The sequence below is a fragment of the Neobacillus niacini genome (assembly GCF_031456445.1).
Classification (GTDB): domain Bacteria; phylum Bacillota; class Bacilli; order Bacillales; family Cytobacillaceae; genus Neobacillus; species Neobacillus niacini_I.
This window is the reverse complement of sequence record NZ_JAVDUQ010000003.1, coordinates 115,344-173,014: the sequence shown is the minus strand read 5'-3', so window position 1 is coordinate 173,014 and position 57,671 is coordinate 115,344. Positions and strand designations below refer to the sequence as shown.

Annotated in this window: 59 protein-coding genes (2 of these 59 cut by a window edge); 51 read left to right on the top strand and 8 right to left on the bottom strand. The window is 39.9% G+C overall.

Annotated features, from left to right (window positions below; all coding sequences use genetic code 11):
- The 9 genes from J2Y67_RS05580 to J2Y67_RS05540 form a co-directional block, all read left to right on the top strand.
- Positions 1-375: the 3' portion of a heme lyase CcmF/NrfE family subunit gene (locus J2Y67_RS05580; RefSeq protein ID WP_310171573.1), read on the top strand. 1,608 nt of this gene lie to the left of the window's left edge; the window shows 375 of its 1,983 coding nt (coding positions 1,609-1,983); the start codon falls outside the window, past its left edge; the stop codon is at positions 373-375.
- A gap of 1 nt (position 376) precedes the next feature.
- On the top strand, positions 377-880 hold the full coding sequence (locus tag J2Y67_RS05575) for a cytochrome c-type biogenesis protein (RefSeq protein ID WP_310171571.1): 504 nt from the start codon (positions 377-379) through the stop codon (positions 878-880).
- 12 nt (positions 881-892) lie between these two features.
- Positions 893-1,264, top strand: coding sequence for a hypothetical protein (locus J2Y67_RS05570; RefSeq protein ID WP_310171569.1), 372 nt, complete (start codon positions 893-895; stop codon positions 1,262-1,264).
- Positions 1,261-2,250: a hypothetical protein gene (locus J2Y67_RS05565; protein WP_310171567.1), complete on the top strand. Its 990-nt coding sequence runs from the start codon at positions 1,261-1,263 to the stop codon at positions 2,248-2,250. Before J2Y67_RS05570 ends, J2Y67_RS05565 begins: the two co-directional genes overlap by 4 nt.
- Before the next feature lie 27 nt (positions 2,251-2,277).
- Positions 2,278-2,982 carry a heme ABC exporter ATP-binding protein CcmA gene (gene ccmA, locus J2Y67_RS05560; RefSeq protein ID WP_310171566.1) on the top strand — a complete coding sequence of 235 codons (705 nt, stop codon included), beginning with the start codon at positions 2,278-2,280 and terminating at the stop codon, positions 2,980-2,982.
- The gene (locus J2Y67_RS05555) at positions 2,979-3,659 is read left to right on the top strand and encodes a heme exporter protein CcmB (RefSeq protein ID WP_310171564.1); all 681 of its coding nucleotides are present in this window, start codon (positions 2,979-2,981) and stop codon (positions 3,657-3,659) included. The genes ccmA and J2Y67_RS05555 overlap by 4 nt, the downstream gene beginning before the upstream one ends.
- A 3-nt stretch (positions 3,660-3,662) precedes the next feature.
- Positions 3,663-4,424, top strand: coding sequence for a cytochrome c biogenesis protein (locus J2Y67_RS05550; protein ID WP_310171562.1), 762 nt, complete (start codon positions 3,663-3,665; stop codon positions 4,422-4,424).
- A gap of 12 nt (positions 4,425-4,436) precedes the next feature.
- Entirely contained in the window at positions 4,437-4,568 is a 132-nt protein-coding gene (locus J2Y67_RS05545; RefSeq protein WP_310171559.1) for a CcmD family protein, read from the top strand.
- Between the two features lie 1,140 nt (positions 4,569-5,708).
- Positions 5,709-6,215 (top strand): TlpA family protein disulfide reductase, encoded by a 507-nt coding sequence (locus tag J2Y67_RS05540; RefSeq protein WP_310171557.1) that lies wholly within the window; start codon positions 5,709-5,711, stop codon positions 6,213-6,215.
- Positions 6,216-6,255: 40 nt separating this feature from the next.
- Here J2Y67_RS05540 and J2Y67_RS05535 read toward each other — a convergent pair whose 3' ends face one another.
- Positions 6,256-6,903 (bottom strand): SIMPL domain-containing protein, encoded by a 648-nt coding sequence (locus J2Y67_RS05535; RefSeq protein WP_310171554.1) that lies wholly within the window; start codon positions 6,901-6,903, stop codon positions 6,256-6,258.
- Positions 6,904-7,116: 213 nt separating this feature from the next.
- Here J2Y67_RS05535 and spoIIIAA point away from each other — a divergent pair, with 213 nt between their 5' ends.
- The 21 genes from spoIIIAA (at position 7,117) to spo0A (ending at position 25,797) form a co-directional block, all read left to right on the top strand.
- Positions 7,117-8,040 (top strand): stage III sporulation protein AA, encoded by a 924-nt coding sequence (gene spoIIIAA, locus J2Y67_RS05530; protein WP_310171552.1) that lies wholly within the window; start codon positions 7,117-7,119, stop codon positions 8,038-8,040.
- The gene (gene spoIIIAB, locus J2Y67_RS05525) at positions 8,041-8,556 is read left to right on the top strand and encodes a stage III sporulation protein SpoIIIAB (protein WP_310171550.1); all 516 of its coding nucleotides are present in this window, start codon (positions 8,041-8,043) and stop codon (positions 8,554-8,556) included.
- Between the two features lie 11 nt (positions 8,557-8,567).
- Positions 8,568-8,771: a stage III sporulation protein AC gene (spoIIIAC, locus tag J2Y67_RS05520; protein ID WP_007084610.1), complete on the top strand. Its 204-nt coding sequence runs from the start codon at positions 8,568-8,570 to the stop codon at positions 8,769-8,771.
- Between the two features lie 16 nt (positions 8,772-8,787).
- Entirely contained in the window at positions 8,788-9,177 is a 390-nt protein-coding gene (gene spoIIIAD / locus J2Y67_RS05515; RefSeq protein WP_310171733.1) for a stage III sporulation protein AD, read from the top strand.
- 39 nt (positions 9,178-9,216) lie between these two features.
- Complete coding sequence (gene spoIIIAE, locus J2Y67_RS05510) at positions 9,217-10,416, top strand: stage III sporulation protein AE (RefSeq protein ID WP_310171549.1); 1,200 nt, start codon at positions 9,217-9,219, stop codon at positions 10,414-10,416.
- Between the two features lie 12 nt (positions 10,417-10,428).
- Positions 10,429-11,058 carry a stage III sporulation protein AF gene (gene spoIIIAF / locus J2Y67_RS05505; RefSeq protein WP_310171546.1) on the top strand — a complete coding sequence of 210 codons (630 nt, stop codon included), beginning with the start codon at positions 10,429-10,431 and terminating at the stop codon, positions 11,056-11,058.
- A complete protein-coding gene (gene spoIIIAG / locus J2Y67_RS05500; protein WP_310171544.1) occupies positions 11,051-11,701 on the top strand; it encodes a stage III sporulation protein AG in 651 nt (216 codons plus the stop codon). Before spoIIIAF ends, spoIIIAG begins: the two co-directional genes overlap by 8 nt.
- A gap of 15 nt (positions 11,702-11,716) precedes the next feature.
- Positions 11,717-12,298, top strand: coding sequence for a SpoIIIAH-like family protein (locus J2Y67_RS05495; protein WP_310171543.1), 582 nt, complete (start codon positions 11,717-11,719; stop codon positions 12,296-12,298).
- A gap of 268 nt (positions 12,299-12,566) precedes the next feature.
- Entirely contained in the window at positions 12,567-13,088 is a 522-nt protein-coding gene (accB, locus tag J2Y67_RS05490) for an acetyl-CoA carboxylase biotin carboxyl carrier protein (RefSeq protein WP_310171541.1), read from the top strand.
- 14 nt (positions 13,089-13,102) lie between these two features.
- Positions 13,103-14,458 (top strand): acetyl-CoA carboxylase biotin carboxylase subunit, encoded by a 1,356-nt coding sequence (accC, locus tag J2Y67_RS05485; RefSeq protein ID WP_310171539.1) that lies wholly within the window; start codon positions 13,103-13,105, stop codon positions 14,456-14,458.
- A gap of 19 nt (positions 14,459-14,477) precedes the next feature.
- A complete protein-coding gene (locus J2Y67_RS05480) occupies positions 14,478-14,885 on the top strand; it encodes an Asp23/Gls24 family envelope stress response protein (protein WP_310171537.1) in 408 nt (135 codons plus the stop codon).
- Positions 14,886-15,076: 191 nt separating this feature from the next.
- Positions 15,077-15,475 carry a transcription antitermination factor NusB gene (gene nusB, locus J2Y67_RS05475; protein ID WP_310171535.1) on the top strand — a complete coding sequence of 133 codons (399 nt, stop codon included), beginning with the start codon at positions 15,077-15,079 and terminating at the stop codon, positions 15,473-15,475.
- Positions 15,476-15,629: 154 nt separating this feature from the next.
- Entirely contained in the window at positions 15,630-16,988 is a 1,359-nt protein-coding gene (gene xseA / locus J2Y67_RS05470; RefSeq protein WP_310171533.1) for an exodeoxyribonuclease VII large subunit, read from the top strand.
- Complete coding sequence (locus J2Y67_RS05465; protein WP_310171531.1) at positions 16,978-17,211, top strand: exodeoxyribonuclease VII small subunit; 234 nt, start codon at positions 16,978-16,980, stop codon at positions 17,209-17,211. The genes xseA and J2Y67_RS05465 overlap by 11 nt, the downstream gene beginning before the upstream one ends.
- A gap of 3 nt (positions 17,212-17,214) precedes the next feature.
- Positions 17,215-18,108 (top strand): polyprenyl synthetase family protein, encoded by an 894-nt coding sequence (locus tag J2Y67_RS05460; protein WP_396954046.1) that lies wholly within the window; start codon positions 17,215-17,217, stop codon positions 18,106-18,108.
- Between the two features lie 210 nt (positions 18,109-18,318).
- Positions 18,319-20,211, top strand: coding sequence for a 1-deoxy-D-xylulose-5-phosphate synthase (gene dxs, locus J2Y67_RS05455; protein ID WP_310171529.1), 1,893 nt, complete (start codon positions 18,319-18,321; stop codon positions 20,209-20,211).
- Positions 20,212-20,214: 3 nt separating this feature from the next.
- Positions 20,215-21,054 (top strand): TlyA family RNA methyltransferase, encoded by an 840-nt coding sequence (locus tag J2Y67_RS05450; protein WP_310171528.1) that lies wholly within the window; start codon positions 20,215-20,217, stop codon positions 21,052-21,054.
- A 131-nt stretch (positions 21,055-21,185) separates the two neighbouring features.
- Complete coding sequence (gene ahrC, locus J2Y67_RS05445) at positions 21,186-21,635, top strand: transcriptional regulator AhrC/ArgR (protein ID WP_071357002.1); 450 nt, start codon at positions 21,186-21,188, stop codon at positions 21,633-21,635.
- 15 nt (positions 21,636-21,650) lie between these two features.
- Complete coding sequence (gene recN, locus J2Y67_RS05440; protein ID WP_310171526.1) at positions 21,651-23,339, top strand: DNA repair protein RecN; 1,689 nt, start codon at positions 21,651-21,653, stop codon at positions 23,337-23,339.
- Positions 23,340-23,453: 114 nt separating this feature from the next.
- Positions 23,454-24,752 carry a SpoIVB peptidase gene (gene spoIVB, locus J2Y67_RS05435; protein ID WP_396954045.1) on the top strand — a complete coding sequence of 433 codons (1,299 nt, stop codon included), beginning with the start codon at positions 23,454-23,456 and terminating at the stop codon, positions 24,750-24,752.
- A 250-nt stretch (positions 24,753-25,002) separates the two neighbouring features.
- Positions 25,003-25,797: a sporulation transcription factor Spo0A gene (spo0A, locus tag J2Y67_RS05430; RefSeq protein WP_310171729.1), complete on the top strand. Its 795-nt coding sequence runs from the start codon at positions 25,003-25,005 to the stop codon at positions 25,795-25,797.
- 108 nt (positions 25,798-25,905) lie between these two features.
- On the opposite strand, the gene J2Y67_RS05425 is transcribed toward spo0A, so the two are convergent.
- A complete protein-coding gene (locus J2Y67_RS05425; RefSeq protein ID WP_133335711.1) occupies positions 25,906-26,046 on the bottom strand; it encodes a YycC family protein in 141 nt (46 codons plus the stop codon).
- A gap of 42 nt (positions 26,047-26,088) precedes the next feature.
- On the opposite strand from J2Y67_RS05425, the gene J2Y67_RS05420 reads away from it, so the two are divergent.
- A complete protein-coding gene (locus J2Y67_RS05420; RefSeq protein ID WP_310171523.1) occupies positions 26,089-26,817 on the top strand; it encodes a glycerophosphodiester phosphodiesterase in 729 nt (242 codons plus the stop codon).
- A gap of 11 nt (positions 26,818-26,828) precedes the next feature.
- Here the strand turns inward: J2Y67_RS05420 and J2Y67_RS05415 are convergent, their stop codons facing one another.
- Positions 26,829-27,101, bottom strand: coding sequence for a DUF2627 family protein (locus J2Y67_RS05415; protein ID WP_310171521.1), 273 nt, complete (start codon positions 27,099-27,101; stop codon positions 26,829-26,831).
- 175 nt (positions 27,102-27,276) lie between these two features.
- Between J2Y67_RS05415 and J2Y67_RS05410 the strand changes: the two genes are divergently transcribed.
- From J2Y67_RS05410 to J2Y67_RS05345, 14 genes are all read left to right on the top strand, one after another.
- Entirely contained in the window at positions 27,277-29,349 is a 2,073-nt protein-coding gene (locus J2Y67_RS05410; protein ID WP_310171519.1) for a sigma 54-interacting transcriptional regulator, read from the top strand.
- A gap of 132 nt (positions 29,350-29,481) precedes the next feature.
- On the top strand, positions 29,482-30,387 hold the full coding sequence (gene yqiS, locus J2Y67_RS05405) for a phosphate butyryltransferase (RefSeq protein WP_310171516.1): 906 nt from the start codon (positions 29,482-29,484) through the stop codon (positions 30,385-30,387).
- Positions 30,388-30,417: 30 nt separating this feature from the next.
- On the top strand, positions 30,418-31,515 hold the full coding sequence (gene bcd / locus J2Y67_RS05400) for a branched-chain amino acid dehydrogenase (RefSeq protein ID WP_310171514.1): 1,098 nt from the start codon (positions 30,418-30,420) through the stop codon (positions 31,513-31,515).
- Between the two features lie 236 nt (positions 31,516-31,751).
- Positions 31,752-32,855 carry a butyrate kinase gene (gene buk, locus J2Y67_RS05395; RefSeq protein WP_310171512.1) on the top strand — a complete coding sequence of 368 codons (1,104 nt, stop codon included), beginning with the start codon at positions 31,752-31,754 and terminating at the stop codon, positions 32,853-32,855.
- A 20-nt stretch (positions 32,856-32,875) separates the two neighbouring features.
- Positions 32,876-34,297, top strand: a complete 1,422-nt coding sequence (lpdA, locus tag J2Y67_RS05390; RefSeq protein WP_310171510.1) for a dihydrolipoyl dehydrogenase — start codon at positions 32,876-32,878, stop codon at positions 34,295-34,297.
- Positions 34,298-34,396: 99 nt separating this feature from the next.
- A complete protein-coding gene (locus J2Y67_RS05385; RefSeq protein WP_310171508.1) occupies positions 34,397-35,392 on the top strand; it encodes a thiamine pyrophosphate-dependent dehydrogenase E1 component subunit alpha in 996 nt (331 codons plus the stop codon).
- A gap of 12 nt (positions 35,393-35,404) precedes the next feature.
- Complete coding sequence (locus J2Y67_RS05380) at positions 35,405-36,388, top strand: alpha-ketoacid dehydrogenase subunit beta (protein ID WP_310171504.1); 984 nt, start codon at positions 35,405-35,407, stop codon at positions 36,386-36,388.
- A gap of 62 nt (positions 36,389-36,450) precedes the next feature.
- Entirely contained in the window at positions 36,451-37,761 is a 1,311-nt protein-coding gene (locus J2Y67_RS05375) for a dihydrolipoamide acetyltransferase family protein (RefSeq protein WP_310171502.1), read from the top strand.
- Between the two features lie 111 nt (positions 37,762-37,872).
- Positions 37,873-39,795 (top strand): methylmalonyl-CoA mutase subunit beta, encoded by a 1,923-nt coding sequence (locus J2Y67_RS05370; RefSeq protein ID WP_310171500.1) that lies wholly within the window; start codon positions 37,873-37,875, stop codon positions 39,793-39,795.
- Positions 39,782-41,974: a methylmalonyl-CoA mutase gene (gene scpA / locus J2Y67_RS05365; RefSeq protein WP_310171498.1), complete on the top strand. Its 2,193-nt coding sequence runs from the start codon at positions 39,782-39,784 to the stop codon at positions 41,972-41,974. Before J2Y67_RS05370 ends, scpA begins: the two co-directional genes overlap by 14 nt.
- Entirely contained in the window at positions 41,975-43,096 is a 1,122-nt protein-coding gene (gene meaB / locus J2Y67_RS05360; protein ID WP_310171497.1) for a methylmalonyl Co-A mutase-associated GTPase MeaB, read from the top strand.
- Positions 43,097-43,313: 217 nt separating this feature from the next.
- Positions 43,314-44,648 carry a hypothetical protein gene (locus J2Y67_RS05355; protein ID WP_310171495.1) on the top strand — a complete coding sequence of 445 codons (1,335 nt, stop codon included), beginning with the start codon at positions 43,314-43,316 and terminating at the stop codon, positions 44,646-44,648.
- Positions 44,649-44,785: 137 nt separating this feature from the next.
- A complete protein-coding gene (locus J2Y67_RS05350; RefSeq protein WP_310171492.1) occupies positions 44,786-45,223 on the top strand; it encodes a BrxA/BrxB family bacilliredoxin in 438 nt (145 codons plus the stop codon).
- Between the two features lie 105 nt (positions 45,224-45,328).
- Positions 45,329-45,841 (top strand): L,D-transpeptidase, encoded by a 513-nt coding sequence (locus J2Y67_RS05345; protein WP_310171490.1) that lies wholly within the window; start codon positions 45,329-45,331, stop codon positions 45,839-45,841.
- Between the two features lie 42 nt (positions 45,842-45,883).
- Here J2Y67_RS05345 and prli42 read toward each other — a convergent pair whose 3' ends face one another.
- Entirely contained in the window at positions 45,884-45,982 is a 99-nt protein-coding gene (gene prli42, locus J2Y67_RS05340) for a stressosome-associated protein Prli42 (RefSeq protein WP_310171488.1), read from the bottom strand.
- A gap of 157 nt (positions 45,983-46,139) precedes the next feature.
- Here prli42 and mce point away from each other — a divergent pair, with 157 nt between their 5' ends.
- From mce to J2Y67_RS05320, 4 genes are all read left to right on the top strand, one after another.
- Complete coding sequence (gene mce, locus J2Y67_RS05335) at positions 46,140-46,547, top strand: methylmalonyl-CoA epimerase (protein WP_310171486.1); 408 nt, start codon at positions 46,140-46,142, stop codon at positions 46,545-46,547.
- Positions 46,548-46,554: 7 nt separating this feature from the next.
- On the top strand, positions 46,555-48,105 hold the full coding sequence (locus J2Y67_RS05330) for an acyl-CoA carboxylase subunit beta (protein ID WP_310171485.1): 1,551 nt from the start codon (positions 46,555-46,557) through the stop codon (positions 48,103-48,105).
- 95 nt (positions 48,106-48,200) lie between these two features.
- Positions 48,201-49,322 carry a M20/M25/M40 family metallo-hydrolase gene (locus tag J2Y67_RS05325; protein ID WP_310171483.1) on the top strand — a complete coding sequence of 374 codons (1,122 nt, stop codon included), beginning with the start codon at positions 48,201-48,203 and terminating at the stop codon, positions 49,320-49,322.
- A gap of 75 nt (positions 49,323-49,397) precedes the next feature.
- Positions 49,398-50,675: a DNA polymerase IV gene (locus tag J2Y67_RS05320; protein ID WP_310171481.1), complete on the top strand. Its 1,278-nt coding sequence runs from the start codon at positions 49,398-49,400 to the stop codon at positions 50,673-50,675.
- A 47-nt stretch (positions 50,676-50,722) separates the two neighbouring features.
- Here J2Y67_RS05320 and zwf read toward each other — a convergent pair whose 3' ends face one another.
- A complete protein-coding gene (gene zwf / locus J2Y67_RS05315; RefSeq protein ID WP_310171728.1) occupies positions 50,723-52,195 on the bottom strand; it encodes a glucose-6-phosphate dehydrogenase in 1,473 nt (490 codons plus the stop codon).
- A gap of 224 nt (positions 52,196-52,419) precedes the next feature.
- Here zwf and rnz point away from each other — a divergent pair, with 224 nt between their 5' ends.
- On the top strand, positions 52,420-53,343 hold the full coding sequence (rnz, locus tag J2Y67_RS05310; RefSeq protein WP_310171480.1) for a ribonuclease Z: 924 nt from the start codon (positions 52,420-52,422) through the stop codon (positions 53,341-53,343).
- Between the two features lie 65 nt (positions 53,344-53,408).
- Here the strand turns inward: rnz and namA are convergent, their stop codons facing one another.
- From namA to proC, 3 genes are all read right to left on the bottom strand, one after another.
- On the bottom strand, positions 53,409-54,428 hold the full coding sequence (namA, locus tag J2Y67_RS05305; protein WP_310171479.1) for an NADPH dehydrogenase NamA: 1,020 nt from the start codon (positions 54,426-54,428) through the stop codon (positions 53,409-53,411).
- A 76-nt stretch (positions 54,429-54,504) separates the two neighbouring features.
- Entirely contained in the window at positions 54,505-55,644 is a 1,140-nt protein-coding gene (locus J2Y67_RS05300) for a glycosyltransferase family 2 protein (protein WP_310171478.1), read from the bottom strand.
- Between the two features lie 59 nt (positions 55,645-55,703).
- Entirely contained in the window at positions 55,704-56,549 is an 846-nt protein-coding gene (gene proC / locus J2Y67_RS05295; RefSeq protein WP_310171475.1) for a pyrroline-5-carboxylate reductase, read from the bottom strand.
- A 488-nt stretch (positions 56,550-57,037) separates the two neighbouring features.
- On the opposite strand from proC, the gene J2Y67_RS05290 reads away from it, so the two are divergent.
- Positions 57,038-57,671 carry the 5' portion of an MBL fold metallo-hydrolase gene (locus J2Y67_RS05290; RefSeq protein WP_310171473.1) on the top strand. 326 nt of this gene lie beyond the right edge of the window, so the window shows 634 of its 960 coding nt (coding positions 1-634); it begins with the start codon at positions 57,038-57,040; the stop codon falls past the right edge of the window.

Below are 57,671 nucleotides of genomic sequence, written 5' to 3'. Positions count from 1 at the left end.
GATTACCGTATCAATTATGAACGACTCGATCAGAAAAAAGAAGGAATTAACGATATCGTCTATGCGGATGTTACCGTCTTTAAGGATGGGAAAAAGCTTGGATCCTTCGAACCACAAAAGGTTTTTTACGGAAACTGGGAAGAACCTTCTTCAGAAGTAGCGATTATCTCTTCTTTAAAAGAAGACTTATATATTGTCTTAAGTGCCTGGGAAGATGATGGAAAGGCCACATTTGTCGTAAAAGTAAATCCAATGATGGATTGGTTATGGATTGGGTCTTTCATGATTGTGATAGGGGCGTTGTTCGCTGTATGGAATGGAAAGTATCAAAATATCACTCCGAGATACACAGGAGTACGCAAAGAGGTGGCTTAGTATGAAATATAAATATTCTATTGGGCTCCTTCTAATTGCCTTTATTTTTCAAGCATCCTTCTTTCGTGTCGATGCAAGGACCATCGACTATAAATCGGCTGAATTTAAAGCTGTAGCTTCACAATTTTCCTGTACATGCGGCTGCGGACAAGACCATTTTGAGTGTGATCCAAATACATGCAGCCTTACGAAGGAGTTTAAAAAGGATCTTGTTGGCATGATGAATAAGGGATGGGATAAGGATAAAATTCGCGATTATTATGTCAATATCTACGGGGAAGAAATTTTAACTGCCCCTGAAAAAAGCGGATTTAGCTTGACTGCCTGGGTTCTTCCTTTCGTCGTGTTAGGACTTTCTGCCGCTTCATTATTTTTCGTCATCCGAAAATGGGTGAGGAAAAAGGAAGCGAATGACCCTGTCCTTGAAAATGAAACCAATAAGGATGAGGTGGAAGGTGAAATCCTTTCCTCCATGATTGACGAGGAACGTAAAAAGTATCTTTAGGATGTGAACAAAATGCACGATATCTCAATCATATCTATCATTTTTACAGCGGCTTTAATACTTATCTGTTTATTTTTATCGATTTCACCACTATTTAAATGGGATTCGAATTTACCGGGCAGTGAAAATCCGGTTCTGATCGGGACGAAAGAAGCACTTTTAACGACTCTAAATGAATTAGAGTTTGAGTACAAGATGGATAAAATTTCGCAAAACGATTATCAACACTTAAAGAAACAATACGAGTCCCAAATCGCCATGATCATGAAAGAAGAAGAGTATGTCGAGGAACGGATGATGGATCAAGCGGTAATGGCTGAGGTAGAAAGAGAAATTGAAGCAACCATGAAAAGCTATAAAAAGAAAAAGGGGGAAGGGATGTGATCAAGAAAGTCACCATTTTCTTCCTTGGGTTGATGCTGCTTATTCCCTTAAATGGGATGGCAGCATCCAATTCAAAGATTTCGATTGATATGCATTACCTTGTTATTAGTCCTGCAGACGATGGGTCCACTAATATGATGAATATGGTCAATTATTTGAATAAAACCGCCCGAGTATATAAAGGGGATGGAAAAAGTGAGGGAGTTTTAAGGGTAACCTTACCAGCAGGAGCAAACGATTTAAACTTCTTAGATAGTAAAATAGCCATCAAACAGACGGATACTGGGTTTATTACAAAAGATCCAATCTCAGCTAATCAAACACAGGTACTTCCTTACAGTTATCGGATGCCAAAGGGAAAAGAAATTAAGCTTTCGTTTGATTATCCTGTCCAAACAATGCAGGTCCTCGTCCCTGAAGGTATGGGAAGTGCTGAGTTTAAGGGTGTGGATGCAACAGAACAGGGTCTGTTTAAATTTGAAAATCAAAATTATTGGGGCTATAGCGTTGAGGGAATAAAAGCGGACCAGTCATTTACGGTTATTTATAGGAAGGATAAACAGCCTTCATCGGAAGGAACTGCGACGGCTGCGAAAAACGATGCTAAAACAACCTCAGTTACACGGACGGCACCCGCGTTTCATAATCCAGGACATATCCGGATGTGGGAACAATCGGCACTAAAGTGCTTCAACCCGCACGTCTTTTTAATTGTATTGCTTGCCATGCTTATAGCGGGAATCTCCTATTTTGCCTACTTTAAAAGAAAAGCGAGATTGGAAGAGGAAAAGCTGGGGGCAGATAAGGAAGAAAAAGCGTTTAAGCTGTTGATGGCAAAACAAAAAGCAATTATGGATAAAATTCTTGAGCTTGAAGAAACCTTCGGGGATGGAAGCCTGTCTGAGGATGCATACCATGCAAAGCTCAATGCTTATAAACAGCATTTGGTCCAAGTGAAATTGAGTTTACGGAAATTTGTAGAGTAATGCTTCTAGTGTTTGGGGGGACTGCAAATGATAGAAATACAAAAACTTACTAAGCAAGCAGACAATAAATTAATTTTACGCGGTGTAGACCTCTCTATTAAAAAAGGAGAAACGGTAGCCATTCTGGGGCCGAATGGTGCAGGAAAAAGTACCCTGTTAAAGGTGCTTGCTGCCCTAATAAAACCCACCTCAGGAATAGTAAAAATAAATGGATTGGATTTAAAAAAGAACCAAACAGCGATTAAAAGATTATTAGGATACCTGCCCCATTCAAGCTTGCTATATGATCATTACTCACCTTTGGAAAACCTTGTGTTCTATGGAAATGTTTATGGAGTGAAAGAGGTTGAAAAAAAAGCGATTGAACTAGTCAAAGAAGTAGGATTGTCTTTCTTTTTAAATGAACCGGTAAAGAACTTTTCCCGCGGGATGATTCAAAGAATTGCGATTGCCCGGGCGATCATTCATGATCCGGAAATCCTGCTTCTCGATGAACCGCATACCGGATTAGATCAAGGGGCGATTACGATATTAAATAAGGCAATCCTTTCCATGAAAGAAAAAGGGGCAACAACCTTGATGGTTACACATGATTTTAAACAAGCTGCTGAAATCTGCGATCGGATTATCATTGTGAAAAATGGAAAGATTGTGGATGATTTTTACATTAAAGACCACGCCCTTACCATCGTTTCTCAAAAATATGAGTTGCAGGTGGAGGGAGCATCATGAACCTTTTTCGAACAGCGCTCCTGCTAGCGAAAAAAGATTTACTCTCAGAATTGAAAACAAAGCAGATTTTAGTGACCCAGATGATTTTTGCCGGACTTGTCATCGTAGTTTTCAGTTTCGCGTTTGATCCGGCTAATAATACAACCAAGGCGGTTATTCCCGGGATTATTTGGGTCATTATTGTTTTTTCAGGTATCTTGGGACTTAACCGATCGTTTATTTCCGAGCAGCGAAATGATACGATTCAGGGTTTATTGGTGGCTCCGATGGAAGCAGCAAGCATTTTTTTAGGAAAGTTTATCGCAAATTTCACGATGATTCTCATTGTTGAACTGGTATCCATTCCGTTTTTATTTTTATTATTTGATTTCAAAATGCTTGGAAGTATCGCTTATTTTATTCTAGTTATCTTTGTTGGCAGCTTTGGGTTTATTTCCATCGGTACTTTTTTAGCTGCATTGGCTGCTAATTCAAAAAGTAGTGAAATGCTGCTTCCGTTATTACTATTTCCGATTACAAGTCCGATCTTAATTGGCGTTACCCAGGCAACGAGGATTATTTTGACGGATATGAGCAAATTATCCAGTGCGCTTTCATGGACCCAAATGGTCACAGCTTACGATATCATTTTCTTTGTCGTTTCGTTTTTATTAATTGATTATGTATTGGAGGTTTAAGAAATGAGTATGAATCTCGAGCGGGGGAAGGTCACTCTTCCTCTGTCCCATTTGGATGAAGCAAAGGGCTCAAGGCTACCCAAACTATTATTTGGCAGTACCCTTATTGCCATGCTTGCTTCCATCTATTTTATCTTTTTATACGCAGAGGAAGAAAAAACAATGGGCGCGGCACAAAAAATCTTTTATTTTCATGTAAGTTCCGCATGGGTTGCCTTTTTTGCCTTTTTTATCACTTTTTTGTTTAGTGTGCTGTTTTTGATCAAGCGGAAAAGAATCTTCGATACATATGCCTATGTTTCCGCTGAAATAGGGGTTGTATTTACACTGATTGTTTTAACAACAGGCCCAATATGGGCAAAATCATCATGGAATACTTGGTGGGTATGGGAGCCCCGTCTAATTACAACTTTAATCCTATTCTTTATCTATATTGCCTACATTATGATTCGTCACATGGATGGAGTTTGGGATAAAAAGGCAAGGCTATCTGCTGTATTCGGAATCATTGGGTTTGTTGATGTTCCCATTGTATTCTTTGCGATTCGCTGGTGGCAGACAAAACTCCATCCAATTGTTTTTGGTGATGGTCCTTCCCAAAAAGGAGAAGGAATTGCCCCAACGATGCTCGTTGCTCTTTTGGTTACAATAGCGACGTTTACTCTTCTTTATTCCTATTTACTGAACAAAGGCGTAACACTAGAAAATATGAAAATTAAAGTAGATCAATATAAAGAAAGATTAAGAGAAAACTTAGAAAAATAGGAGGAATCTAGAATGAATTATGAATTTATGTATGCTGCTTATTCTGTTGCCTGGGTGATCATCTTTTCGTATTTGTTTGTGATTGATAAGAAACAAAGCAAACTAAAAAAAGAAATCGAGTTCTTGAAACAGCTGGAAAAATAAGAAATAAATAGACTCTCGGAATAAATAAGCAATTCATTGAGAGGCTTGTAAAAATTTTACTGGGAATTCTGCCCGAAATATCTGACGTAATTATCGGTTTCATTGTATTTTTAAAAATGTACATGCCAAATAAACCTACATCTATCATTTTTTAAAAAAATCGACTAGGTAAAGGCTGTTTTCGTAAATTTTGTTGCTTTTGAGAAGTGGTTGATTTCCGCTCCAGGATGCTCGCTTTCCGCGGGGTGGGCGGTGAGCCTCCTCGGCGCTTAAGCGCCTGTGGGGTCTCACCTGTCCCACTGCTCCCGCAGGAGTCTCGCACCTTACGCTCCAATCAACGTTTTTATCAATGGTTTACTTTCACAAAATCCATTGATAAAAACAACAATCTTTAGAAAAGAGCCCTATGGAAAGATGATATCTTGAACGTTTAGTGTCTCATTCTGACTACTGTACCATGCATCGATGTGTTGGCACATCATAATTGTGTAAAGTCGAAGGTACCACATCTTTGTGGAGCGATGTCTCCCAGCTTCTAAGTGGTAATCGATCTTTTCTCTTTTATTTGAACGTTCAAATTACGGGCCAATCTTTGCTTACTAGTGTAAGAACACCGCCAGAATAATGCTTCTGAAGCTGTTCTATAAGGAATGTTTGATAGGATTCATGAGAAACGAGTTTTGGTTTCATGAGTAACACCTCATCAATCACAGTAAGTAAGGAAATGAATCCCTCCACCGGCGATTATTGGGGTGTTTTTAAAAAGTCAAACATTTTCGACCATGTTAGCCAAAAAAAATAATATAGAATTTCCAATTCTGTTTTTATTAGGCACTGTTAAAGGATAATGCTAATTTTGAACGATGTTGATTGGAGCGGAAGGCACGTAGACTCCTGCGGGAGAAGCGTGTCAGGGGAGACCCCGCAGGAGCAAAGCGACGAGGAGGCTCCCCGACCGCCCGCGGAAAGCGAAGTGCCTGGAGCGGAAATCAACAGGCAAATTTAACAGAGCCTTTTTGTAAAAAGAAAAATCCCCCTATACAAAGTAGGAGGAATTAAATATAAGTGGTTTAAGAAAACCCTTGAACCATTTGACTCGGCGAATGCCGAGAGTCTATATAATGATTTGGAGGATTGACGATGAACCAGCGTGTCATCAAATCACTCGTGTTAATTCTTTTGATTGGAATGTTTTCGTTTTTCGCCTATAGTTTAGTGAGTAAGGCGAAACATACTGATATAGGGGATCAAGCCTATAATTTTAAATTGGCGAATTTGGATGGTAGTACGACAAAACTTTCTGATTTTCGCGGTCAAGTGGTTGTATTAAATTACTTCGCGACATGGTGTACACCATGTAAGGATGAGGCACCGGAACTCGAGGCCTTTGCAAAGGATTACGGTCATCAATATAAACTTATCATGGTTAATCGAGGCGAAACAATGGACCGGGTGAAAACGTTTTTGAAAAAATATAACACACCTGCTGCTTATGTATTTGATTATAATGCCAAAATATCCAAATTATATAATGTCACAGGACAGCCGGAAACCTTTGTGATTGATAAAAAAGGAGTCATCCGCGAACACTACATTGGTCCGGTGACTGAAATGCAATTATATAATTTTGTAAAAAAATACGATTGAAAAAAGGATGGAATCGGTGTAACTCCGATTCCATCCTTTTTTAAAATTCAAATTCTGCTGTTACGGATGCCTTAATTAAAAGTTCTCCCGGTTCAATTTGGGTGGAGCTGATTCCTTTCACATAGGTCATATGTGGATTTAAAATCGGCGGAGGCAGTGTCCCCCCTTCTACCACTGAAATTGGAATGGGGTTAATAGTGATCCTTAATGTATTTGCGATCGCTTTTGCTTTTTCAACGGCATTCTTTAAAGCGAGAGACAGTGCTTTTTGATAAATGCCTTCTTTATTTTTTAGTGAAAATTGGACATTTGCTACATAGTTCGCCCCATTTTGAACAGCCGAATCAATGACTCTTCCAATCATTGTTAAATCCGCTAATTTTACTTGAAGAATATAAGTAACCTTAAAGCCACGAAAAATTTGTTTTCCTTGTTCGAAATCATATTCCGAATCAATCCGGTAATCAAAGGTTTGTAGATTTGTCCTTGGAATGCCTAAGGATATAAGTGTTGGTATCAGCTTGTTAACGGCCTCTGTATTTTGCTGCTGAGCATCCATTAGCACCTTATTCTCCGTCATGACCCCCAAATTCACGGAGGCCATATCAGGTGCCGCCGAGAGCTCCCCCTCACCCGTGACCTTTAGATGATTTTTACCAGTACGCTCCGGCTGCGAGTAACGATACATCTGAAGATTCCACCTCTCCAATATTCTTTTTATAAAATTACTGCCGGTTAGAAGGAAGTATTCCTAAAAGGGCTTCATTACCTTCTATCATTTCACTCGCAAAAATAGTATATTAGGAAATTTTGAAAGAATTGGCTGATTTGAAAGTCATATTGCGCCTTAAAAGGCATACATTTTAAATAATGAGACAAGCAAAAACAAGGAGGATTCATTGTGGAAACGATTCTTCATTTCTTACCCAAAAATATTGCAGACCTTATCAATAAACTCCCTCCTAGTCAAAAAGAAGAGCTCGAAGAAATCCGAATTCGCATAAATCGGCCAATTGAAATTATGACGAAAGGAGCTCCCCTATTCCTATCGTATCGAATCCAGCAGGAAGATGCCTTCCATTTAATGAATAAAATAAGCCATTTTTCCATCTATACCCTTGAGGAAGAGCTAAAACGGGGATATATCACCGTTTCCGGCGGGCATCGGATTGGTCTTGCCGGAAAGGTCATTCTCGAGGATGGAAGGGTCAAGGCAATTAGAGATATTTCTTCTTTTAATATTCGGATTGCCAGGGAGAAGGTGGGGATTGCGGAACCATTCATTTCCTCTATTTATAAGGATACCTGGATGAATACGATGGTGATTGGCGCTCCGCAAACAGGGAAAACAACGTTGTTACGTGATTTTGCCCGAATCATTTCCACCGGGGTTCATTCAAAAGGAATCCTGGCAAATAAGGTGGGTATTGTTGACGAACGAAGTGAAATAGCCGGGTGTGTGAACGGCGTGCCGCAGCTGACATTTGGGCATCGTGTCGATGTTTTGGATGCCTGTCCCAAAGCAGAAGGAATGATGATGATGATTCGCTCGATGAGTCCGGATGTTTTAATCGTGGATGAAATTGGCCGTAGGGAAGATGCGGAGGCGATCCAAGAGGCAGTACATGCGGGAATAAAACTTATGATGACCACCCATGGAACAAATTTGCATGAAATAAAAAATAGGCCCTCACTTAAGGGAATACTTGAGCAAAAAATCTTTTGCCGATTTATTGTCCTTAGCAGGGATAAAGGACCTGGAACGGTTACACATCTACTGGATGGTGAGGGAAAAGAACTGATTCAAAAAGTGAGAGTGACATAAATGATTAAAATGATTGGTGCCATTTTCATTATTGTTGCAACCACTTGGACGGGCTTTGAAGCATCACGGAATTTCAGTGAACGACCAAGGCAGCTTCGATTGCTGCGCTCAAGTCTGCAATCACTTGAAGCTGAAATCATGTATGGACACACGCCGTTGCATGAAGCGGCAAGAAGGCTCTCTGACCAACTCTCAAAACCTTTATCCGGTTTTTTCGAAGCCTTTGCAAAGAAACTTACAGATTCAGAAACAACGGTAAAAGAGGCATGGGAATCAAGTTTGAAAGAGGTTTGGAAATTTACAGCGTTAAAGCAAGGTGAATTCGAAATTATGAAGCAATTTGGGGAAACTCTTGGCCGCCATGACCGCTATTCCCAGCAAAAACATATTATGCTTACTCTTTCTCATTTAGAGAGGGAAGAAGCAGATGCGCTTGATAAGCAGTCAAAATACGAAAAAATGGTAAAAAGCCTGGGATTCCTGTCAGGATTGTTATTGATCATTTTATTATTCTAGGGGGAACTGCAATGGGGTTAGAAGTGGATATTATTTTTAAAATAGCGGGGGTGGGGATTGTCGTTGCATTTTTGCATACAGTCCTGGACCAAGTCGGCAAAAAGGAATACGCCCAGTGGGTGACGTTATTTGGTTTTATCTATATTTTATTTCAAGTTGCATCCATCGTTGATGACCTTTTCCAAAAAATAAAATCTGTATTCTTGTTCCAATAGAAGGGGGGGCTCTGCCATTGAAATCGTAAAAATAATTGGGTTGGCTCTAGTGGCAACCTTTCTTGCATTAATCATAAAAGAGCAGAAACCCAATTTTGCTTTTCTCTTAATCGTATTTGTCGGCTGCACCATTTTTTTATTTTTAGTTGATAAGATTTATGAAATTATTCACATGCTTGAAAAGCTGGCCGTTAATGCAAATGTGAATTTGGTCTATGTGGAAACGATTCTTAAAATCATTGGAATTGCTTATATTGCTGAATTTGCTTCTCAAATTACAAAGGATGCCGGTCAAGGAGCACTATCGTCAAAAATTGAGTTAGCAGGAAAAATTTTAATCCTTGCCATGGCCATTCCCATACTAACTGTCATGATTGAAACCATAATAAAACTGATACCCAGCTAAAGACGCCAATTTCTTTTTAAAATAGAGGTGAAATTCTAAATGAAGCAATGGTGGCGGATTATTCCAATTATCATTCTATTAGTCTTTTTTTTAAACGTTCCAATTGTCCAAGCCTCACAAGATACAAATCAAACTTCTACGCCTCTTACACCTCAAGAATTGGTAGATTCCCAGCTGAAAACAATGGATTTAACAGAACTCAAGCAGTTTTGGGAAGATATTCAGACTAAATACGACGGTTTCCTTCCAGAAAGCCAGAAAGGAAGTCTTTATGAATTTATCAAAGGAGAGAAAAAGTTCTCTTTCAAACAATGGGGGCAGGGGGTTTTAAAGTTTGCTTTTCATGAATTTGTTGCGAATGGAAAGTTGCTTGGATCGATCATTATGCTTACCGTTTTCAGCATGTTTCTACAGTCCATGCAGAATGCCTTTGAAAAAAGTGCCATTAGTAAAGTAGCTTATGCAATCGTTTATATGGTCCTGGTGATTCTTGCTTTAAACAGTTTCCATGTTGTGATCAATTATACGAACGAAGCCATTGGGACGATGATTTCTTTTGTGCTGGCACTTATTCCGCTTCTCTTAGCTTTAATTGCAGCAACAGGTGGAGTTGTATCTGCAGCATTTTTTCATCCGGTGATCCTTTTTTTAATGAATACGAGTGGTTTGTTTATGCAATATGTTATTCTTCCGCTTCTTTTCTTGGCGACATTGCTAAGTATTGTAAGCACCATGTCAGATCAGTATAAGGTCACTCAGCTTGCGCAGCTGCTTCGAAACTGGAGTATCGGATTAATGGGACTTTTCTTAACGGTCTTTCTTGGGGTTATATCCGTACAAGGGGCCTCGGCTGCAGTTACCGACGGAGTGGCAATTCGAACAGCAAAATTTATAACGGGGAACTTTATCCCTGTTATTGGCAGAATTTTTACCGATGCATCTGACACAATCATCAGTGCTTCGACTCTTTTAAAAAATACGGTCGGAATAGCCGGAGTGGCAATCCTGTTAATTATCGTTGCATTCCCGGCTTTAAAAATACTAATGATTGCGTTTATTTATAAATTTGCTGCTGCTATTTTGCAGCCATTAGGCGGCGGTCCGATAATCAACTGTCTTGATATTATCAGCAAGAGTGTGATCTATGTTTTTGCTGCATTGGGTATTGTTTCATTGATGTTTTTTTTAAGTATAACGGTGATTGTTGCGGCCGGAAATCTGACCATGATGATGCGATAGGGGGGGAGCAATATGGAGTTTATAAAAGAGTGGGTAACGAATATTATTCTATTTGTCCTGCTGGCTACTGTAGTCGATATGCTTCTTCCCAATTCCAGTATGCAGAAATACGTAAAGATGGTAACGGGGTTATTGTTAATCGCCATAATCCTTACTCCAATTTTTAAATTAATCTCCAAAGATTTTGAAACAACGCTTGTGTCGATCCCAGCAAATCAAACCCCGGGAGAAAAAAATATAAAAAATTTAATAGATTCAAAGAAAAAAGAAATACAAGACTATGGACATGCATATATTTTAGAACAAATGCGTGTCCAATTAAAAAAGGACGTTAAGAAGGAGTTGATGGAAAAATACGGATTAGAAATTGCAGACATAGATATCGCAACGAACGAAGAAAGTGACCAAGCCTTCCCTGAAAACATCCAAAAGATAACGGTTCTTCTGAAGCATCCAGAAACGTCAGTAAAAACAGTTGAAGCGATAAAACGAGTGGACATCAACACAGAAACACCTCTTTCATCCAATGATTCAGCAGAAGACACAGCAAAGGTTACTGCCTTTCTTTCTCAGAAATGGGATGTTGCTAAAGAATCACTAGAAGTTTCGATTGAAGGGGGGATTAATAACAAAAATGGATAAAAACCAAGGACCATTATCATGGTTAAAGAATTTGCTTAAAAAAGATGGAGGCACCAGTAAAAAAGCAGGCAAATATCAGTATATGCTCCTTGTTCTCTGTATCGGGGCAGCCTTCATGCTTGTTGGAAATGTCCTGTTTAAAACGGACTCAAGCGCACCAGATGTTCCAGCCATGAAAAGTGATAATCAGCCAGCGAGTGATGTACCGGCCTTTGGATTGGGGAAATCAACTGGAAATAAAACCATCCATGAATACGAACAAGCTTATGAAGAGCAGTTGAAAAAGGCGTTAGAGAATATGCTCGGAGTCAAAGATGTCACGGTCGTAGTGAACATTGATTCCACGGATCAAAGGGTGCTTGAAAAGAATCGGGTAACGAAATCACAAACAACAGAAGAAACTGATCGCGAAGGCGGACAGCGAAAGGTTCAGGATTCCTCGACAGATGAACAACTTGTCATCATCCGGGACGGAGAAAAAGAGACTCCGATTGTGGTTGAAACAAAAAAACCTGCAATCCGCGGTGTCCTCGTGGTTGCACGCGGCGCAGAAAATATTCAAGTGAAAAAATGGATTATTGAAGCAGTAACAAGGGCGCTAGGAGTACCAAGCCACCGTGTTGCTGTCATGCCAAAAAAATAAGAGGGGGATTTATTCATGCTTTTGAAAAAACAAACGGTTTGGTTATTAACAATGTTAAGTTTGGTGGTTGTATTATCGGTGTATTATATTACTTCTCCAGAGCAAAAAAATAGCAATGAACTTACTGCTGTACAACAAAAAGCAAAAGATCAAATGGATCAAAAAGAAATGAATTCAAAATCAAAAGCAAGCACAAAAACAGAAACGAAGGATGAAAAGACAATTATTTCCCAAGTTGCCGGCGATGATGAATTTGAAGCACTTCGTATAAAATTGGAAGACGACCGCAGTCAGCAGCAGGAGGAGTTAAATACTGTATTGGCAAGTACTGACCTCCCTGCTGATGAAAGAAGCAAGGCATATGATCAAATGCAAAAACTAAACCAAACAGCCCGGAAGGAAGAAATTCTTGAAACATTAATCAAAGCGAAGGGCTATGAAGATGCCCTTGTCAGAGCAGACGGAAGCCAGGTACGGGTGACAGTAAAATCAAAGAAAAAACCATCTGCTACTGCAGCAAATGATATTATTCAACAGGTTAAAAAGGAAATTGGCGATACTAATTACGTTGCCGTTGAATTCCAGCCTTCAAAATAGAAACAGACCCCAAAGAAGGAAAGTTCAAACTTTCCTTCTTTCATTTTTTTAGTATCCATCCAGTATGGACAGCTTTGCAGGAATGTCCACGGGCGGTGCCTATCACACACTTTCTCACCCTTTTTTTACTTTTAGATAAATAAATATTAAAATGATTTTGATGGTGATTGAAGAAGGATAAAAGATTTAGGTTGTTGAACTTTTATAAGATAGTATCGTATAGTATTAGTAGCTAGTCTTAATATAGTAGTACAAGGAGTGTTACTCAATGTTAAAGGTACAAGAAATTCGCGAATTAATTAAATTAGTAGATCAGTCTAGTATTGATGAATTTGTTTATGAAAATGAGGGTTCAAAAATCCAAATGAAGAAAAGTGTGACTTCTGTCGTCACTACGGTACAACCTGTCGTACATACTGAAGTTCCTACAGCCCAAGTTGTTCAAGCCGCCCAAGCAGCACCTGTTCAACCGGCAGCACCAATTGCACAGGTTCAAGAAATGAAACAAGAGCCGGTAACAGAAGCTTCTGATCAAGCGGATACTTCTAACCTTCACAAAATTACTTCTCCAATGGTAGGGACTTTCTATGCCTCCCCATCACCAGATGCTGATGTCTATGTTAAAATAGGTTCAAAGGTTTCAAAGGATTCCATCGTTTGTATCGTTGAGGCAATGAAATTGTTTAATGAAATTGAAGCAGAAGTAAACGGAGAAATTGTCGAAGTTCTTGCGAAAGATGGACAATTAGTTGAATACGGACAGCCATTATTTTTAGTAAAGCCTGAATAAGGAGCGATAACAGAATGATAAAGAAGCTGTTAATTGCAAACAGAGGAGAAATTGCAGTCAGAATTATTCGTGCCTGCCGGGAAATGGGGATTGAAACAGTAGCCGTATTTTCTGAAGCAGACCGTGAAGCACTGCATGTACAATTAGCAGATGAGGCCTATTGTATTGGACCTACCTCATCAAAAGATAGTTATTTAAACTTTACCAATATTATAAGTGTAGCAAAATTAACCGCCTGTGATTCGATTCACCCTGGTTATGGTTTTTTAGCAGAAAATGCAGATTTTGCTGAGCTTTGCCGTGATTGCAATATCACATTTGTGGGCCCAAGCCCTGAAGCCATTACCAAAATGGGAACAAAGGATATCGCAAGAGAAACCATGCGGGAAGCGGGGGTTCCAATTGTTCCTGGCTCAACCGGAATCATCGAGAATATTGATGAGGCACTAGAACTTGTAGAAAAAATTAATTATCCGGTTATCATTAAAGCTACAGCCGGCGGTGGCGGTAAAGGGATTCGTATCGCCAAGAATGAGCAGGAATTAATCAAGGGGATTAATATCACCCAGCAGGAAGCGTTAACAGCCTTTGGGAACCCTGGTGTATATATTGAAAAATATATTGAGGATTTCCGCCATGTTGAAATTCAAGTGCTTGCGGATAATTATGGAAACACGATCCATTTGGGTGAAAGGGATTGTTCCATCCAGCGGAGACTGCAGAAATTGCTCGAAGAAACCCCTTCACCTGCTTTAGATGGGGAAATTCGTGAGGAAATGGGTAATGCAGCTGTAAAAGCGGCGAAAGCAGTTGATTATTCTGGTGCAGGCACGGTAGAATTTATATATGACTACCGCAATCGAAAATTTTATTTTATGGAAATGAATACAAGAATACAGGTGGAGCATCCTGTAACTGAATTGGTCACTGGAACCGATCTCATTAAAGAACAAATTCGAGTAGCTTCCGGAGAAAAATTATCTTTAAAACAACAGGATGTTACTTTCACGGGTTGGGCCATTGAATGTCGTATCAATGCAGAAAATCCGGAGAAAAACTTTATGCCATCCCCAGGCAAGATTCATATGTATTTACCTCCTGGAGGCTTAGGGGTTCGGGTTGATTCTGCTGCCTATCCGGGATATTCAATACCGCCTTACTACGATTCCATGATTGCGAAAGTCATCACATATGGAAACACCAGGGAAGAAGCAATTGCAAGAATGAAACGGGCTTTAAGTGAATTTATTGTTGAAGGAATTCATACGACGATTCCGTTTCATTTAAAACTTCTAGAACATGAAAAATTTGTAGAAGGACAGTTCAATACGAAGTTTTTAGAATTGCACGATGTGATGAAGTCAGTCTAAAATCTGGAGGTGTTCTTAAATGAGTGAGTTTAGTATCTTGGAAATGGAGCAAGGAAACCACGGGCTTGGTAAAGTGGAAATTGCTCCGGAAGTGATTGAAGTAATTGCAGGGATTGCTGCTTCAGAGGTAGAAGGTGTAGCCTCCATGAGGGGAAACTTTGCCGCTGGTGTTGTAGAGCGGTTAGGGAAAAAGAATCATGGAAAAGGTGTTAAAGTCGATTTAACGGAATCAGGAATCAAAGTAGATGTATATTGTGTAATGAAATTTGGGGTCTCCATTCCTGCAGTTGCCCAAAAGATTCAAGATAATATACGACAAGCTTTATTAAATATGACTGCCTTAGATGCCGAAGAAATCAATATTCACGTAGTAGGTATCCAATTTGAAAACCTAAAAAATGAGCCTGAAATCGAACAAGAACTATAATAGCTAAAACCAAAGGAGAAAATCCTTTGGTTTTTTATTTTCTGGGTAGCCTTATTTAAAAAATTTTTGCTCGTACAGTGCGAATCATTTTTAGTTATGCTATTATATTTTTTATGTGATTGACAAACTAAAATAATGGAAAATAAATGGACAAACGTTTATAAATGTCTCTAAAAGGAGTTAACTAAATAATGAAGAGAAGAACAGCTAGAGAAAAGGCATTACAAGCCCTTTTCCAAATCGATGTAAGTAATGTGGATCCGGCATCGGCAATTGAACATGTTTTGGACGGGGAAGCTAATGACGACTATTTAAACCGACTTGTTTTAGGAGTCGTCGAGCAAAAGGATAAAATTGATCAGCTGATTAAGGAAAATTTAGAAAAATGGACGTTAGAGCGCGTGGCTGTTGTCGACAGAAACCTGTTGAGAATTGCAGTGTACGAATTAAACTTTGCTCGAAATGAAGTTCCGGAAAATGTCACTTTAGATGAAGCGATTGAAATTTCGAAAATATACGGGGATGAACAATCAAGCCGCTTTATAAATAGTGTTCTTTCAAAAGTGAAAGAAAAGCTTCCGAAGGAATAAGTATAAGTAGTAAATTATAGAACTTACTCAGGTGGTCCTTATCTTATTTGTATATTTATCTTCGTTTCCCATAGATTGCGGACAAAATGAAGAACTATATATATAATGGATAAGGACAGTTTTTGTTATGTAAAAAACTCTAAAGGAGTTAGCTATGCAGGAGCAAAGGTTCTTATCTGTTAATGCTTTAACAAAATACATAAAAAGAAAATTTGATGCTGATCCCCATTTACAGGATGTCCATGTCCGTGGTGAAATTTCGAATTTTAAACAACATTCGAGCGGGCACATGTATCTTACCCTAAAGGACGAAAAAGCGCGCATTCTGGCCGTCATGTTTTCCAGCCATTCGAGGACGATGAAATTTTCACCTGAAAATGGAATGAAGGTTATTGTCAAAGGTGACATATCTGTCTATGAACCAAGCGGACAATATCAAATTTATATAAAAGAAATGCGCCCTGACGGAATTGGAGAGCTTTTTTTAGCCTATGAACAGCTAAAAAAAAGGCTTGAAGCGGAAGGATTATTTGCATTAGATAAAAAAAAACCGATTCCTGCCTACCCGAAAACGGTTGGGGTTATCACCTCTCAAACAGGAGCGGCTATTAGGGATATTATTACCACCATTAAAAGACGCTATCCAATTGTCAGTATCCTAGTTCTCCCTGCGCTTGTTCAAGGCGAAAATGCTGCACCATCGATTGCCAGGGCGATTGAAAAAGCAAATAAAATGGCGGAAATTGATGTGCTTATCGTCGGGCGGGGCGGGGGTTCAATTGAGGAGTTGTGGGCTTTTAACGAAGAATTAGTAGCCCGGGCTATTTATACTTCTGCCATACCCATTATCTCTGCTGTAGGCCATGAAACAGATTTTACCATTGCTGATTTTGTTGCCGACCTGCGCGCGCCCACCCCAACGGCTGCAGCAGAATTGGCCGTACCGCATATTGAAGAGCTAATGGAAAGGGTCTTGCAGCGTCAAACACGGCTTTTAAGAGCGATGAATGAAAAATTTCGAACAGAAAAGCAGCGTTTTGCCCGGGTGCAAAAATCCTATGCTTTTCGTTATCCACTTCGGCTTTACGAACAAAAACTTGAACAAGTGGATAAATTAACAGATTCACTTGAACGTGGTCTTTCCCGTCTCGCAGCTTTAAAAACAGGACAATACGAAACGCTTAATAAGAGACTGCAATTAAAATCTCCGAAAGTATTATTACTTGAGGCGGAAAAACAATTTAACCAGACACAAAAAGAAATGAATCGGTCAATCCTGCAAATTTTAACGAAAAAACAGACCGAATTTGCTCGAATCCTTTCCACGTTAAATGCTTTAAGTCCTTTAAAAATAATGGAACGGGGTTACAGTCTTGTTTATACGGATGACAACCGGCTTATAAAAAGTGTTCATCATGTAGTAAAGGATGAATTAATCCAAATCCAATTAACGGACGGCAGCTTAGTTTGCAAGGTTGAGGATAAAAAGGAGAGTGAAAAAAGTGACGGATGAAAAACAAATTTCCTTTGAGGAAGCAATGAATAAATTAGAGCAAATTGTGGATAGGCTTGAAGAAGGAGATGTTCCATTAGAGGAAGCTATTCTTATTTATAAACAAGGAATGGAACTTTCTAAGTTATGCCATGACAAATTAAAAAATGTTGAAGAGCAGTTAACGCAAATCATCACGGAGGATGGACGAACGGAAAGCTTTTCAATCAAAGAGGAGGAATAGATTTTGGGAAATCGGTTACTCGATGCATTTGCATTTGAATATAAACAACTGCTTGAAGCGGAGCTGTGCAAATTGGTTGACCGGCTTGAAGCACCTCCGATCATAAAAAAAGCGATGCACTATTCCCTTGAAGCTGGAGGAAAGCGAATTCGCCCCTTATTACTTTTTGCAACATTGGCTGCCTTTGGCATTGACCCGAAAAAAGGTCTTCTGGCTGCAGCTGCTGTCGAAATGGTCCATACTTATTCATTAATCCATGATGACCTGCCTAGTATGGATGATGATGATTACAGGCGCGGGAAACTTACCAATCACAAGGTTTTTGGTGAGGCAATCGCGATTTTAGCCGGTGATGCCCTTTTAACCTATAGCTTTGAAGTGATGGGGATGATTCCAAATGATGCGGCAGGTTCAGATACAAAATTAAAATTGGTGACGGAATTTGCGAAAGCGGCTGGAGCGGAAGGCATGGTAGGCGGTCAAGTGGCCGATATGGAAGGGGAAAATAAAGAACTCTCTTTGGAAGAACTGGAGTATATACATATTCATAAAACAGGAAAGCTTTTAGGATTCAGCGTTCATGCCGGTGCATTACTTGCACAAGCAGATGAGGATCAATTGGAAAATTTGAGAGCCTTTGCCCATCATCTTGGATTGGCGTTTCAAATACAGGACGATATTCTAGACTTGGAAGGAAACCCGGAATTATTAGGCAAACCTGTCGGAAGTGATACATCCAATCATAAAAGTACATATCCTCAGTTACTAACAATGGACGGGGCTAAAAGGGCATTACGTCATCATATTGACGAGTCTAAGCGTTACTTAGCACAAACGGGTCTGAATACAACCCTCCTTTTGGAAATAACCGATTTAGTGGCTTCCAGAGACCATTAAGAAGCAGAGGCGCGAGGCATTAGCGTGAGTCGTAATAGGTATTTGAGGCATTCATTTCGTTATGATATAATGTGTTTTAATGATGAAAACGTTGACAATGCCGTTATCACTTGTGTGTTAGCGGCTATTTTTTAATAGAGGAAATTTAAGCGAAAAACAATACCTTACAAAATGTTTAGATAGAAAAAGGATGAAAGTGAGTGGTCCCAAATGGATCTGTTATCAATTAAAGACCCTTCCTTTTTAAAAAGGATGTCAAATAAAGAATTGGAGGTTTTGAGTCAAGAAATTCGCCAATTCTTGATTGAAAAGCTGTCTGTTACGGGAGGCCATATTGGACCGAATTTAGGTGTAGTTGAATTAACGATTGCATTACACAAATGTTTCAATAGTCCGAAAGATAAAATTATTTGGGATGTCGGACATCAGTCCTATGTTCATAAAATTTTAACCGGCAGAGCATGTGATTTTGATACATTAAGACAATTTAAAGGATTATGCGGTTTTCCTAAGCGGGTAGAAAGTGAACATGATGTATGGGAAACCGGGCATAGTTCGACCTCTCTTTCTGCTGCGATGGGTATGGCCATTGCGCGCGATTTAAAAAAGGAAAAATCGTTTGTAGTACCAGTGATTGGGGACGGCGCCTTGACGGGCGGTATGGCCTTAGAGGCTTTAAATCATATTGGTCATGAAAAGAAAGACATGATTGTCATTTTGAATGATAATGAAATGTCCATTGCTCCGAATGTGGGTGCTCTTCACAATATCCTTGGGCAATTACGCACAGCAGGAAAATATCAATGGGCTAAGGATGAACTTGAAGGATTATTGAAAAAAATTCCTGCTGTTGGTGGTGTACTCGCAGCTACTGCAGAAAGGATTAAAGACAGTTTAAAATATTTGCTTGTATCTGGGGTGTTTTTTGAAGAACTGGGCTTTACCTATCTTGGTCCGGTTGATGGCCATAGCTTTGAGAACTTGTTTGAGAATCTTAGTTATGCCAAAAAAACAGAGGGTCCTGTTCTTCTCCATGTTATTACGAAAAAAGGGAAAGGATATACCCCTGCAGAACGAGATAAAAAAGGGACTTGGCATGGGACTGGACCCTATAAAATGGATACGGGGGCGTTTGTTAAACCGGACAAAGCACCGCCAGCGTGGAGCAGTTTGGTCAGTGAAACGGTTCGGAAGCTTGCACGGCAAGATGATAGAATTGTTGCCATTACCCCGGCAATGCCAGTGGGGTCTAAACTGGAGGGATTTGCAAGTGAATTCCCTGAACGGATGTATGATGTGGGTATCGCAGAACAGCATGCTGCAACTGTTGCTGCAGGCTTGGCAACTCAAAATATGAAGCCTTTTTTAGCCATCTATTCGACCTTTCTGCAGCGTGCCTATGATCAGGTGATCCATGATATTTGCCGCCAGAATTTGAATGTTTTCATCGGAATTGATCGTGCCGGTCTTGTAGGTGCCGACGGGGAAACTCATCAAGGTGTCTTCGATATTGCCTTTTTAAGACATGTTCCGAACATTGTTTTAATGATGCCGAAGGATGAAAATGAAGGCCAGCATATGGTTTATACAGCACTTAATTATGATAATGGTCCAATCGCAATGAGGTTCCCGCGTGGAAATGGGCTCGGTGTACCGATGGATGAACAATTAAAAAATATCCCGATTGGAACATGGGAGGTCCTAAGGGAAGGCGATGATGCTGCCATTTTAACCTTTGGCACGACCATACCAATGGCAATGGAGGCAGCGGAGATTCTCAAAAAGCAGGGAATTTCAGTTAAAGTAGTAAATGCAAGATTTATAAAACCACTTGATGAAAAGATGCTGACTCATTTTTTAGATAAAAATATACCGCTATTAACAATAGAAGAAGCTGTAATTCAAGGTGGTTTTGGCAGTGCAGTACTTGAATTTGCCCATGACCATGGTTATTACAATCAGGTAATTGACAGAATAGGAATTCCGGATCGATTTATTGAACATGGTGATGTTGGTTCCCTGCTTGAGGAAATAGGTATGACCACTAAGGAAGTCGTTAAAAGATTAACGATTCTTGCACGAAAAAAACAACAAAGGGCTTAAATTATGAAAAATAAAGAACGATTAGATGTTTTACTGGTCGAAAGAGGACTTATTGAAACACGGGAAAAAGCAAAAAGAGCCATTATGGCCGGTCTGGTTTATACAAAGGAAGAACGCTTAGATAAACCTGGAGAAAAAGTAAAAACGGACATACCTCTTACGGTTAAAGGGAACGTTATTCCTTATGTCAGCCGCGGAGGATTGAAGCTTGAAAAAGCCCTGAAAATATTTGATGTATCGGTTGCTGATAAGATTTTATTAGATATTGGTTCATCTACAGGGGGATTTACCGATTGTGCTCTGCAAAACGGAGCAAAAATGTCCTATGCCTTGGATGTTGGTTATAACCAACTGGCTTGGAAGCTCCGACAGGATGAACGTGTGGTCGTAATGGAGAGAACAAATTTTCGTTATGTTACTCCCGCCGATTTAATAGCAGGAATGCCAAATTTTGCAACCATTGATGTATCATTTATTTCATTAACCTTAATTTTACCAGTGCTAAAAACGTTATTAGTTCCTGATAGCGATATTATTGCTCTTGTGAAACCGCAATTTGAGGCAGGCCGGGAGCAAGTTGGCAAAAAAGGAATTGTCCGCGATGATAAGGTGCATTTACAGGTTGTTACAAAAATTATCGATTTTTCTCTTGGGCAAGGATATCAAGTGAAAAATTTATCTTTTTCCCCCATCACCGGGGGAGATGGAAATATTGAATTCCTGCTCCACCTTTCCTGGACAGGAGAGGAAGACAAAGGACAAAACTTATTGCCTTTTGATCCTTCTGAGGTTGTGAAACAAGCTCATCAGGAATTTCATACAAAGCAATCAAACGAAGGATAGGCAAAATTGCTTATCCTTCTGTTTTGGGAAAAAAAATGACAATCAACGCAAAATCGGCTAACATAAGGGTAGAAGCGACATTTTTGAACATAATATTTAAATGGTTTTTACTGTTTACGAGGTGAAAAATTATGAATAAAGGTCAGCGCCATATTAAAATAAGAGAAATTATTGCCAATAATGATATTGAAACACAGGATGATTTAGTGGACGAACTAAGAAATGCGGGTGTCAATGTGACACAAGCTACTGTTTCTCGTGATATAAAAGAATTGCACCTTGTGAAGGTCCCTTTGCTTGATGGCCGATACAAATACAGTCTTCCTGCAGATCAACGATTTAATCCATTGCAAAAACTAAAAAGATCCTTAATGGATGCTTTTATCCGGATTGACTCAGCAGGTCATTTACTTGTAATGAAATGTTTACCCGGAAACGCTATGGCAATTGGAGCTCTTCTAGATAATCTTGATTGGGATGAGGTGCTGGGAACCATCTGTGGAGATGATACCATTTTAATTATTTGCCGAACACCTGAACAAACCGAAATCATTACAAACAGGTTTCTTGACATGCTTTAATTGGGGGAATGTTCCTTGTTATCAGAATTATCGATAAAAAACTTCGCCATTATCGAAGCTCTTTCCATTTCTTTTGAAAAAGGCTTGACGGTGTTAACTGGTGAGACGGGAGCAGGTAAATCCATCATTATTGATGCGATTCATTTATTGGTTGGCGGGAGAGGTTCTGCAGAATTCGTACGGCACGGTGAAGAAAAAGCTGAAATTGAAGGCCTTTTTCAGTTAGATCATGAAGGACACCCATGCTATCTAAAGGCAATGGAATTTGGGATTGATATTGAAGAAGGGATGATTGTTTTGCGACGGGATATTTCCCGTTCAGGAAAAAGCGTTTGCAGAATAAATGGGAAGCTTGTGACTATTTCTACTTTAAGAGAGATTGGTTCGACATTGATTGATATTCATGGGCAGCATGAGCACCAAGAATTAATGGATGAAACCAAGCATTTATCATTACTTGATCAGTTCGGTTCTGAAGAAATCATTTCTTCACTCCGTGAATATCAGGAAGTATTCCATCGCTATGAACATACATTACAAAAACTTAAAGCTTTAAGCGAAAATGAACAGCAGGCAGCACATCGACTAGATTTAATACAATTCCAATTCAATGAAATTCAGAATGCCAATTTAAAGCTTCATGAAGATGATGAACTATTTGAGGAAAAACGGAAGCTTGGAAACTTTGAACGGGTTTTTGAAGCCGTTCAATCCAGTTATACCGCCTTAAGTGGTGAACAAAAGGGTTTGGACTGGATTAGTATGGTGATGGGGCATCTGGAGGATGCAGCAGGGCTCGACACAGAATATAAAGATTTATATGAGACGGTTTCAAACAGCTTCTATCAGCTTGAGGATGCTGCACGTACATTAAGAAATGAATTGGATGCATTGGAATACGATCCGCAAAGATTAAATGAAATCGAAGACAGATTGAATGAAATGAATCAGTTAAAACGAAAGTATGGAAAAACGATTCAGGAAATTTTAGAATATATGGCGAAAATTGAAGAAGAAATTGAAACATTGCAAAATAAAGAAACACATATTAATCAGTTAGAAAAAGAATTAGCTTCCATCCAAAAAGATTTACTTCTTGAAGCAAAGCAATTGACTGAGCTGCGTAAAAAGTATGCAGATAAGCTGACAAAGCTTATACATAAAGAACTAAAGGATTTATATATGGCAAAAACGATTTTTGAAATTCGTTTTGAGAAGGATATGAACCATTTTGCAAAAAATGGTGTCGACCATATCGAATTTTATCTTTCAACAAATCCTGGAGAACCACTTAAACCATTATCCAAAATTGCCTCCGGGGGCGAACTTTCACGAATTATGCTTGCCTTAAAAAGTATCTTTTCAAAACATCAAGGCGTCACATCGATTATCTTTGATGAAGTCGATACAGGAGTTAGCGGCAGGGTTGCACAGGCGATTGCGGAAAAAATTTATAAAGTCGCGTATACGTCGCAAGTTTTATGTATCTCCCACTTACCGCAGGTTGCTGCCATGGCTGACACCCATTTGTTTATTTCGAAGGTTACTAAAGGTGGTAGAACTAAGACATCTGTGGCTCCGCTTAAAGCCGAAGAAAAAATAAAAGAAATCGGCAGGATGATTTCCGGAGTTGAAATCACCGATCTCACAAAGAAACATGCTGAGGAATTATTGCTTCTTGCAGCAGAAAATAAAAAAAATTGAAAAGCTTCCCAATAGGGGGAGCTTTTTTATATTGAAGGACGGTTATAAATGATTGTCAACGAGGCAAAATTATAGATGTAGCCATTTCGAAGTTGTGGACAAGAAGCGAGGAGAGTGAAAAATTTGAAATTAGAAATAATTAGAAAAATCATTGGTGGAATTCTCCTTGTTTCATTAATCAGTTTTATTTTCAATCAACCACTTAAACAATACCTCGAAATACCAAAGACCATCACGGTCTTTGAAGGGCAAGATTATAATTTTCAAAAGGCTGCTCCGGTGTCAGCCGCTTTAGTTTCTCACAATTCAAGTATTACACTTGCACAGAATAAACATTCAGTTTCTTTAAAGGCAAAAGAAAATGGCAGTAATGAAATGCTTTTAGAATTTGCGGGAATCCCCATTAAAAAGGTCGATGTAAAGGTTTTAAAGGATTTTCGAGTAATTCCAGGCGGTCAGTCCATTGGCGTGAAATTAAATACAGTTGGTGTCTTAGTGGTCGGGCATCATTTAGTCAATACGTTAAATGGGAAAAAATCTCCTGGTGAAATGGCTGGTATTGAAGTTGGAGATATTATCACAAAAATTAACGGGACAAAAATTGAAAAAATGACAGATGTTGCACCATTCGTGCAGGATGCAGGAGAAAATGGTAAAGCTTTAAATATGGTAATCAGTCGTGAAAGCGGTAAATTTACCACAAAACTCACCCCATTAAAGGATAAAGGAGAAAACAGTTATAAACTGGGTTTATATATTAGGGACTCAGCGGCAGGAATTGGAACGATGACATTTGTTCATCCGGATTCCAAAAAGTATGGTGCTTTAGGGCATGTGATTTCAGATATGGATACGAAAAAGCCAATCGTGGTGGAAGACGGTCAAATTGTCCGCTCTACGGTTACATCGATTGAAAAAGGAAGTAATGGAGACCCTGGAGAAAAACTTGCGCGTTTTTCCTCCGATCATGAAATTGTTGGGAATATACAAAAGAATAGTCCGTTTGGAATATTTGGGAAATTAAATAAATCGTTGAAAAATGGTATAATGGATAAGCCATTGCCGATTGCTTTATCCAATCAAGTAAAAGAAGGACCTGCTAAAATTTTGACAGTCGTAAACAATGATCAGGTTGAAGAATTTGATATTGAAATTGTGAACACAATTCCGCAAAAGTTTCCAGCAACTAAAGGCATGGTCATAAAAGTAACCGATCCAAAACTTCTTGAAAAAACAGGCGGTATTGTTCAAGGGATGAGCGGTAGTCCAATCATTCAGGATGGTAAGCTTGTCGGTGCTGTAACCCATGTTTTTGTAAACGATCCTACATCAGGCTACGGAGTGCATATAGAATGGATGCTGGATGAAGCAGGAATTAACATATATGATACACCGAAGGAGAAGGCAAGTTAAAATCGAAAAGCGGAAACAAATAGGCGGTTTCGCCTATTTGTTTTTTACGTATTTAAAGATTTTTCGACAAAAAAAGCGAAATTCGTCGAAAATAAGAGAAAAGCTAAGAAAAACTAAGATTTTATCACTATTTTAAGAAATGTTAAAAAAATGAAAGGAATTTTAGTTGCATTGTCGAATTTCTAATTTACAATAGAAAATAGAGACTACTGATGGAACCGACCAAATGGATTTGAGGAGGAATACGGTGTTGAAGAAAATAAAGGTGTGCGTCGTTGATGATAATAGGGAATTAGTTGGATTATTAGAGGAGTATATTTCATCCCAAGAAGACATGGAAGTTGCAGGGATTGCACATAATGGTCAAGAATGTTTAGATTTGTTGGGGTCTGTGGATCCTGATGTACTTGTATTAGATATTATTATGCCTCATTTGGATGGGCTAGCTGTTTTAGAACGCCTTCGTGATTTGAAGAAAGGTGCCTTGCCAAACGTTATTATGTTAACTGCATTTGGTCAGGAGGATGTTACCAAGAAGGCCGTTGAACTCGGGGCATCTTATTTTATTTTAAAGCCTTTTGATATGGAAAACCTAGGAAACCACATTCGTCAGGTTAGCGGCAGAAGTGCATCGATGACAAGGAAAGCACCTCCTGCACCAGCCTACCGTGTGCAAACGGAGCAAAAGCCAAAGAACCTGGACGCCAGTATTACGAGCATTATCCATGAAATTGGAGTTCCTGCCCATATTAAAGGGTATTTGTATTTACGTGAAGCCATTTCTATGGTTTATAATGACATTGAACTTTTAGGATCGATTACAAAGGTATTGTATCCGGATATTGCGAAAAAATATAACACGACTGCCAGCCGTGTTGAGCGTGCGATTCGTCATGCCATTGAAGTGGCTTGGAGCCGTGGAAACATCGACTCGATTTCCTCCCTTTTTGGCTATACTGTCAGTATGTCAAAAGCAAAACCAACGAACTCTGAATTTATTGCCATGGTAGCTGATAAACTCCGCTTAGAGCACATGGCTTCTTGAAAAGAATAATAAAAAGCCTTCATTTTTTTTGGGAAATGAAGGCTTTTTCGTTTTTAATAGGTGGTTATCAAAAAATTTGATGCATATGATAGGACTGTAGATTAAAAATTACTTTTTTTGCTCCTTGTCCAATTCCATTAATTTTTGTATTAAAATATGCTGCGGCATATGCATAATTTGCTCAATCGGAACATTTAATTTTTCCGAAAGTTTAATCGCTGTTTCAGGGGTTATTTGTAAAGGTTTCATATAAAATTCCTCCATTTTAATAAGTAGTTAGGAAGTGACGGCATGACAGAAATTTTTGCTCACCGTGGTTATTCCTCCTTATTCGCTGAAAATACCATGAGTGCCTTTTATGAAGCAGAAAAGGCAGGAGCGGATGGGTTAGAACTTGATGTTCAATTGACAAAAGATGGTGAACTCGTTGTCATCCACGATGAAAAGGTGAACCGGACCACAAGCGGAAACGGGTTTGTTAAAGATTATTTATTTAAAGATATTCGCAAGCTGAATGCCAATAAAAAGGGTTTAAAAAAAGAGATCATTCCATCTTTAATCGAAGTTCTTGAGTGGATGCAAACCAATACTTTGCTATGTAATATCGAATTAAAAAATGGTCTTTTTGCCTACGAAGGTATGGAGGAAAAAGTAATCAAACTCGTCCAAAATTACAGGCTATCGGACAGAATCATTATTTCCTCTTTTAATCATTATAGTATTGTTCATTGTTACAGACTAGCACCGGAAATTGAAACGGCCCCGCTCTTTTTAGAGGGATTATTTATGCCTTGGGTGTACGCACAATCCATCAGAGCAAAAGGAATCCATCCTAAGTATGCAACCCTTAGTGATGAAATCATTACAAAGACAATGGAAAATGAAATTGCTGTAAGACCTTATACCGTAAATAATGAAGCCGATCTTCATCGGTTATTTAAAATTAACTGTACATCCGTGATTACCGATGACCCTGTTAAGGCATTGCGAATAAGAAAACAGTATGAAAAGAGACCCTAAGCGGTCTCTTTTTAATTAGATTCTTTACTGCCATTAGACCGTGGTTTTCCCGGATCTCTGAAACGTTGTTGAACTTTATTTCTTTTGCGGTCACGATGGAAAATAAAACCTGCAACAAATCCCAAACCGCCAAGAAAGAATAGGAGTCCGATTAAAAATTGAAGCGATAAATAGGGAATTGGCGGCTGAAGAATTCCAAAGGTCATATCACGCATTAATTTAATGCCAAATGCAGCCAAGAAACCCGGAATCAATAATATAATCAGTGCAATAATCCGCTGCATAAAAAATTCCTTCCGAATATATTGAAAATAAAAAGCTTCTCACGAAAATAATAGTACAATGAATATATTTGTCAAGATGAACAATTCACTATACAATAAAACATGAAAAAATTTGCATGTTTTCACTATATGTGTATGAAAAAAGTTTCCTGATTTTAAGAATGGAGGCTAAGAAATGCAAAATGTAATGATTGTCGGTGCCGGAAAAGGTGGAACGGCGATTTTAAAAATTTTAAAAGAAACGGAGGTTTTAAATGTTAGAGCGGTTGTTGACCGTAATAAAGATGCACCTGGTATCCGATTGGCTCAAAAAGAAGGCATTCATACGGGAACAGACTGGCAGCCCTTTTTATCTGAAAACATCGATATCATTATCGAGGTTACCGGTGATGAGAAAGCATTTCAAGAATTAAGGAGGGCAAAACCAAGTGGGACGATTTTAATTCCCGGAAGTGTTGCCTTCCTTGTATCCAAACTGATGGAAGAAAAGGAAGATCTGATAAAAAGGCATCAAAACGAGTCCTATCAGCAAGAGTTGATCTTCAACTCCACGAATGATGGAATGGCAGTAATTGATAAAAATGGCATGGTTATTCTATTTAATCGCCGTGCGGAAGAAATGATGGGAGTAAAAAAAGAGGATGCGATTGGAAAATATGTCTGTGAGGTGATACCAGAGAGCAGGCTCCCACTTATATTAGAGACGAGAAGAATTGAAGCTAACCAGGAAATGGTTTTGGGCAATGGCCGAAAAATAATTACAACAAGAATTCCGATTATTGAAGAAAACGGCACACTCATCGGTGCTTTTGCTGTATTTAAAGATATCACGGAAGTTGTTAATTTAGCAGAAGAAATTACCAATTTAAAAGAAATTCAAACAATGCTGCAAGCCATTATCCAATCCAGTGATGAAGCTATTTCCGTTGTAGATGAAGATGGCCGAGGCATTCTAATTAATCGGGCCTATACCCGCATAACCGGGCTGACAGATGAGCAAGTAATTGGACAGCCTGCGACGACCGATATCTCAGAAGGTGAAAGTATGCATATGAAGGTTTTGCAGACAAGAAGAGCCGTTCGTGGTGTCGCTATGAGGGTCGGGCCCAGCAAGAAGGAAGTAATCGTTAATGTTGCACCGATTATTGTAAAGGGAAAACTTAAGGGCAGTGTGGGTGTTATCCACGATATGTCAGAAATTAAATCGTTGAGCAGGGAGTTGCACCGTGCCCGGCAAATTATCCGAACGCTTGAAGCAAAATACACCTTCGAAGATATTATCGGAAAGTCAGAGGAAATGCTGTTGGCGATTGAGCAGGCCAAACTCGGGGCCAAAACTCCTGCTACCGTGCTTCTTCGAGGTGAATCCGGAACTGGAAAAGAATTATTTGCCCATGCGATCCACAATGCAAGTGACAGAAAATTCAACAAATTTATTCGTGTCAATTGTGCAGCCATTTCGGAATCATTGTTAGAAAGTGAATTGTTCGGTTATGAGGAAGGTGCATTTTCCGGTGCAAGAAGGGGCGGGAAAACAGGGTTCTTCGAGGAAGCAAACAACGGAAGCATTTTTCTTGATGAAATTGGTGAACTTCCGGCAAACACTCAGGCAAAACTACTCCGGGTTTTGCAGGAAAATGAAATCGTCCGCGTTGGCGGAACGAAGCCTGTTGCGATCAATGTCCGAGTCATCGCTGCAACCAATGTGAACCTTGAAAAAGGGATTTCTAAGGGGACTTTTAGGGAAGACTTATATTATCGTTTGAATCGAATGCCAATACATATTCCCCCGCTTAAAAGAAGAAAAGAAGAAATTCCCTTATTATGTGATCGGCTTATTCAAAAAATTAATCGTGATTATGGACGTAATGTTGAAGGAGTTACACAGGCTGCAATGGCGGGCCTAGTGGTGTATGATTGGCCGGGAAATGTAAGAGAACTAGAAAATATCCTCGGGCGTGCTATTATTTTTATGAAATTTAACGAATCCTATATTGATGTAAAACACCTGCCGGAACTTAATAATAATAAATCTATTAGCAGGGAATTTGGGACTTTAGAGAATATAGATTTTCAAGACCGGTCCTTATCAGCAATGGTCGAAGAGTATGAAACAAAGATTATTCGTAACACACTCAATCGATTAAAGGGTAACAAAACGTTAACAGCAAAAACGCTTGGTTTATCTGTTCGAAATTTATATTATAAACTCGATAAATATAAACTTGAAAATAATAGCACGCAATAAATTTCATGGTATGAAAAATATTGCAGATGGAAAGAGGGTTAAATAAAGCGCTTTCAATATTTTTATATTGGCATGAATCTTGCAAATTATTTTATCGGAATTTGATTTTGCTATGGAAGGGTTGATGACAACTTGTTGCTGGATTCACTAATTGACAGAGCAACCCAACTTAAAAAGAATACTGTTGCTGTCGCTGTTGCGGAGGATTTCGTTGTAATGGAAGCAGTTATGGATGCAATCAAACGAAATCTTGCTAATTTTATTTTATTCGGAAACCAGGAAAGAATTCATCGTATGATTGAGGCTGAGCAACACAAAATAAATCCGGACAAGAGCCTCAGGATCGTTCATGCAGACACAAATGAAATGGCTGCCGAATTAGCCGTTAAAGCGGTTTCAAATAACGAAGCAGATGTGTTAATGAAGGGGAATATCCCGACGAATGTTCTTCTAAAGTCAGTGCTGAATAAGGAATACGGTTTAAGAACTGGCAACATTCTTTCGCATGTTGCTGTGTTTGAAATCCCTAATCGGGACCGTTTTACAATCGTAACCGACTCGGGAATGAACATTTCCCCAGATCTGGAGCAAAAGGCGCAAATCATAAAAAATGCTGTTGCGATTGCTAAAGGGATTGGTATTGAAACACCAAAGGTAGCTCTGATTGCTGCCGTTGAAGTGGTTAATCCTGCTATGGGGGCAACAGTTGATGCCGCAGCATTAACTGTGATGAACAGGCGGGGGCAAATTACCGGCTGCATCGTTGACGGTCCGCTTGCATTGGATAATGCTGTTTCAGTCATAGCTGCCGAGCATAAGGGCATCAAAAGTGAAGTAGCGGGTAAAGCCGATATATTAGTCGTTCCTGCCATCGAGGTTGGAAACGCATTGTATAAATCATTAGTTTATTTTGCAAATGCTAAAGTTGGAGCCGTCATTGCCGGGGCAAAAGCACCGATTGTGTTAACCTCCAGAGCCGACTCCGCTGAGAGCAAGTTATATTCTCTTGCATTAGCATTATGCTCTGTGGCAAACTAGTTTTTTTCAATATTGAGGAGGAATAATAATATGGAAATTTTCAAGTATTTAGAAAAATATGATTATGAGCAATTAGTATTCTGTCAGGATAAATCTTCAGGTTTAAAAGCAATTATTGCGATTCATGATACAACTTTAGGACCAGCATTGGGCGGCACACGTATGTGGACTTATGAGTCTGAAGAAGCAGCGATTGAAGATGCATTAAGATTGGCTAAAGGCATGACCTATAAGAATGCTGCGGCAGGTCTAAATCTTGGCGGTGGTAAAACGGTAATCATTGGTGATCCTCGTAAGGATAAAAATGAAGAAATGTTCCGTGCTTTTGGACGTTACATTCAAGGACTAAACGGAAGATATATTACAGCCGAAGATGTAGGTACCACCGTAGCAGATATGGATTTAATCCATGAAGAAACGGACTATGTAACAGGGATTTCACCGGCATTCGGTTCATCAGGAAATCCATCTCCTGTAACCGCGTATGGTGTTTACCTAGGGATGAAAGCGGCAGCCAAAGAAGCATTTGGTACTGACTCATTAGAAGGGAAAGTAGTAGCCGTCCAAGGCGTTGGGAATGTTGCTTATACACTTTGCAAATATCTGCATGAAGAAGGAGCACAGCTGATTGTTACCGATATTAACAAGGAAGCGGTCGGGCGTGCTGTAGAAGATTTCGGCGCACGTGCTGTTGACCCTAATGAAATTTACGGAGTAGAATGTGATATTTATGCTCCATGTGCACTTGGAGCTACGATCAACGATGATACAATCCCGCAGCTAAAAGCAAAGGTAATCGCCGGATCAGCGAATAATCAATTAAAAGATACAAGGCATGGAGATATTATCCATGAGATGGGGATTGTCTACGCTCCAGATTATGTCATCAATGCCGGCGGTGTAATCAATGTCGCGGATGAGCTTTATGGATATAATCATGATCGTGCATTGAAAAAGGTTGAACAGCTTTACACAAGTATAGAGAAAATTATTGAAATTTCAAAACGCGATGGCGTTCCAACCTATGTGGCAGCAGACCGCATGGTTGAGGAACGAATTGAAAGAATGCGCAATTCTCGCAGTCAATTCCTCCAAAATGGACATCATATTTTAAGTCGTAGAAAATAAAAAGCGGCAATAATTCGTAGAAATAATCAAAGGCAGAGCGCTGAATGTAAATTCAGCGCTTTCCTAGGTAGTGATTAACCTCATTTTGTTTAAAATCTGTTAATTTTAGAAATTACTTAAGTAAATGACCACTTAATTATTGAACAATCCTTAGTTTAATAAATGGAGGTTAATCGACGGAAAAACCTTTAAAGTTACCGTCTTAGCTATCGATAAACCAAATTGGGGGTCAAAACGTGCAAGAAAGAGAATATCGAATACTCGTCATCAACCCAGGCTCGACTTCTACCAAGATAGGGGTTTTCGATAATGAAATTTCCATACTGGAAAAAACGATTCGTCACGAGTCTGAAAAAATAAATACTTACCCAAACATTATTGATCAATATGAATTTAGGAAAAACACCATCTTAAAAACATTGGACCAAGAAGGTATCAATATTTCCAAATTGTCTGCGGTTTGTGGACGAGGGGGATTGCTGCGTCCGATAGAAGGTGGAACGTATGCAGTTAATGACAAAATGTTGACAGATTTGCGAAATGGGTATTCTGGACAACATGCTTCGAATTTAGGTGGTATAATAGCATATGAAATAGCATCTGGTCTTAATATCCCGTCCTATATTGTGGACCCAGTAGTTGTCGATGAACTTGACCCGATTGCAAGAATATCCGGCTTCTCGTTAATTGAACGAAAAAGTATTTTTCATGCGTTAAATCAAAAGGCTGTTGCAAGAAGAGTGGCAAAGGAATTAGGGAAAAAGTACTCAGAATTAAACTTAATTATAACCCATATGGGTGGCGGAATTACCGTCGGAGCCCATAAACGAGGTAAGGTTATTGATGTTAATAATGGCCTGCACGGTGACGGTCCCTTTAGCCCAGAACGTGCTGGAACTGTTCCTGCCGGAGATTTAATTTCTCTTGCGTTTTCTGGCGAGTACTACCGGGAAGAAATCATGAAAATGCTGGTGGGACAAGGAGGTCTTGTCGGTTACCTCGGCACAAATAACGCAGTGAAGGTTGAAGAAATGATTAAAGCAGGTAATCAAGAAGCAAAGCTTGTATATGAAGCAATGGCCTATCAAGTGGCAAAAGAAATTGGTGCTGCAAGTGCTGTTCTTTCGGGTAAGGTAGATGCAATCGTTTTAACAGGCGGTCTTGCTTATGGAAAGGATTTTGTCCGATCTATCACCAATAGAGTGAACTGGATTGCAGATTGTATCGTCCATCCTGGGGAAAATGAACTTCAAGCATTGGCTGAAGGAGCCCTTCGAATCTTGCGTAGCGAAGAAGAGGTAAAACTATATCCAGGTTCTTTTAAAATTGCAAAAATTTAAGTAGTTGGGGAGGAAATAAAATGGCACTTGAGTATGATTTAGTTATTCTCGGGGGTGGCACTGGTGGATATGTTGCTGCAATCCGTGCCTCACAGCTTGGTTTAAAAACAGCAATTGTGGAAAAAGGAAAACTTGGCGGAACATGCTTACATAAAGGCTGTATTCCAAGCAAAGCACTGCTTAGAAGTGCAGAAGTATATGCCACTTCTAAACATAGTGAAGATTTTGGCGTAATGACTGGTGAAGTAACTTTTAATTTTACTAAAGTTCAAGAAAGAAAAACGAAAATCATCGATACCCTTCATAAAGGGGTACAGCACTTAATGAAACAAGGGAAAATCGATGTTTTTGAAGGATTAGGCCGGATTTTAGGTCCTTCCATCTTTTCACCAATGCCGGGTACCATCTCTGTTGAAATGAATAACGGTGAAGAAAATGAAATGCTCATCCCCAAAAATGTAATTGTTGCTACCGGCTCAAGACCAAGAACCCTTCCAGGTCTTGAGATTGATGGAAACCAGGTAATATCATCCGATGAAGCATTAGAGCTGGAAAACCTGCCATCCTCTATTATCATTGTTGGCGGTGGAGTAATTGGTATTGAATGGGCCTCACTGCTTTCAGATTTTGGGGTAGAAATTACAGTAATTGAGTACGCAGACCGGATTATCCCTACAGAAGATAAAGACATTTCAAAAGAAATGCAACGGTTAATGAAGAAAAAAGGAATTAAGATTATTACGAGTGCCAAGGTTCTTCCGGAAACGATTGTAAAAGGTGAAGAAATAGCAATCTCTGCAGAAGTAAAAGGCAGTTTAAAAGAATTTAAGGCGGAAAAACTGCTTGTTTCTGTTGGACGTCAAGCGAATACGGAAGGGATCGGGCTTGAAAATACTGAGATTCAGCTTGAAAAAGGAAATATTGTCACGAATGAATTTTATCAAACAAAGGAATCCCATATTTACGCTATCGGAGATGTTATTGGCGGATTGCAGCTAGCCCATGTTGCATCACATGAAGGGATCGTTGCAGTTGAGCATATAGCAGGAAAGGATCCTTCACCAATCGATTATAACTTAATATCAAAATGTATTTATAGTAATCCAGAGGTTTCTAGTGTTGGTATTACCGAGGAGCAAGCGGAAAGTAGAGGGCATAAAGTGAAAGTGGGCAAATTTTCATTCCGTGCCATTGGTAAAGCACTCGTTTTCGGTGAATCGGATGGATTTGTGAAAATTGTGGCCGATGATGAGACCAATGATCTTTTAGGAGTGCACATGATTGGTCCTCATGTTACCGATATGATTTCAGAAGCTGGACTTGCAATGGTATTAAATGCAACACCATGGGAAGTGGCCCACACCATCCATCCTCACCCAACCCTTTCAGAAGCAATTGGGGAAGCGGCACTTGCAGTTGATGGCAGAGCACTTCACGGATAAAGTGAAACTTCAATCAGTGGGGGTCTTACTGCCCGTTAATACGGGTTAAACTTACGCTATTTCGGTTTCAATGCGAACAATAGGGAGGTAACAAATTTTATGGCTGAAAAGCGACATGAGGCATTAGGTTTAAGTGATGAAAAAGTTTTAGAGATCTATGAAACAATGGTTTTAGCCCGCCGTATTGATGAGCGGATGTGGTTATTGAACCGCGCTGGCAAAATCCCATTTGTTATTTCCTGTCAAGGTCAGGAAGCGGCTCAAGTCGGGGCGGCATTTGCACTTGATAAGGATAAAGATTATGTACTCCCCTATTACCGGGATATGGGAGTCGTATTAACATTTGGAATGACGGCGAAGGAGCTTATGCTTTCAGGATTTGCAAAAGCGGAAGACCCTAATTCAGGCGGAAGACAAATGCCTGGACACTTTGGTCAAAAGAAAAATCGTATTGTTACAGGCTCCTCTCCCGTTACGACACAGGTACCGCATGCGGTAGGAGTTGCTTTGGCTGGAAAAATGGAAAGAAAAGACCTAGTTACGTTTGTGACATTTGGTGAAGGTTCATCCAACCAAGGCGATTTTCATGAAGGAGCAAATTTTGCCGGTGTTCACAAGCTTCCTGTCATTTTTATGTGTGAAAATAATAAGTATGCGATTTCCGTTCCGATTGAAAAGCAATTAGCGTGCGAGAAGGTTTCAGATCGTGCAATTGGCTATGGTATGCCAGGATACACGGTAAATGGGAATGACCCTTTAGAGGTCTATAAAGTAGTGAAAGAGGCTGCTGACCGCGGCCGCCGTGGCGATGGTCCGACCTTAATTGAAACAATTTCCTATCGTTTAACACCACATTCCTCTGATGATGATGACCGTTCTTACCGGGCGCCCGATGAAGTGGCAAAAGCAAAAACCCAGGATCCGATTATTACATTTGGCGCTTACTTAAAGGAAACAGGTGTCTTGAATGATGACTTGGAAAAAGAAATCAATGATCGAGTAATGAAATTGGTGAATGAGGCAACAGACTACGCTGAAAATGCCCCGTATGCTGCACCTGAGGATGCAATGAAATACGTTTATGGGGACATGTAAGGGGGACGTAACATGGCGGTAATTTCTTATATAGATGCGGTCACAATGGCCATTCGTGAAGAAATGGAAAGAGACCCTAAGGTGTTTGTTCTTGGGGAAGATGTTGGGAAAAAAGGTGGCGTATTTAAGGCTACACAAGGATTGTATGAACAATTTGGGGAAGAGCGGGTAATTGATACACCTCTTGCTGAATCAGCCATTGCTGGTGTTGGAATCGGTGCAGCCATGTATGGTATGCGTCCGATTGCAGAAATGCAGTTTGCAGATTTTATCATGCCTGCGGTAAACCAAATTATTTCAGAAGCAGCAAAGATTCGCTACCGGTCAAATAATGATTGGAATTGCCCAATTGTTATCCGGGCACCCTATGGCGGCGGTGTCCATGGGGCACTATATCATTCTCAATCGGTTGAAGCAGTATTTGCGAATCAACCTGGATTAAAAATCGTTATGCCATCAACTCCTTATGATGTGAAAGGGTTATTAAAAGCAGCGATTCGTGATAATGACCCGGTTATCTTCTTTGAACATAAACGAGCCTATCGTTTGATTAAAGGGGAGGTTCCGACTGATGATTACACACTTCCAATTGGGAAGGCTGACGTGAAGCGTGAAGGTGATGATATTACGGTCATTACTTATGGTCTGTGTGTTCATTTTGCCCTCCAAGCAGCCGAAAAACTGGCTAAGGACGGAATTTCAACCCATATTCTTGATTTACGAACCGTTTACCCGCTGGATAAAGAAGCGATTATTGAAGCGGCTTCAAAAACTGGGAAGGTTCTGCTCGTAACAGAGGACAATAAAGAAGGCAGTATCGTGGGTGAGGTATCTGCCATTATTGCCGAAAATTGCTTATTCGATTTAGATGCACCTATTAAACGCTTAGCAGGACCGGATATTCCGGCTATGCCGTATGCACCAACAATGGAAAAATACTTTATGATCAATCCCGATAAGGTTGAAAAAGCAATGAGAGAATTAGCAGAATATTAAAGTACAAGTTTTTAGCTGAATAATAATCCGCAGTAGTAAATGCACTAAGGAGGTTTCATGCATTGGGAGTTGAACAAATAAAAATGCCTCAACTAGGTGAAAGTGTTACAGAGGGTACCATTAGTAAATGGCTTGTTTCTGTTGGGGATAAGGTAAATAAATATGATCCGCTTGCAGAAGTTATGACAGATAAGGTAAATGCAGAGGTCCCGTCTTCATTTGCAGGGGTGATTAAAGATCTGATTGCCGGGGAAGGCGACACATTGTCTGTTGGTGAAATCATTTGTACGATTGAAATTGAGGGCAGCGAAACTGAAGGTGGAGCAAAAGCGGCTCCTGTGCAAGAAAAAAAATCAACAGATATAGCCGTTACAGCTGCAGATAAAGGAAATGTTGGCCGATATTCACCTGCAGTCTTAAAGCTTTCTCAAGAGCATGGAATTGACTTGACTCAAGTTCAAGGAACAGGTGCAGGCGGCAGAATTACCAGAAAAGATTTGCAAAAATTGATTGAGTCTGGAAACCTTCCTACAGCTGGAACGAATGTAGAAAATGCTAAAATTCCTGATACCCAACCTTCCGCTTTGAAGGAAACGGTTCAACCTGAAGCAAGTCAGCAGATCGTTACACCAAAACCGGCTGCACCTTCCATAAATGTGCCAGTTGAGATTGGAGACATTGAAATACCGGTTACGGGGATTCGCAAAGCAATTGCGGCTAACATGCTGCGCAGTAAGCATGAGGCGCCGCATGCCTGGACGATGATGGAGGTTGATGCAACGAATCTAGTAGAGTATCGCAACTCCATTAAAGATGAGTTCAAGAAAAAAGAGGGCTTCAATTTAACCTTCTTTGCTTTCTTTGTAAAAGCAGTTGCTCAAGGCTTGAAGGAATTCCCACAAATCAACTCGATGTGGGCAGGGGATAAAATTATTCAAAAGAAAGATATCAATATCTCGATTGCCGTTGCAACAGATGATGCACTATACGTTCCTGTTATTAAGCAGGCCGACGAAAAAACCATTAAAGGAATAGCCCGTGAAATTTCCGAACTTGCTGTCAAAGTTAGAAATGGAAAACTAAAGTCCGAGGATATGCAAGGTGGAACATTTACCGTCAACAATACCGGTTCATTTGGTTCTGTTCAATCCATGGGGATCATCAATTACCCGCAGGCTGCGATTCTACAGGTAGAATCTATTGTAAAACGTCCGGTAGTCATGAATAATGGAATGATTGCCGTACGTGATATGGTGAATTTATGTATGTCCCTTGACCATCGAGTCTTAGACGGACTTGTTTGCGGACGTTTCTTGCAGCGGGTAAAAGAAATACTCGAAAATACATCAAAATCGACAACTTCCATATATTAAAAAATGCCGCCAGTTTTCTGGCGGTACTTTTCTTATTGCTTGTAACGGGCTTGTGCCATAAAATAGAATTAATTGAATATTTATAAATTTACTAGGAGGGAGTTGTCAAGTTTGGAAGATTTGCGCAATCAGTCTTTTCCTTCAAAAACAAAACTTGATTGGAATACAAAAGCCGAGGAATCTTTGAAAGGGAAATCGGTTGAGTCCTTGCAAAGCCCAACATATGAAAACATTGTTTTGAAACCGCTTTATTTCAAAGGAAATCAGAAAACACCCTCTGAGTATCCGGGCGAATCGGATTTTAGACGAGGCACATATCCGCTTGGATATGTAAAGAATGATTGGAAGGTGGCCCAGCGGACTTCTTTTTCAACCATTAATGAACTAAGAGAAAAACTCACATCTGCCGTCAGTAAAGGACAAACAGCCATTTCGTTTGAAATTTCAAAAACTCTATTTGAATCGGATGCTGACATTTCTAGTTTGTTCATGGATTTGGCTGAAAAGTATCCAATTGCCATTGATTCAAAAGGTATGCAGGCATTCTTACTCTCAAAATTATCTGGAGCAAATCACGAAAAAATTTCCGGATATATTGGTTCTGACCCGATTTCACTTTTTAGCGAAGAAGGTATCCTTTCTGAAGAATATCTTCAAGCATGGTCTGAAACTATCAAGGCAGCAGCAGAAATTTTTCCAAATTTACGAACCATCCTAATCAATATTTCAACCTATCAAAATAACGGGGCAAACGCTGTTCAAGAACTTGGAATTGCAGCAGCCACAGGCGTATTTTATCTCCAACAGCTATTTGAAAGTGGTATGGAGCTTGAGGAAATTCTCCCTAAAATGATTTTTCAATTCTCAATTGGCAGTAACTTTTTTATGGAGATTGCTAAGCTCAGGGCAGCTCGAATCATCTGGAGTAAAATAACAGAAGCATATGGGGCTGGGAACGCTAACCGCGGAATGGAAATCGCTGCAGAAACATCTACTTTCACAAAAACCATTTATGATCCACATGTAAACTTGCTGCGTGCCGGCAATGAAGCTTTTGCAGCAGTAATTGGAGGCATTCAATATTTGCATGTTGGTGCTTTTGATGAAATTACTGGCTCGAATTCCTTTTCAGAAAGAATTTCGAGAAATACACAGTTAATTTTAAAAGAAGAAGCCCATTTGAAAAATATTATCGATCCAGCAGGCGGCTCTTGGTATATCGAAGAATTAACCACAGAATTGGCCGAAAAAGCTTGGGAGTTCTTTCAGCAGATCGAAACAAACGGCGGTATTCTGGAGACATTGCAAACAGGTTGGCTCCAAAATGAAATAGCAATAGTTAGAAACAAAAGAATGCAGGATTCTTTTACAAGAAAACAGAGTATTATAGGTACAAATGTGTATGCAAATCTGGATGAAACTGTACCCACCGTTCAAAAGGAACAAGAATCGGCATTTCTAGTTACGGATGCACTGAAAGATTTAGTAAATGGGAAAAAACCTCAAATTTTACAACTTAAAGACCTAGATTCTAATATTCTGATTGAACCGTTAGCGAAAAAGAGATTAGCAGAGCCATATGAGGGACTTAGGAAAAAGGCAAAAGAAATAGAGGAAAGGTCGGGTCCTACTCCTTTTATCGGGATGATTTGTCTTGGGGAAATAAAACAATATAAAGCAAGATTTGACTTTATGAGAGGATTCGTATCCGCCGGTGGTATTAAGGCTATTGGAAGCGAAGCAATCTTTACAAAGGAACAAGCAGAGAATTTTGTTACCAATCAAAAAACGCAACATTTTTGTCTATGCGGTCATAATGATCAATATGAAACAATAGGCAATGAAATCCTAAAATCGCTAAAAGCCAAGTTCCCGGATAGGGTCTTTTATTTAGCGGGATTACCGGAAAAGGATCAACAATCACAATGGAAGCATGAAGGGATTGAAGAGTTCATTCATGTAAAAAGCCATTGCTTTGAAACCCTTTCTACAATACTTTCGGAAATGGAGGTGAAGGCTGATGCAAAAGCCTGATTTTCAAAACTTGCGCCTTTTTACTGAGCAACCGCTCAGGCAAAAAGAACAATGGGAAGAAAAAGTGAAACAAGAATTGGATTCGACCATTGAAGAATTACTTTTTGAAACCAATGAACAAATCAAGTTAAAGGCGCTTTATACAAAAGAGGACCTGGAAGGTTTGAAACATTTAGATGATCTGCCGGGGCTCCCTCCGTATACCCGTGGTCCTTATCCAACTATGTACGTTAACAGGCCGTGGACAGTAAGGCAATATGCGGGATTCTCAACCGCTGAGGAGAGTAATGCCTTTTATCGCCGGAATTTGGCAATGGGACAGAAGGGCTTGTCGGTTGCCTTTGATTTGGCGACCCATCGCGGCTATGACTCTGACCATCCCCGGGTTGATGGCGATGTTGGAAAAGCAGGAGTAGCCATTGATTCTATTCTTGATATGAAAACACTTTTCGATGGAATTCCACTTGATCAAATGTCAGTTTCGATGACGATGAATGGGGCGGTCCTGCCGATTCTTGCCTTCTTCATTGTCACTGCTGAGGAACAGGGCGTAAGTCAGGAAAAACTTTCTGGAACGATCCAAAACGATATTTTAAAAGAATATATGGTACGTAACACCTATATTTATCCACCTGAGATGTCGATGAAAATTATTGCTGATATATTTGAGTATACGTCTAAATACATGCCAAAGTTTAATAGCATAAGTATTTCAGGCTATCATATGCAGGAAGCAGGTGCTCCTGCTGACCTGGAGCTTGCCTATACACTTGCGGACGGATTGGAATATGTTCGGACTGGTCTTAAAGCGGGCATTGAAATTGATTCATTTGCACCAAGATTGTCGTTTTTCTGGGCAATTGGGATGAACTATTTCATGGAAGTGGCAAAAATGCGGGCAGCCCGGTTAATTTGGGCAAAAATGATGAAATCATTTAATCCTATGAATGATAAATCTCTAGCCCTTCGGACCCATTCGCAAACGTCCGGCTGGAGTTTGACGGAGCAGGATCCTTTTAACAATGTAACCCGTACTTTGATAGAAGCTCATGCTGCAGCAATGGGGCACACGCAATCCCTGCATACCAATGCACTGGATGAAGCGATTGCCCTGCCGACTGATTTTTCAGCGCGTATTGCTCGAAACACTCAGCTATTCCTCCAAGAGGAATCAGGAATCACGAAGGTGATTGACCCTTGGGCAGGATCCTATTATGTTGAAAAGCTGACCGATGAATTAGTACAAAGAGCTTGGATGCATATTGAAGAAATAGAAGGTTTAGGCGGTATGGCAAAGGCAATTGAAACCGGTCTTCCAAAAATGAGAATTGAAGAAGCGGCTGCACGCAGACAGGCACAAATTGATTCCAGTAAAGAAACCATTATTGGTGTAAACCGTTACCGTTTAGAGAAGGAAGAACCGATTGATATTTTGGATATTGATAATACCGCTGTCCGTTTGAAGCAAATCGAAAAATTAAATAGGTTAAAGCAAAGCAGGGATGACCAAAAGGTACAGGAGTCACTTAATGCTTTGACCAAAGCAGCTGAAGCAGGTGAAGGAAATCTATTAGAGCTCGCCGTACAGGCAGCACGAGCGAGAGCGACACTTGGAGAAATTTCGGAATCAATCGAAAAAGTCGCCAAAAGGCATAAAGCAGTTATCTATTCCATTAGCGGTGTCTACAGCTCAGCCTTTAGCAATGAGGAGGAAATCACAGTTGTAAAGGAAATGGCCGATGAGTTCCTTGAAAATGAGGGAAGAAGACCGCGAATTTTGATTGCTAAAATGGGTCAGGATGGCCATGACCGCGGGGCAAAGGTGATTGCAACAGCCTTCGCAGACCTTGGATTTGATGTCGATATCGGTCCATTATTCCAAACACCGGAAGAAACCGCTTTGCAAGCAGTAGAAAATGATGTCCACGTCATTGGGATGAGTTCGCTTGCCGCTGGACATAAAACATTACTGCCTCAGCTAATTGCTGAATTGCAAAAACTTGGACGAGAAGATATTTTAGTAGTAGCAGGCGGTGTAATTCCTGCACAGGATTATCAATTCCTATCCGATCATGGTGCAGCGGCAATTTTTGGGCCGGGAACGGTTATTCCGGTTGCAGCACAAAAGGTAATCAAAGCCATATATCATCAGCTTGGCTATGAGGAAGTGGCGGAATAAATGGCGGCTGATCAAAAACCGGAATGGAGCGATCCATCAAACCCAGATTTATGTTCAAGTGTCGTAAGAAAAGGAGAAGAGCATGAAGGGCAAGCGACTTCCCTTCAAAAAAATACTCGATTCAAAAAGCGCAATACCAATGAGGCTTCTGTAGAGGATTTGCTAGACGGTGTATTGAAGGCGAATCGAAGCGTCCTTGCACGTGCTATTACGCTTGTAGAAAGCAATGCTGAGCATCATTTTCAAACAGCTCAAGAGCTGCTGCAAAAACTTTTACCCTATTCAGGGAACTCAATTCGGATTGGAATTACCGGAGTGCCCGGTGCCGGGAAGAGTACTTTTATTGAGGCATTTGGGGAATATCTCTGCAGTTTGGGATTAAAGGTAGCGGTACTCGCGATTGATCCGAGCTCGAGCATCAGCGGAGGCAGTATTTTAGGTGATAAAACACGAATGGAGCAGTTATCAAGAAATCCCCATGCCTTTATCCGACCGTCGCCATCTGCAGGCAGGCTCGGTGGTGTCCATCGGAAAACGCGGGAATCCATGCTGCTCTGTGAGGCAGCTGGTTTTGATGTGATTTTAATCGAAACAGTTGGTGTTGGACAAAGTGAAGTCATTATCAGGGATATGGTTGATTTTTTCATGCTCCTTGTCCTTACTGGGGCCGGTGATGAATTACAGGGGATGAAAAAAGGGATTATGGAGCTTGCCGACGCAATTATTGTCCATAAAGCAGATGGGGAGAATAAACCAAAAGCGGAAAAGACCCGGAATGACTATAACCGCATCCTCCATTTTCTCCAGCCTGCAACAAAAGGGTGGATGACCAAAGCACATACATGCTCTTCGTTAACCATGGAGGGCATAAGTGGAATTTGGGAAATGATTCAATCATTTGAGCAGAAGGGTAAATCCTCAGGTGTTTTTATGGAGCGAAGGGCGGGTCAATCAAGGGAATGGCTTTATGCATTAATCAGTGACCAGCTACACTACCATTTTTACCACCATCAAGGGGTTAAGAATCAACTGCCAAAATTAGAAAATGAAGTAATTGCTGGGGAAAAAACGGTAGCTTCGGCAGTTGAAAGTCTTTTTCAGATATTCCTTGATTCATATTAATTTTTGTGGACGGTAATGGTAGATTGCCGTCTTTTTCTATCAAATTTTTTTTGAAAAAGTGATGAAATATTCACCCATTTCATACAAAAAGTGGTAATATTATTTTGGCAATATTTTAGTTTGCTACAACAAACATAGAATGGTGGATTGATAGGGAAAAAAGAGGATATAAAATTGTTCATAATAGGAAAATAGAATGATAGTTGGAGAGTGAAACATGTTAAAAAAACTTATATTATTGATCATGGCTTCCGTCTTATTTATTACAGGCTGCCAAGCCGTTAAGGGTGTAGATTTAAATAAAATGATCCTTAACAATGCAAAAATTAATTCTTCTGAGAGTAAAACAACTGCCTCACTGGATTTAAAATACGCAAAATCAAAAGTCAAAGACAAAGATTTCTTAAAAGTTCTTAACCTCCTGGATAACGCAAAATTAGAAGTTCAAACAAAAATGCAGGATGGCAATACAGTTTCATTAACAGGAAATATTATTCTCTATAAAAAAGGTAAAATACCGGTGCGTCTATATATGGATAAAAAACAAATGGTTATTTTACTAGATAATGCGAGAAAACCGGTAAGGATTCCAGTGGAAAGCGGTTCAGCAGCAGATGAGCAAATGATTCAGGATCTGCAGAACAAATTACTTAGCCCGATTGTAAGAAATTTACCAAACCCATTCCCGGCACATCTAAAAGTAACACCTAATACAACGGATACAGTACATGGATATAAAGTTAATGGGCATAAGGTTAAAGCGACAGTTTATGGCAGCGAAGTTCCAAAACTATTGGAAACTTTCCTTTCCAATTTATCAAAGGATGACGCCGCGATTAAAGAGATCGTCAACGCAGTGAATGATGTTAATAAGTCAATGGGAGATGACACCGCGATAACAGCGGAAGATTTCAAGGTGGGGATTGAGCAGTTTAAGCAAATGCTGCCTGATCTTAAAAATGATCCGTCCTTCAAATCGTTCTTTACAAGCAAAAATTATATTCATACAGATATTTTCTTAGATAAACACTATTTTGAGAGAAAAACCTCTACTACTGTTAAAATAGGCAGTATTCCAGAAGGTGAAGGACTGACTGGTGTCACGTTAAATATTAAAAATGAAAACTGGAATATTAATAAGAAAGTAAAAGCGTCGCAGATTAAAAAATATTCCAAGTATCTTAATGAAAATGCAACACCGGAACAATTCTTAGCCACCCTAGATAAGAAAAAAAGTGTTCTTTATTCTACAATGACTTCGTTGATATATGAACCTTCTAAGGTATTGAAAAAGTCACAAGTTAAAGTAACCAATAATAAAGGTAAAAAAGCAGATAAAATCACCTTCAACAGTCTAAAAAAAGGTGATGTGATTAAAGTATACAGCAATGCGGGAACATTGCTTGCTGCAAAAGAGGCAACCGGTAAAACAGCAGTATTAACTGTTAAGCAGCTTGGGAAAAAATCAGGAAAAATTTATGTAAGTATTATCCGCGCCAAACATTCGGAAAGCAGCCGGGTGTCAATAGCTTTTAAGGCTGAGAAAAAATAAAGAGAAAGCAGTAGAGACAGGGAGCCCAAGGCAGGCTCTCTGTTTTCTTTTTGTTTAATAAAAATTTATCATTTGATAATCCTACATTTTTACTGTTAATATGTAGATATAGTTACATTTTAGAGTGGAGTGATAAAATGAGTATGGATTTTAATTTTTTTATGAATGATATTGTCCGCCAGGCGCGCGAAGAAATCGCATCAGCTGGTTATCAAGAACTAAAAACACCTGAAGAGGTAGAACAGGCTCTTGAACAAAAGGGAACAACGCTTGTGATGATTAATTCGGTTTGCGGTTGTGCAGGCGGTGTGGCTCGTCCTGCAGCAGCACATGCACTTCATTATGATAAGCGTCCTGATCATCTTGTTACCGTTTTTGCTGGTCAGGATAAGGAAGCTACTGAAAAAGCAAGAAGCTATTTCACTGGGTACCCTCCATCCTCTCCGTCTTTTGCTTTATTAAAAGATGGTAAGATTATTACGATGATTGAAAGACACCAAATTGAAGGCTTTGACCCAATGAATGTCGTTGGCAAATTGCAAAAAGAATTCGAGGAATACTGTGAAGAAGTTTAATTCGTTTGGTAAAAGATGGTCATCACGCGACCATCTTTTTTCTTTGTTCGTGCATGAAGAGCAGAAAAAGGATGCAAACTAGGAAGAAAAAGGCAGGTGGAATTTATGATAAAAATCTTATCACCCATCCTGATTGCTTTTTTCATTTCGCCACTTTGGCCATTAGGTCCCAACCCATTGTCAGGAGATCCTTTTATTATTGTAAATAAGAGCAAAAATGAAATGGCCTTTATTGATGATAATAAGGTGCAAACGGTGGTTAGTGTTGGAACCGGTAAAACGCAGGAATTAACACCTGAGGGGCTTTTTACCGTTACGGTCAAAGCAAAAGACCCCTATTATCGTAAAAAAGATATTCCTGGCGAAAGCTCTAAAAACCCGCTTGGAACAAGATGGATTGGATTTGACGCAAGGGGAACCGATGGACGAATCTATGGAATTCACGGGACCAATCAACCGGCATCGATAGGAAAATATGTTTCACAGGGCTGTATCCGAATGCAAAATGAGGTGATTTCTTCACTTTTCCCCCTCATTCCTTTGGGGACAAAAATTTTAGTAATATCTACAAAGAAATCATTTGAGAAGTTAGCAGAAGAAAACGGGGCAATAAAGTGAAGAAAAGGGACTGTTTAACACTACAGTCCCTTCTTATATGTTCTACCTTAAAAATTGTCCAATTCCAAGTAGGAGGGTTGAGGCAAGCATGGCAAAAAGCATTAAAAAAACAATGATTTTTTGATTTTTCTTTTTAGACAACGAAAATACCTCCCTTATGATTACTCTCTCCTTATTTTACAGGGAAAAGCCCAAATGAACAACTGAACAACTGCTCAATTTTAAGAAGGATTTATGAACTTTTTAGCGAATAAGATAATTGTCGAATAAATTTTAATATTGGATCAGAGGGATAAATATGATTAAAAAGGTCGACCATATTGGGATTGCAGTTCAATCGCTAGAGAAAGCGCTTCCTTTCTATACGGAAGTGCTAAATCTTCCTTTAATTGCTATTGAGGAAGTTGAAAGTGAGAAATTAAGAGTAGCCTTTTTAAGTGCAGGTGAAACAAAAATAGAGTTGCTTGAGCCGGCCTCACCGGAGAGTACTGTTGCTAAATTTATCGAAAAACGCGGTGAGGGTATTCATCATGTCGCACTTGGGGTTGAATCAATTGAGGAACGCATGAAGGAAATGAAAAGAAATGGGATTCGCATGATATCAGATGAACCTAAGATTGGGGCAGGAGGGGCGCATGTAGCCTTTATGCACCCAAAGTCGGCTTCAGGTGTATTGTACGAACTTTGTGAAAAAAAGGGGAAGTAGGGGTAGCATGAGTGACATCTATGAAAAAATAAATGAATTATATGATAAGCGCAGAGAAGTTGAACTTGGCGGCGGTGATGAAAGAATTGAAAAGCAGCATGAAAAAGGTAAACTGACGGCAAGAGAAAGAATCGAGCTTTTAATTGATCCGGGAACATTTGTCGAATTAAATCCATTTATTGAGCATCGCACCCATGATTTTGGGCTTGATGAACAAAAAGGACCCGGTGATGGGGTTGTTACAGGTTACGGGAAAGTGAATGGTCGTCCAATCTATCTTTTCTCCCAAGATTTCACCGTATTCGGTGGTGCATTAGGGGAAATGCATGCCAAAAAAATTGCTACTGTTATGGATTTGGCAGCAAAGAATGGTACACCTTTTGTGGGACTGAATGATTCCGGCGGAGCCCGTATTCAAGAGGGGGTTGTTTCACTTGATGGATACGGTCATATTTTTTACCGCAACGCCATTTATTCCGGAGTGATTCCGCAAATTTCTGTAATTATGGGACCTTGTGCGGGAGGTGCCGTTTATTCACCGGCAATTACAGATTTTGTATTTATGGTTGAAAAGACGAGCCAGATGTTTATTACTGGTCCAAAAGTAATTGAAACCGTTACAGGGGAAAAGATTTCTGCAGAGGATTTAGGGGGGGCGAATGTTCATAATACCATCAGCGGTAATGCTCACTTCCAATCCGAGTCAGAAGCCGAGGTTTTACAAAATGTCCGTAAGCTATTAAGTTATTTGCCACAAAATAATGAAGAAAAAACTCCGAGACTTGAGGATTTGGAAAAAGACGATTATCGTCCAGACTTAACGGATGTGATCCCATTTGATGCGGTTCGTCCGTACGATGTGCGTAGAGTGATTGAGCAGGTTGCGGATGCAGATTCTTTTATGGAGATTCAAAAGGATTTTGCAAAAAACATTGTAGTTGGCTTTGCAAGGATTAAAGGGGAAACAGTCGGTCTTGTCTGCAATCAGCCAAAGGTAATGGCTGGGGGATTAGATATTGATTCATCTGATAAAGCAGCGCGGTTTATTCGTACTTGTGATTCATTTAATATTCCCATTATTACCTTCGAAGATGTTACCGGATTTTTCCCAGGGGTTAAGCAGGAACATGGAGGAATCATTCGTCACGGAGCTAAGATTTTATTTGCTTATTCTGAGGCTACCGTTCCTAAGCTTACTATTATTTTACGAAAAGCATTTGGCGGCGCCTATGTTGCGCTTAATAGTAAGTCAATTGGCGCGGATCTTGTTTTTGCATGGCCAAATGCAGAGATTGCCGTGATGGGTCCACAGGGAGCGGCAAATATTATTTTCGCCAAGGAAATTCAAAATAGCGAAAATCCTGAGGCGGTCAGACAACAAAAGATTGAAGAATACCGTGAAAAATTTGCGAATCCATATGTGGCAGCAAGCAGGGGAATGGTGGATGATGTGATCGACCCTCGTGAAACAAGAATTAAAATTATTCAATCTTTAGAAATGCTGCGTACAAAGAAAGAGTCGAGACCTTATAAAAAACATGGAAATATCCCGCTATAATCTTGTACCTTCGCAATTCTTTCATTTGATGACATTTAAGCGAAAAGGTATACTAAAATAGTGAGTGTAGTACATATATTGGAGGGTTCGATTTAATGATTAATCAAGAACGTCTTTTGAACGAATTTTTAGAACTAGTACAAATTGATTCAGAAACGAAATATGAGACAGAAATTGCTAAAGTTTTAAAGCAAAAGTTTTCCGATTTAGGTCTTGAGGTTTTTGAAGATGATACGACAGCACAAACAGGTCATGGTGCGGGCAATTTAATTTGTACTTTACCTGCAACTAAGGAAGGTGTCGACCCAATTTATTTCACATCCCACATGGACACAGTTGTTCCAGCAAAAGGTGTAAAGCCATCCATAAAAGACGGCTATGTGGTAACCGATGGTACAACGATCCTTGGTGCGGATGATAAAGCAGGTTTGGCTGCCATGTTTGAGATGATTCGTGTTCTAAAAGAACAAAATCTTGACCATGGACTAATCCAATTTGTCATAACCGCTGGAGAAGAATCCGGTCTTGTTGGTGCCAAAGCATTAGACCCTTCTTTAATGAAGGCGAAATATGGCTACGCACTAGATAGCGATGGCTTAGTTGGAAATGTTGTTGTTGCAGCTCCAACACAAGCAAAAGTGAAAACAGTCATCTATGGAAAAACTGCCCATGCCGGTGTAGCACCTGAAAAAGGGGTTTCCGCTATTACGATTGCGGCTAAAGCGATTGCCAAAATGCCATTAGGCAGAATTGATGAGGAAACCACTGCGAATATCGGTCGATTTGAAGGCGGTCAGGCAACAAATATCGTATGCGACCGAGTGGATATTTTAGCAGAAGCCCGTTCTTTAGTCCCTGAAAAAATGCAGGCACAGGTTCAAAAAATGAAGGATGCTTTTGAAACTGTCGCAGGGGATATGGGCGGCAGAGCAGAAGTTGCTGTCGAAGTTATGTATCCAGGTTTTAAATTTGGCGAGGGAGACCAAGTGGTTGAGATTGCTCGTAAAGCTGCGGGGAAAATTGGCCGTAGTTGTGAATTACAACATAGCGGCGGTGGAAGTGATGCTAATGTGATTGCAGGCTTTGGTATTCCAACAGTTAATCTTGCTGTTGGTTATGAAGAAATTCACACCACAAACGAACGGATGCCGGTTGAAGAATTATACAAATTGGCGGAAATGACACTTGCCATCATTGATGAGGTCACAAATCAATAATCCAGCTTAAAGGAGAGTGAACCGCTCTCCTTTTTGTTATACTTTAGGTAATAAAGGTAATAGGAAGTGCCGGGCATGAAGGAAATGTATCCGAAGAACGGAAGAGTCATTTTACATGTTGATATGAATAGCTTCTATGCCTCGGTGGAGATGGCTTATGATCCTGAACTCAAGGGGAAACCACTTGCGATTGCCGGTAATGTTGAGGAGCGAAGAGGGATTATTGTCACCTGCAGCTATGAAGCGAGGAAATTTGGCGTAAAAACAACGATGCCGCTTTGGGAAGCCAAAAAGCTATGTCCGCAGTTGATTGTGAAATCTCCCAATTTCGAACGGTACCGGGCTGCTTCTATGGGCATGTTTGAAACCCTCAGGCAATACACAGACCTTGTTGAACCTGTTTCGATTGACGAGGGCTATATGGATATAACGGAATCCTATGAGTTTGGCAACCCAATTGAAATTGCAGAGAGTATTCAAAAAAGAATTCTTGAGCAACTTGATTTGCCTTGCAGCATTGGGATTGCCCCTAATAAATTCTTAGCCAAAATGGCTTCCGATATGAAAAAACCAATGGGGATTACAATTCTTCGTAAACGGGATATCCCTAAAATTCTTTGGCCATTAAATACAAACGAGATGCATGGGGTCGGCAAAAAGACTGCCGAAAAGCTGACAACCATTGGCATCCATACCATTGGTGATTTGGCTAAAGGAAATGAGATTCAGCTAAAAACTCTGTTAGGAATTAATGGTCTTCGGATAAAAGAACGTGCGAATGGAATCGACTCAAGACCGGTTGATCCGGAATCGGTCGCCGATTTTAAAAGCATTGGCAATTCTACAACACTACCAAGGGATATAAGCAATCAGCAAGAGCTATTTCATGTTTTGGATTCATTAGCGGAAACGGTTTCCGTTAGACTGAAGCGGAAAAATGTCCTTGCATCCACTTTGGGGATTACCATTCGCTTTAAAGATCGCAAGACGATTACAAGAAGCAAAAAGCTTTCCAATCCTATCCATCAAAAAGAGGAAATTTCCTCTGCTGCAAAGCAGTTATTTATTAAGCATTGGAATGGGAATCCTGTAAGATTATTGGGGATTACTGGATCAGATTTAGTGGATCATCAAGATGCATATAAGCAGCTTGATTTGTTTTCCTATGAAAAGGATGCGAAAAAGGAGCCATTGCTCAATACGATATCTAACCTTCGAGAAAAATACGGCAAGCATATTGTCGAAACTGCCTCTTCGCAAAAACCGATTGACCCCAATCATAAAATTGGAACCGAAACAAGCTTTAATAAGGATTTCCTAAGGTCGTTTCCTGACAAGCATAAAGAAGAATAAAAGCTCCACTTTGCTATGAAAACAAAGCGGAGCTTTTTTAGAATTATTTAATTGCAAGTTTCTACTTCAAGTTCGGTAACCGGCCACCAGAAGAAACCGTCTTTTTCTAATAATTGAGTTGCTGCATCAGGACCTCTTGAACCTGATGCATAGTTTGGAAAGCTCTCGTCCTTACTATTTTTCCAGGCTTCTGAGATTTTATCAACAAAGCTCCAGGAATAGGCCACTTCATCCCAATGGGTAAAATTGGTTGCATCTCCCCGCATGCAGTCGTACAGAAGCTTTTCGTAACCTTCCGGAGTATTCATTGCATTAATTCCAGTATTGGCAAAACTTAATTTCACCTCTTGGGCATCGAGATGACCGCCTGCTTTTTTGGCATTTAAATGCAAGGTAATTCCTTCTTCCGGCTGAATATGGATGACAAGGAGGTTAGGGTTTAACATTTTCTCGGTATGATAATATAAATTCATTGGGATATCTTTAAATTGAACGACAATCTTGGTGGATTTCACCTTAAGCCTTTTTCCTGTTCGGATATAAAAAGGTACTCCGGCCCAGCGGAAATTATCGATCATAACTTTCCCTGCTACGTAAGTTTCTGTATTGGACTCTTTGTCCACCATTGGTTCATCACGGTATTTTGGGACATGTTTACCTTCCATTTCCCCGTCACCATATTGCCCGCGAACAAAATAATCCTTTACCTTTTCGCCTTCAATCTTACGAATGGCTCTAAATACTCTTCCTTTTTCGGAACGAATTTCATCGGTTGTAAGCTTAATAGGAGGCTCCATCGCAAGTAGGGCTACCATTTGCAGCATGTGGTTTTGGACCATATCACGAAGAGCACCGCTTTTTTCGTAATAGCGACCTCGTTCTTCTACTCCAAGTGTCTCACTTGATGTGATTTGAATATTAGAGATATAACGATTATTCCATAAAGGTTCAAAAATGGCATTGGCGAATCGGATTACCTCGATGTTTCGTACCATTTCTTTTCCAAGATAGTGGTCAATCCGATAAATCTCTTCCTCAGAAAAGGCTGTTCTGATTTGGTTGTTTAATTCTTTTGCGGATTCAAGGTCATGACCAAATGGTTTTTCAATGACAAGTCGTTTGTATCCTTTTACATCCGTTAATCCGTCAGATTTTAAATGCAAGGCAATCGGACCAAAAAATTCCGGTGCCATGGCGAGATAAAAAATTCGGTTGCCTTCTAATTTATAATGTTCATCAATTTCATCTGCTAATTTTTTAAGTGCAAGGTATGAACTAGAATCCTGTACATCGTGTGCTTGATAGTAAAAATGGGAAATAAATTCATCAATATTTTTATCTCTTCCTAGAGCGGATAGGACAGATTCTTTTACGGATTGTTGAAATTCATCATTCGAAATCGATCTTCTTGCTACACCAATAACTGCAAATTGATCGGATAATCGGCCTTTTTCAAATAACCGGTAGAGCGAAGGAAACAACTTCCGTTTGGCTAAATCGCCAGTTGCACCAAAAATCATTATGAGTGAAGATGTGCTTCCAGTATGTTCCACTAATAATACCTCTTTTCCAATATGTATGGTATGAAAGTAATGTTGTCTTACCAAGTATTAAATTTTATCTGTTTCCTTTATATTTCGCAAATAAAAAGCAATCATGTAAAAATCAATTTATTTTCAATGAACGGTTTGTGCTATAGTAAAGCTAATAATAAAGTACGGTGTTTGAAAGGAGTATTTTTCGAGTGGATATTTTTTTCTTAGGAACAGGTGCTGGTATGCCGGCAAAGCTTCGCAATGTTACATCCATTGCCTTAAAATTACTAGAAGAGCGGGGAACTATTTGGTTATTTGATGTCGGAGAAGCAACCCAACATCAAATTTTACATACTTCAATTAAACCACGCAGAATTGAAAAAATTTTTATTACTCATCTTCATGGCGACCATATTTATGGCTTGCCTGGGCTTTTATCGAGCCGTTCCTTTCAAGGGGGAGAATCTGAAGTAACCGTCTATGGCCCTAGGGGAATCAAGGAATTTATTGATGTGAGTCTCTCAGTGAGTCAAACCTATTTAAAATATAATATAACGGTCATTGAGATTGAGGATGGGATTATTTTTGAGGATGAACAGTTCATCGTGGAAGCAAGTCTTTTGGACCATGGAATTTCGTCTTATGGTTATCGAATTGTCGAAAAGGATCGACCGGGAACATTGTTGGCTGATAAATTGGTGGAAATAGGTGTTCGTCCCGGGCCTGTTTTTAAGAAAATCAAAAATGGGGAAATGGTTACGCTTGAAGATGGAAGAACGATTAATCCGGCAGATTTCCTTGGACGGCCTCAAAAGGGGAGGATTGTAACCATTTTAGGTGATACAAGATATTGCGAAAAGGCGGTTTCTTTAGCGGAACATGCGGATCTGTTAGTGCATGAAGCTACCTTCTCAAAAGGGGAGGAAAAGCTTGCGTTTGATTATTTTCATTCTACCACATACCAGGCAGCAAAAATTGCAAAAATGTCAGGTTGTAAACAGCTATGTTTGACCCATATTAGTTCACGTTATGATCGACATGCATCAAGGGAGTTAGTGGAAGAGGCACGAGAGACTTTTCCTAACACGGATATTGCAGAGGATTTTAAGGAAATTACTATTCCCCTGAAATGAAAGAAAAACGGTCAAGAAACCAAAAAATGTCCTTCATCCAGTCAATGAAGGACATTTCTATTCATTTATACCCAGCCCCTTTGATATTGCACAGGCGCTTCAATTTCTACCCCCAGCTCTTTGGCTGCAGTTCGTGGCCAGTAAGGATCACGCAGCAGTTCCCGGGCTAAGAAAACTAAATCAGCTCGTTCATTTTGCAAAATTTCCTCGGCTTGAATGGGGGAAGTAATCAACCCGACTGCACCTGTATCAATCTCTGCTTCATGCTTAATCGTTTCTGCAAACTTCACTTGGTAACCAGGGTAAACATTAATACGAGCAGGTACAACGGCACCGGAACTAACGTCGATTAAATCAACCCCTTGTTCCTTCATCCATTTGCCGAAAGCAACATAGTCATCAGATGTCAAACCTTCCTCATGATAATCATGAGCAGAAACGCGCACAAATAATGGGCCATCCCATACAGTCTTAACAGCGTCAATTACTTCGTGGAGGAAGCGATACCGGTTTTCAGCAGAACCGCCATATTCGTCCGTCCGTTTATTAGAAAGCGGTGATAAAAACTCATTAATTAGGTATCCATGCGCCCCGTGAATTTCGATGACATCAAAGCCTGCACTTGCAGCCCTTTTGGCACCTTTTTTAAATGCTTCGACGGTTTCAGCGATTTCCTCTATAGTCATTTCCTTTGGGGTCTTACTTTTTTCATTAAAAGCAAGTGCTGAAGGTGCAAGGATTTCTCCTTCTAAAACGGCTTTTCTGCCGGCGTGGGCGAGCTGTATTCCTGTTTTAGCTCCATGCTCTTTCATCAGAGCAACTAATTCCTTAAATCCTTCAACATGCTCATCGCTCCAAATCCCTAAATCATGAGGAGAGATGCGGCCTTGTGGAGTAACAGCAGTAGCCTCAACCATAATCAGTCCAACTTGACCCACCGCTCTGCTTGTGTAATGGATTCGATGCCAATTTTGAACATGCCCATCTTCGTTATGACTGGAATACATGCACATGGGTGACATAACAATACGATTTTTTAACGTAACCCCTTTAATCGTATAGGGAGAGAATAATTTTACCGCCATATGTAAACCTCCTGATTCCTATTTAAATCCATTATTTAGTATATCAAAAGGTGTCCATTAAACGAAAAACTCTGCCTCATTCTTTTTCCCTGAGATCGCTTAAACGATATTTTGTCCCTCTCCAGACGATACCGCCTCGTTTAAAGGTCAATACGCTTGCCCGGATGATTGAATAAATAAACAATAAAGCAGTGATTGGAAAAACAAGAAATAGGGCAGGGGAAAATAAGGTCATTCTTCTGATTACCATTAAATAAAGAATCCCGCTTGATACAATATTACCTAAGCTAAGCAGGGCAATGGTTTTGCTGCCTGAGAAAATGGTAAAGAAGGGAAGAAAGTGGGTTAAAAGAATGCCGAAAACCGCTAAAAATACCATACTAATCCGGTAATTTAATCCTGCAAACGTATTTTTTTCAAGCCCGACAAAGGCCTCCTTTAAACTTTCATACCATTCTACTTCAATCAAATGGAGAGCGGTGACCATTTTCTGAGAAAAACCTTCTTTTTTCATTCTCATTCCCAATTGAAGGTCATCGTCCGGACGCATTTTAATTCGTTGGTGTGTGCCGAATGCTTCGTATGCCTTTTGGGAAACAAGGTTAAAGGCACCAATTCCCGTACCAATTTTTGATTTGGGGTTATTCGCCCGCCATGGGCGTTTAAAATAGGAAAATCCGAACAGGAAAAAGGCTACAAATGACTTGAGCCAAAAGCTGTGGGCATTTAAATTCGGTGCTGCGGTTAAATGATCAAGTTCATTATTTTCAAAGTAATGCAGTGCTTTTGCGAATGCTTCTCTTTCATAGCGAACATCTGCATCCGTAAACAAAAGCCATCTACCGGAAGCCTGTGTTGCACCTGTATAGAGTGCATGATTTTTACCAAGCCAGCCTTCCGGTAATTCTCGTATATGGATGGACTTTATTCTTTGGTCCGCGCATGCTAGCCCATCTATGATTTTTCCCGTTTGGTCTGTTGAACGGTCGTTTACAAGAATCCATTCGACATTTTCATAGCTTTGCTGCAATTGACTTTGAATACTTACCTTTATTTGTTGTTCTTCATTTCTTGCTGCCACAATGACGGTCAATAATGGCCCATTTACCAGACCTGCTTCATTTTCGAGAGCGTCTAATTTTCGTAAACCGGTCCAGGCATCTAAAATAAACGCAATCCAAACAACAATCCCCAATGTTAGTAACGCGGTTAACATGTATGACACTTCCCAGTCCTTTTTTTACATTTTATCGGAACTCCCGGGAAACATCCAATTTATAGCAGTTGTTCTGCAGTTTCCAACTGGGTGCTTAATGCTTTCCCCATTTTTTTGGATTGGGCAGTGGCTGCTTTTATGCATTCGATAAATGCCTGCTGAACGCCATTTTCTTCAAGAACACGAATACCAGCTTCTGTCGTTCCCCCGGGACTGGTTACATCCTTGCGCAGCTGGACAGGTGGTTTTACTGATTTTCGTACCATTTCTGCTGCACCAATTAACGTTTGCACAATTAGTTCCTGAGCTGTTTCCTTTTCTAGACCGATTTCTACTGCGCTATTTTCCATCGCTTCAATCAGATAATAAATATATGCCGGACCGCTTCCTGAAAGTCCTGTTACAGCATCAAGATGTTCCTCTTCCACAATCGTGGTTAATCCAACTGTGTTGAAAAGTTTCTTCGTCATTTCCATTTGCTGATTGGACACACGTTCATTGACCGCAAGGGCAGTCGCTGATAATCCGACCGTTGCTGATGTGTTTGGCATTGATCTTACAACCGCCATTGGTTTTTTTGCCAAAACCTCAATCGTTTTAATGGAAACACCGGCTAGAACAGAAATCACCAGTATTTGCCCTGTTAAATACTCACGGATCTTGGTAATCGCGGTTGCGGCATCCTTTGGTTTCATTGCTAAAACTACAATATCAGCTCCCTCAAAAAGAGCACTCATATCGTAAGAAGCACTGACTCCATAGCGATTGCGGAGCTTTTGCAGTCTCTCCTCATTTGAATTGTTTGTTACCCAAATATTTTCTCTTTCCATTAACCCATTTTCCAAAACCCCTGAAATGAACGCCTCTGCCATAGAACCTGCGCCAATAACTGCCATTTTTTTCATGTTAACGCCTCCTTCGTAAATTTGTTGTCTTAGATACTTTTTTTCAAAAAAACAAAAAGACCCTTCATCCGTAAAGGACGAAAGGTCTATCTTCCGTGGTACCACCTTCATTGATCCCTATTGAAAAATACAAAAAGGGTTCACTCGACTCCGATAACGCCGGATTTGCGTTAGGTTTTCCTAATAGCTCATAAGGTAGGTTCAATGATCAAGAGGGCGGTGAAGCCTTTCAGCCTATCGAGCCTCACTCTCTTTCGCCATTTCTCATTTACTGGCCTTATTCATCGCTTTAAACGAATCAATTTTTAATTGTGATTATGAAGGAAAAATAGCTTGTCTGTCAAGTGTTTAATTGAGTGAATTTTTTATTTTTTCTAAAAAGTTATGTGAAAATAATGACATTTTCTGAAAAAATCGGTACACTTTATTTTATAATCAAATTTTTCATTCGGAAATTTATACAACAATAATGTTAAGGGGGTTTAAAAATGACAGAATGGAAAGATGGAATTGCTAAAATTACGCTTCCGACTCCGTTTGAGGTTGGAGATGTAAATGTCTATTTGATTAAAGGAGAGCGGTTAACGCTTGTTGATGCAGGAGTAAAAACGAAAGAATGCTGGAATTTGCTAAAAAAGCAAATGGCTGATTTACATGTTAGTCCTGATGATATTGAACAAGTCATTCTGACCCATCATCATCCCGATCATGTAGGCATGCTTGATTTTTTATCCGATACGATAGAACTCATGGGCCATCCGCTAAATGAAAGATGGATTCATCCAACAGAAGAATTTTTCCAAGTGCAGGAGGAATTTTTCACGGAGCTGTTCCATCAATTTGGGCTGCCAAAGGAATATTTATCTTCCCTGGAAAATTTGCGGAAAACATTGAAATATTCCTGTAACCGTTCACTGACCGGGCACCTGCATGATGGGATGACACCTCTGGGACTTAGTGGCTGGAAAGTTATAGAAACACCTGGTCATGCTCAAAGTCATATTGCGCTTTTTCGTGAAAAGGACGGTGTTTTAATAGGCGGGGATCTTATTTTAGCCCATATTTCCCCGAATCCGCTGCTTGAGCCTCCGTTACCGGGGAAAGAAACAAGACCGAAGCCGC

Excerpts from the sequence above, each read along its gene's own strand:
- J2Y67_RS05575 (WP_310171571.1), top strand. The coding sequence starts at position 377 with ATGAAATATAAATATTCTATTGGGCTCCTTCTAATTGCCTTTATTTTT.
- J2Y67_RS05570 (WP_310171569.1), top strand. The coding sequence starts at position 893 with ATGCACGATATCTCAATCATATCTATCATTTTTACAGCGGCTTTAATA.
- ccmA (WP_310171566.1), top strand. The coding sequence starts at position 2,278 with ATGATAGAAATACAAAAACTTACTAAGCAAGCAGACAATAAATTAATT.
- J2Y67_RS05555 (WP_310171564.1), top strand. The coding sequence starts at position 2,979 with ATGAACCTTTTTCGAACAGCGCTCCTGCTAGCGAAAAAAGATTTACTC.
- J2Y67_RS05550 (WP_310171562.1), top strand. The coding sequence starts at position 3,663 with ATGAGTATGAATCTCGAGCGGGGGAAGGTCACTCTTCCTCTGTCCCAT.
- J2Y67_RS05545 (WP_310171559.1), top strand. The coding sequence starts at position 4,437 with ATGAATTATGAATTTATGTATGCTGCTTATTCTGTTGCCTGGGTGATC.
- J2Y67_RS05540 (WP_310171557.1), top strand. The coding sequence starts at position 5,709 with ATGAACCAGCGTGTCATCAAATCACTCGTGTTAATTCTTTTGATTGGA.
- J2Y67_RS05535 (WP_310171554.1), bottom strand. The coding sequence starts at position 6,903 with ATGTATCGTTACTCGCAGCCGGAGCGTACTGGTAAAAATCATCTAAAG.
- spoIIIAB (WP_310171550.1), top strand. The coding sequence starts at position 8,041 with ATGATTAAAATGATTGGTGCCATTTTCATTATTGTTGCAACCACTTGG.
- spoIIIAC (WP_007084610.1), top strand. The coding sequence starts at position 8,568 with ATGGGGTTAGAAGTGGATATTATTTTTAAAATAGCGGGGGTGGGGATT.
- spoIIIAE (WP_310171549.1), top strand. The coding sequence starts at position 9,217 with ATGAAGCAATGGTGGCGGATTATTCCAATTATCATTCTATTAGTCTTT.
- spoIIIAF (WP_310171546.1), top strand. The coding sequence starts at position 10,429 with ATGGAGTTTATAAAAGAGTGGGTAACGAATATTATTCTATTTGTCCTG.
- spoIIIAG (WP_310171544.1), top strand. The coding sequence starts at position 11,051 with ATGGATAAAAACCAAGGACCATTATCATGGTTAAAGAATTTGCTTAAA.
- J2Y67_RS05495 (WP_310171543.1), top strand. The coding sequence starts at position 11,717 with ATGCTTTTGAAAAAACAAACGGTTTGGTTATTAACAATGTTAAGTTTG.
- accB (WP_310171541.1), top strand. The coding sequence starts at position 12,567 with ATGTTAAAGGTACAAGAAATTCGCGAATTAATTAAATTAGTAGATCAG.
- accC (WP_310171539.1), top strand. The coding sequence starts at position 13,103 with ATGATAAAGAAGCTGTTAATTGCAAACAGAGGAGAAATTGCAGTCAGA.
- J2Y67_RS05480 (WP_310171537.1), top strand. The coding sequence starts at position 14,478 with ATGAGTGAGTTTAGTATCTTGGAAATGGAGCAAGGAAACCACGGGCTT.
- nusB (WP_310171535.1), top strand. The coding sequence starts at position 15,077 with ATGAAGAGAAGAACAGCTAGAGAAAAGGCATTACAAGCCCTTTTCCAA.
- xseA (WP_310171533.1), top strand. The coding sequence starts at position 15,630 with ATGCAGGAGCAAAGGTTCTTATCTGTTAATGCTTTAACAAAATACATA.
- dxs (WP_310171529.1), top strand. The coding sequence starts at position 18,319 with ATGGATCTGTTATCAATTAAAGACCCTTCCTTTTTAAAAAGGATGTCA.
- J2Y67_RS05450 (WP_310171528.1), top strand. The coding sequence starts at position 20,215 with ATGAAAAATAAAGAACGATTAGATGTTTTACTGGTCGAAAGAGGACTT.
- ahrC (WP_071357002.1), top strand. The coding sequence starts at position 21,186 with ATGAATAAAGGTCAGCGCCATATTAAAATAAGAGAAATTATTGCCAAT.
- J2Y67_RS05425 (WP_133335711.1), bottom strand. The coding sequence starts at position 26,046 with ATGAAACCTTTACAAATAACCCCTGAAACAGCGATTAAACTTTCGGAA.
- J2Y67_RS05420 (WP_310171523.1), top strand. The coding sequence starts at position 26,089 with ATGACAGAAATTTTTGCTCACCGTGGTTATTCCTCCTTATTCGCTGAA.
- J2Y67_RS05415 (WP_310171521.1), bottom strand. The coding sequence starts at position 27,101 with ATGCAGCGGATTATTGCACTGATTATATTATTGATTCCGGGTTTCTTG.
- J2Y67_RS05410 (WP_310171519.1), top strand. The coding sequence starts at position 27,277 with ATGCAAAATGTAATGATTGTCGGTGCCGGAAAAGGTGGAACGGCGATT.
- bcd (WP_310171514.1), top strand. The coding sequence starts at position 30,418 with ATGGAAATTTTCAAGTATTTAGAAAAATATGATTATGAGCAATTAGTA.
- lpdA (WP_310171510.1), top strand. The coding sequence starts at position 32,876 with ATGGCACTTGAGTATGATTTAGTTATTCTCGGGGGTGGCACTGGTGGA.
- J2Y67_RS05385 (WP_310171508.1), top strand. The coding sequence starts at position 34,397 with ATGGCTGAAAAGCGACATGAGGCATTAGGTTTAAGTGATGAAAAAGTT.
- J2Y67_RS05380 (WP_310171504.1), top strand. The coding sequence starts at position 35,405 with ATGGCGGTAATTTCTTATATAGATGCGGTCACAATGGCCATTCGTGAA.
- scpA (WP_310171498.1), top strand. The coding sequence starts at position 39,782 with ATGCAAAAGCCTGATTTTCAAAACTTGCGCCTTTTTACTGAGCAACCG.
- meaB (WP_310171497.1), top strand. The coding sequence starts at position 41,975 with ATGGCGGCTGATCAAAAACCGGAATGGAGCGATCCATCAAACCCAGAT.
- J2Y67_RS05355 (WP_310171495.1), top strand. The coding sequence starts at position 43,314 with ATGTTAAAAAAACTTATATTATTGATCATGGCTTCCGTCTTATTTATT.
- J2Y67_RS05350 (WP_310171492.1), top strand. The coding sequence starts at position 44,786 with ATGAGTATGGATTTTAATTTTTTTATGAATGATATTGTCCGCCAGGCG.
- J2Y67_RS05345 (WP_310171490.1), top strand. The coding sequence starts at position 45,329 with ATGATAAAAATCTTATCACCCATCCTGATTGCTTTTTTCATTTCGCCA.
- mce (WP_310171486.1), top strand. The coding sequence starts at position 46,140 with ATGATTAAAAAGGTCGACCATATTGGGATTGCAGTTCAATCGCTAGAG.
- J2Y67_RS05330 (WP_310171485.1), top strand. The coding sequence starts at position 46,555 with ATGAGTGACATCTATGAAAAAATAAATGAATTATATGATAAGCGCAGA.
- J2Y67_RS05325 (WP_310171483.1), top strand. The coding sequence starts at position 48,201 with ATGATTAATCAAGAACGTCTTTTGAACGAATTTTTAGAACTAGTACAA.
- J2Y67_RS05320 (WP_310171481.1), top strand. The coding sequence starts at position 49,398 with ATGAAGGAAATGTATCCGAAGAACGGAAGAGTCATTTTACATGTTGAT.
- zwf (WP_310171728.1), bottom strand. The coding sequence starts at position 52,195 with ATGATTTTTGGTGCAACTGGCGATTTAGCCAAACGGAAGTTGTTTCCT.
- namA (WP_310171479.1), bottom strand. The coding sequence starts at position 54,428 with ATGGCGGTAAAATTATTCTCTCCCTATACGATTAAAGGGGTTACGTTA.
- J2Y67_RS05300 (WP_310171478.1), bottom strand. The coding sequence starts at position 55,644 with ATGTTAACCGCGTTACTAACATTGGGGATTGTTGTTTGGATTGCGTTT.
- proC (WP_310171475.1), bottom strand. The coding sequence starts at position 56,549 with ATGAAAAAAATGGCAGTTATTGGCGCAGGTTCTATGGCAGAGGCGTTC.